Raw genomic sequence first — 54,096 nt, 5'->3', positions numbered from 1 at the left:
ATTGATTGCGATGCGAATGAAAAGGATAAGTGCACTGCCGGCAATGTTGACAGTGGCGATTACTATGATGTGCGCATTTATGGTGACTGCACGATCGCTGCCTATTACGGTCGGATTGCCGATAAGGCGGCTTCTTTACGAAAGGATGTCGCGACAACCGGCAGCACCGGCAAGACAGACGCCGCGCTGGCACCTGAGCAACTGGTCTGCATCAAGGCGGCCGCCCAGGTGCAGTCAAGTGATAAGGAATATTACGTGATTGCGCTTCCGATGGATCACGGCCCGGAATGCAAGGGTGAAGAATTGTGCCGCACGCCACGCCCGCTCGCTGAGACGTTTCAGGCGGCGATGAAGAATTGCCAGCCCGGCAATCAGAAGTCCATGGCGGGCTGCCCGCAGGGCTGGGTCTTTGCCTCGGAAATGGAAGCCTATTCGAACGGCCTGCCGCAGACCGGGCCAAATGGTTCTTCGGATTGAAGCCTTGTTTTTCGGCTTGCCTGCCAGCGCGGAACTGGCGCGGCGCTGATCTTATGTTCAAGATCGGCGCTGCTGTTTGAGCGCGTGGTGCAGCGTGCCATACTCAATTTTGCTGCGCAGCGCCTGGTTGCGCCGAGAGCGCGTCAAGTTCGGACAGCGCATATTGCAGTTCGATGCTGCGGGCGGAAAGGTTTTCGCGCAGATGCAATCGTGAAGCGGTGCCAGGGATCAGCAGGATATTGGGTGAACGTCTGAGCAGCCAGGACAAGGCCACTTGCATGGGCGTTGCGCGACAGCGGTGAGGGCAGAGAACTGGATGGGTGAAAAGCCGGCGAGCGGAAAGAATGGAACAGAGGCGATCTGTTCTGCAACAAGCTTATCAATCAGGCTGTCATACGCGCGATGAACCAAATTGTGCTGATTCTGCACACAGACGATATCTGTCACAATCCGGCAGTCGTCGATCTGCTGTGCCGTGAGATTCGATAGGCCGATATTTCGGATCAGCTCCTGACGCTTGAGATCGGCAAGCACGCTGAGCGGTTCCTCCAGGGCTCCTTCGGAAGTACATGGAAATCGAACATGGCGCGCAGATTGACAACGTCGAGAACATCCAGGCCAAGATTGCGCAGATTGTCATGTACGGCCTGTGTGAGTTCGACGCGGGAAAATGCCGGATTCCAGGACGCATCCGCGCCGCGTACGGCGCCGACCTTGGTCACCATCACCACCGGATCGGCATAGAGATGCAAGGCTTCCCGGATGATCTGGTTGGTGATATGCGGGCCATAGAAATCACTGGTGTCGATATGATTGATGCCCCTCTCGAACGCTTCACGCAGCACTGCAATGGCTTTGGCACGATCGCGTACTGGCCCGAAGACGCCCTTGCCTGCAAGCTGCATCGCGCCGTAGCCCATTCGCGAGAATGGGTTTTCACCCAGCCTGTAGGTGGCTGAAATCGGGGTGCCTGGCATGGTTGTTTCTCCTGTTGCTCTGAAGAGGGGAAACCCCAGACTTTGAACCAACAATCGGTTGGGTTGTCCGCCCTGGCGGACAACGAGGCATTTTACTGGGCACGGGCGCGTGGTTTTCGCGAGGCGTCACGGATTGGCGGACGCAGTTACTCGTCGCTCAGTGATGCGGTTAAACGTCTGGAAAGTGACCTGGGCCTGCGTCTTCTCCACCGCACCACCCGCAGTGTACTGCCGACCGAGGTTGGACGGATATTGATCGAACGGCTGGGCCCGGCCTTTCCCGATATAGGATCAGCGCTTGACCAGGCGACCAGTCACGGCAATCGCGCTGCTGGATCTCTGAAGTTCAATGTTCCACCCAGTGCAGCGCGGCTTGTGCTGCCACGTGTCGTGCCGGCGTTTTTGATGGCCTATCCCGATATCCGTCTGGAGATCGTCACCGATGAGAACTTTATCGACATCATCGAAAGTGGGTGTGACGCGGGTATTCGCTATGACGAGCGGCTGGAACATGACATGATTGCTGTGCCAATCGGCCCGCGCGAGCAGCGCTTTGCGCTTGCGGCATCACCAGAGTATCTGGCTGCGCGAGGCACCCCGAAAACGCCGCAGGATCTGCTGGTCCATGATTATATTCGCGATCGTTTTGCGGGTCGTGCGATCCCGGCCTGGGAGTTTTAACGCAATGGGGAGGTGGTGCTCATTGAGCCGACCGGCCGGCTTATTGTGCAGTCCGGTGGGGCCACCAATCTGGAGATCGAGGCGTCGAAGGCAGGGCTTGGTATTCTGTGTCTGTTTGAAGATTGGCTGACAGCGGATTTTCAAACTGGAGCGCTTTCGTCGATCATGGAGCACTGGTGGGTGCGCTTTTCGGGCCTTTTCTCTATTATCCCGGGCGGCGTCTGGTGCCCTCGCCGCTGCGTGCCTTCATTGTTCGTGCGGGCAATGCCACAGACGGTGTCGCCGCAGCATCCCGGCCGGCAGACAGGCGGTTGAAATTAAGCTGCACGGAAGCCGGGCTCCGCAGAGCGCCGCACGGTGCTGGGGAATTATAGCAATGAGCCTTGCTGGGGTTCGAGGCTTTCCGGCACCTGCAGCTGCCCAAGTCTGATCAGTTCGGTTGTGGCGCTAAAGCGGATATCAGGGTCGCGGTCCTACAGAAAGGCGTCGAGTGCTTCCACGCTTATCCGGTCCATCCATTGCCGCGATCGGGGCCGCTTTTAACACGCGGCAGCAGCCCTAGTTCTGCGGACAGCTGCGGCCTGCAATAGCGCTGTTCGAAAGCGGCTTCCATTCCGAAGGCGCGCTATCAAACTGGCGGCGAAGCCGTGCCGAGAAAGCTGAACGGGAAACTGGAAGCGCTCGCTGATTGGTTGAGCGCAAGCGCGCCCATGGTTGTGCCTGGTGCGGAAATATCCTAGATCCTATCTCATGAAAATTTTTGCATCCGCTGACCAAGGGTCCGACGCACGGCAGTTGTTCAGTATTTCTTTGTTGTCGGCGGCATGATGACCGTAGCGATTGCTTTGTTTACAATCATGCTCTGCGGCCCCTTTGCCTATCTTGCAGTGAAGTTGCCGATGCCTGCGCCTTATAAGCTGCTCTATCTTGGGGTGATCGGCTGCGTCGCTGCTGCAACGTTCCTGTTCGGGCGCCAGCTTGGTTGATGGTGTTGAAGCATTGCGGGCATCTGAGCGCCGGGCAATGTTGCTGATCAGGCTGGATCGGGCTGTTTCACCGTGCAGTCATCTGGGCTGAGGGCCCGTCTTGGCGGAGCCTGTCCAGTCAGGCTCTCCCGGGTAGGTTCCAGCAGGAAAGCGACAGCACGATCAGGGTCGCCCCAGCCATTCGAAGACGTGAGAGACATCTTGAAACATCAAAACAAAAGTGAATACCGCGGTCGGCACGATTTGCGACATTTAGCGATAGCTATTGGGGATGGGTCACATTTGCAGCCGGTCGCTTTGTCTGACTGAACGCAGGAACGGCGTGTTGCCCGCGCTATCAATCTCGCCTACAAGGATGAAGCTGGCAATATTTTGGCGGTGAGCACCGGCTTTTACTCGCTCGGTCTGGTCTACAACAAAGACCAGGTGGAGACGCCACCCAGATCGTGGCAGGATTTATGGCGGCCTGATTATGAGGGTGCGGTGACATTTCCAAGCCCGGCCAATGTGACGAGCGTACCGTTCCTGGCGGAGCTGGCCAAGTAGAAGGGCAAACCGCTCAGCGTGATGGGTCCGGTTTTCGATTCAATTCATAAATTGCGGGTCGCGGCCTATTTCGATACGGCCGGGGCAGGCACCAATTTGTTCCAGAGCGGTGAGGTCATCGCTGGGGCGTATTATGCCAGTTCGGCATTTGCTATGCGTGACCAGGGACTGCTGATCGATTTCGTCGTGCCGGAGGAGGGCGCGATTGGTGGCGATATCCGGTTGCAACTGGTTGCCGATACGCCGCGCCGGAAAGCTGCGGAGAAGTTCATCGATTTCGCTGTGAGCAAGGCGGCCGCGCAATGCATGTCTGAGCGGATTTTCGTCGGCCCGGCGACCAAAGGCGTTGAATTTTCTGACAATGCAAAGCAGAAAATGCCCTGGGGTGTTGATGGCAGTGTAAATAACCTGTCGCTTCCCAACTGGAATGAAATCAACAGCAATCGGGCCCGGGTAATTGAAGATTTCAATCGCGCCGTGGCTGCCAAAAAATGATATCAATTCGGCGCTTGGATCCGAAACCATAGCAGAAATCGGCTCCGCAGGACCTTTCCCTCCTGCGGAGCATGCGGCTCAGCGGCCAAGGAGTTCCGTGATGGCCTGTTCGATGACGATTGTGTCGGCGTCATTCAGGCCTTCGCCGGCAACGTGGCCCCAGGGGGTTTGCAGAATGCGCAATTCGGCCTTTGCGATCCGCGCTGCCTCCTGCGCTGCGTCTTCGGGCGGAAAATACAGATCGCTTGATGAAGGCATGATGATGGTATCTGCGGTGATGGCCGCAAGCGCTGTGTCGAGATCGCCCTGATATGTGTCGTTTGCGCTGATATCCGCGTGAATGCCGCTCCACAGATGGGCAAGCAGGTCATTGGCGTCGCGTTTCAGAAACCAGCCCTCCCAGAAGTCGACGAGGAAGTCTTCAAGCGTGGCATAACCAAGGGCGCTTTCGTCGAGCCTGTGTCTGAAGAAGGCTTGCGAGAAGCCCCAGGCGGCATAGATGCGGGCTGCCATGCGCAGACCGCGCTGGGGTGGGCTTGTATAAAAGCCCTGCCGAAACGCGGGATCCAGCTCGATGGCCGCACGGACGCCTTCAAAAAACAGTCGAAAGTGACGGGAGGTGCGCGCGGCGCTCTGGAAGGTGAACAGACGCTCAACCATCGCGGGATAGGCGGCCGCCCATTCAAATGCCTGCGAGCCGCCCATTGACCAGCCAATTGCCAGGCGGATTTTAGTGATTTGGAAAACCTCTGTTAAAAGCCGGTGCTGCTGTTTGACACTGTCGTGCAGTGTGATGTTGGGAAAACGGGCGGAGCCGTTTGGTGAAGCGGTGTTGCTGGGGGAGCTGGAAAGCCCGTTGCCAAACAGATTTGGCACGATGATGAAGTAGCGTGTGCAGTCGAGCGCACGCCCGTGGCCGATCAGCCATTCCGCATCGCTGTGTGTTGCAGCAAAAGATGTTGGATAGACAATGACATTGTCTCTGGCCGCGTTGAGGGTGCCATAGGTCTTATAGGCGAGTTTTGCATTGTGGAGGATGCTCCCCGATTGCAAGGCAATGTCGCCCAGTTCAAGATGATCATAATGCATCCTGTGGCCTTTCAGGGTTGATAGCGAGCAGGGCAAGCGTGATGAGCGCGAGGGCGGCGAGGCTTGCCGCCGCCATCAGGTTGGTCTGCAGGTCGAAACGGTCAACGATGCGACCTCCGACGAAGGAGCCGGCTGCGATGCCAATGTTGAAGACCGAGACAAAAAGTGCGGTCACGATCTCGATGGCAGCGGGTGCGGCTTTCATCATCCATGTCTGCAAAGCCACCGAGACGCCGCCATAGACCAGTCCCCAGAGGATCAGCAGCGCTGTCGCGTTCACCGTATTGTCTGAAGCGAGCGCGAAGCCCAGCAGGGTTGCTGCAAGCATGCAGGCGATGCCGCCAATAATTATTCCCACCCGCCGTGCGGCCATCATGCCGGCGAGGAAATTGCCGACAATGCCTGAAAAGCCATAGACAAAGAGAAGCAGGCTGATTGCGGACGCCGGAATGGCGTTCAGTGTCAGAAGGACCGGTGTGACGAATGTATAGGCCATGAAATGTCCGGCCACCAGCAACAATGTCAGCAACAGGCCTGGTCGCACCAGAGGAAGCCGGAGAGCGGCCTGGAAGCGGGCGGGATCAATGGCGTGATCAACAGGAAGCGGCGGCAATGTCCAAAGATTGAGCCCAAGCACGATCACGCTGAATGCGGCCATCGCACCGAAGGCTGTGCGCCAGCCAAAAAGGCTGTCGATCAGCGCGCCAAGCGGCACTCCCAGAACGGAAGCGGCGGCGACGCCGCTGAAGATGATGGCCGTCGCCCGCGCCACCGCCTTTGCCGACAAATGCGGCGTTGAGGCGGGCATTGACTGGAGCGTTGCGTTGGCCGTTGCGTGCGCGCCTGATCGGCTGGTTGCCCGATCCGGTGATTGTGGTGGCAGCAGCCGTGGGGCCAGGCCGCCGGCGATCGCCCATATGCCGCCCATACAGAACCCGACAAGGATCCGCGCACAAACAAGCCAGGAGAACGAGGCGGCGAACATGGCCATCAAATTGGCGGCAACCAACAGGAGGAGCAGACCAGCAAGGATCTGGCGCCGGTCGATGCTGCCGGCCATCACGATAATAAGCGGTGCAAACAGGGCAGCGATGATTGCCGGTACGGAGATGGTGAGCCCGGCGACGCCCAGCTCTATATCGAAGCTGCTGGCGATCGGTGCCATCAGGCCAACCGGCAACATTTCTGTGGTCACCACAGCAAAAATTGCCAGTGCGACGGCATGGACAGCGGGCCACCCGCGATGTCTGAGGGTGAGCGGCGATGATTGATTGTGTTGCATAGGATTGTGATCTTTCAAGACGCGGCTGGGTTGCCTGTATGTGCCCCCTGTTTACTCGGTCTGAAAATTCGATAAAGAACGCTGTTGTGGCAACAGATGGGACGATTTGGAAACAATGATCGATCATTTCGGTGATGTACTGGCCTTTGTGCGTGTGGCGGACACAGCGAGCTTTACCAAGGCTGCCGAACGGCTTGGCGTGACGCGGTCGGCGGTGGGCAAGAGCCTCACGCGGCTGGAGGAGGCGTTGTCGACGCGTCTGGTGCATCGCACGACCCGCAGCGTGCGTCTGACCGAAGAAGGCCAGTTGTTTTACGAGCACGCCCTGCGGATTCTCTGCGAGGTCGATGACGCGCAAGCCATGCTGTCGCAACGCAACCAGCAGCCAAAGGGACGCCTGCGTGTCGACCTTCCAACGGCCTTCGGGCGGCTGCATGTTCTGCCTGTCCTGCAGGACTACCTGGCGGAATGGCCAGAACTGGAAGCCGAGGTTTCATTTTCGGACGATTATTGTGATCTGGTCGGCGACGGCATTGATGTTGCTGTGCGCATTGGCGGACCGACCGACAGCGGATTGATCCGCCAGGTTCTGGCACCGCATCGGCTGCTGACCTGTGCTGCGCCGGCCTATTTGGAAAAGCGTGGTATCCCGCAGGTGCTTGATGATCTCAGGCATCATGACAGGATTGCCTTCAGCTATGCTAATTTGCCGGTATCCTGGCGCTATCAGATTGCAGGTGAAGAGCGCGCCCTGGCTGTTGAGGGGCGTTTGCGGCTCAGCAATACCGAAGCCATTCGCGATGCCGCGCTCAACGGGCTCGGGCTTGTCCAACTCGGCGCCTTTCTGGTGGGGGCCGACATTGCACAAGGGCGGCTGGTCGCGGTGCTTGAGAACTATGCCCGTGAGGAACCGCCAATCGTTGCAGTCTATCCGACGCGCCGTCATGTGTCGCCGAAAGTTCGCCGATTTGTCGAAGCATTGCGAAGCGCCTGGGCGGCGGGGCCGCCCTGGTAGCCGGCACGGGTTTGTTGGGTTCTGTTAGCCGCAGGCGGCGCGAACGATCCTGCCACTATCGGGATCCGTTTCGATAGTGACACGTTCCTGGTGAAAATCCATGGTCACCGGGTCGCCGGGCTTGATCTGACGAACAAGGGTTGCGCCGGTCTGCTGCATTGCCTGTTGATCGCTTATCCTGTTCTTGCCGGCCAAAGCGCTCGCCGCAGCTTGATCACAGAGTGATTTTTGCGGATCGGGCGCTGCAGACACTGTCTGTTTCTGGCAGCCAGCCAGTGCAATTACCACGAAAATTGCGGCACAGGGGATGACCGAACGGGCGATCGACATGGTGCAACGATCCTTTTTGACTGGCCGGCATCTGCACAGGATGGCTGCCGGCAGGTGATGCTCCTGGCGCATTAGCATCTTTGAGATGACTGGAATCTGAACGGGAATTTCAGGACGGGCGCGTTGGATTTTGACGCAAGCCATGCTGTCATTGGAGGCGCAATGCCACACGCTGCCTGCGCATCAAACGTAATGCTGATTACCATGAACGGATCGATGATCGCTTGTCATCCCCCGGCTCTTAAAGCAGTAGCGCGGTCGAAGCGCTTAAACATGATCACGGTCTGGACAGTCCGCAGGAAATGTCGCTGCTGCTAGTCGCCTAAATCAGTGCATGGAACTTTCAACTCTATGTCGGCACTGCCATCTCATAGCCAAAACACCAATTGTTGCCGCCACTCCCAAAAGTTCTTCCGTCATCACCTACGTCGTTTCGTTTGGCATATGGTTAACGTTCGACGAATTGATAGGATCCATGCTCTGCAAAAAGCCTCGCTGGCAGTCTTAGACCTCCCGTCGGGGTGACGGTTTGAGACCTGTTATGGTTGTGCAAACGCAAAGGGCAGCCATTATTTTCTATCGGCGCCTGCTGAAAAGTCAGTTCAGAAGTCAGGTTTATCGCAAGGTCTACTGCTCTTTGGGCGGTTTTCCCTCCGCCTCCTGCAAACGTTGCAGCAGCTCATCGAAGTCCAGGTCCTGCGTCGATGAAGGCAGCTGGCTGAGTTCCTGCAGCGCCTCTCCAATGGCCTGCGCCGGATGCAAAGCCTGTGTCTTCTTTCTGGCAACGGCGCGATGGGCTGCACGTAGCAGGTGATTGTGAAGGCGCATGGCAGACCATCTTTCCGCTTTGATTGTCCACACTAACCGATCCTGAACCGTTTGGTTCCACAACTTCTGACGGCGCTTAATGTTCAATGCAAGGCTGCGCAAAACGATGAATTGGTCTGTCCGGCGGTCGCTCCCCGAAAGCCACTGGTTCGAAACGGGACGGCAAAGGCGCGGGAATGTGCGGGACGATCCAACAGGCGTTGGTTGCCCGGGGGATCTTTTCATATGGACGCATGCTCAACGAGGTTGCCGCAAAAAGAAAGCATCGCAGCCATCAGGGGCTGCGATGCTCAGGCATTTGGCCAGGCAAGGTTACCGGCGATAGGCGAGACCACCCCAAATGCGGCCATCCTCACGATGACGTCCACCATGCACGGCCCCAATATAGGCGGCCGCAGCTGCTACGAGCGCGGAGGCAGCAAGGAAAAAGGCGGTAAGAATGCCGGTGATGCGTGCCTGTTCAGCCGCAGCCGCAGCCTTCGTCTTAGCTTCCTCGACGGCTTGTTCAGCCTGTCCCTGCGCATCAGCGAGGGTCTTCTGAGCCGCGTCGACCTTGGCTTGCGCTTCACTCCGCAGAGCCTGAACACGATTGACCGTCTCATTGACGCGGGTCTGCGCATCATTCTGGCTAATGCCGGTGCGGCTGGCGATCTGGCCGGCCAACCATGCCTTGTCGGCATCGGAGATTTCACCTGTCGTCAGCAGGTTGCCAAGAATTCCGGTCACCTGACGTTGCAAGCCCGCCATGTCCTCGCCCTGCTGCTCTGCGCCGGAGGTCTGGGCATCATTGCGCAGTAAACTGTCGGTCAGATAGTCCAGCGGGTTGGATTTGAGACCTTCCGGCAACATCTGTTCAAGCGACGGCGCTGCTGCCTGACCCGCACCCTGTGCGACGCCACCAACAGCATTGCCGGCACCCGATAGGATACCGCCTGCCAGTTGGCCTGCACCCTGAACGGTTCCACCGATCACTGCTCCAGTGGCTTCGACAGCTGTCTGCGCTGCGCCGCCGACCGCTTTGGCACCGCCCGACACCAAGCTGACCGCAAACAGCGCAGAGATAATCGTTCCTAGTCCCCAGACCACGAGACCGTTCAATCCATCGCGTACAGTTGACTCATCGCGGGTAGAGGTGCCGGTCGGCCGGCGCATTCTCCCAGCAATATAGCCGCCGAGCATATAGGAGGCCACCATGGACAGGATCAGGAACAAGGCGGTAATCACCAGCCAGACATTGCTCAGTTCCCCGCCCTCATCGACGGAGAATGAGCTGAGGCCGAGCCCGCTCGCAAAAGTGGTCATCACCACCATGACGCCAGATGCCACGACAGCACCAGCAAAGATGGCAGCCCAGTCAACATAGCTTCGGTCGGAGGTGTTTTCGATCACAGTTTGGTCTACCATCAACGTAATCCCAGAAAAGAAAGAATGAACAACACGATCACGACAAGACCTACTAAATAGATGATAGAGTTCATGTTGACTTATCTCCTTTTAAAATGTGTAGCGGTCAGAATAGCCTGTTTTCAGACGATTATTTCTCGATGCGATAGTAACTCTACAGGGCGGGAAAAGTTTCAGGACCGTTCAACTTAATTTTGATCGGGTGGTATTGGTTTTGATGCTGGATGGCCTTTGACCACCTTTCCGAAGCCAGATGTTTCACTGTCATGCGCCAAGGAAAAACACAGAAGGACTGACTCTGAGAGCGGGCTTCACTCGCCCTGCTCACCCATCCTGTTTGCGACGCCTGTGCCTGCTATGTCCGGAGAGTGGCATGCAGAAGATCAGTTCTTCTCTGATCCGGGGATTTCTATGGTCCATTACAAATTCGCGGCAGAGATCGATGGGGACGCAAAGACATTGCGCTCCCTTCTCGCTCTCAATCCGCCTTATGGCCAGTAAAGGGTCAACGATATCAAAATAGTCACTGTTTTGCACTGTAGTCGACGGTGCAACGGTGAATGGATCAAGCAGCAGATCAAAATTCTTTCGGCAAAGGGCTGAAAAGCGCCGCCGAACGCGCGTGACTATGACATTCCCGCCGCCAATTGTCTTAGGAACTGTTTTGGACGGCCACTGTTGTACGACGAAAGCGTTGCCCTGCGCCAGCCAATGAGGTGATGCAGGGCTAAAAGCTTCAGAAACACATAAATACGCCGCCAATTTACCCTAGGTTGTGTTGATGGGTTTATCCGGCTCATACTTTAGTGTTCACTAACGGCTCTGCAGCCGCGCCTAGAAGGGACTGTCATTTGGAGCCCATCAGATGAGTCGCCAGCTTCGACCGGATCGGATTGTGTACGACGAGGCGAAGATTAGTATGCAGCCCGCGTCGGCAGGCAGAGCTTCAAATGTCTGTTCGCATATTTTGATATCGGTCTAACCTGCCACGACCGCGCGGCTGTACCATGGATGTGGAGCGACAGCTGAAACGGAAACTGAATGGCCGACGCTGTTTAAAAGGATGGACTTCAAATCTTGCTGGGATTTAGCTGGGGTTTCAATCAGCAGATGTTCTCACCTGGATTGCGATAAAGACGGCATTCTGCAGCGTGATTCCGGCGGTGGCAATCATAACTATTAATTCCGTCCCAGTCGCCGCTGGGCGGCGAACTGTTGCAGAAACGCTCTTCGGCGGCGCGAGATCTCCTGCTCCTGTTGATGGCGGAAGGTTTGGCGAATGCAGAGCCTGTCAAACAGCGGCTGGGCTTTGACGTGAAGAGGCGTCGTCTCTTCGCGCAGTCGATTGCGCGGAGTGCACCAGTGCCGCCTTCCTTCAATGGCCGGGTGCCAGCGATGAAGTTAGGAGGATTGCCACAGGAGTTTCAGCGGTGCGATCAAAGAGAGGGCTGGCATCGTTGCCGAATGCGGCGGAGTTGGAACGGGCGAAACGAGGGCGACTGGAATAAGGAAGCATGGCGGTCTTTTCGGCAGCTCAAAGGACAGTTTCAGATCATGTCCTATCCAATAGGTTTTGCCTTGCGCCCGGTCCGGTGACCCTGCCCTATGCGGTCGGCGGGGCGTTGAGAGCCACAGTGATCTACCAGGTCCGGTTGGAATAGGGGTATTCCGCAATAAACGCGGGCTTACAGCCCCTTTAAGGCCTGGTGAGGCTACAATTCCCGTCGTCCGGTGCCACCGTCAACACCCGGAACCGATCGCTCATGTTGCGTTGGCAACTGCTCGGGCGCTCCCGAAATGTGCCAGGCAGTTTTCGGAACAAGATACGCATAAAAACAGAGGGTACGAGCCTTTCCAATGTCGCAATCAAAACTGGAATCCTCGCGAGGAATTCGGTCAGATTGCCATCATCATTTCACCAAAGCTTTGACTTGGCGCACCACCTCTTGCTGCAACAGACGTTGCTTTTCAATATTGAAATGGCCAATGTCCTTCGCGCCGGAAAAATCCCGATTTTCGAGCCTGCCCTTAAAGCCCGGACCGGCTTTGAGGGGTAATCCCCAGCCATGATGTGAGAAGTAGAAATTGACAGCCTTTCTCACATTCCTAGGCAAGGGCTCAGGCGCGGTCGCGGCGAAGCTTGCAAGATAGTCGACGGGAATGGAGAATTTATCGAGCGATGCGGCAATGGCGATAATGGCGTTGGCGCCGAGCGAATGACCGATCAGGACAACGGGGCGGGTCCCGAGTTTCTGGCGTTCTGAGATGATGGTCTGAGCGACCAGACGCCAGGCCACATGGCTTTCGACATGGCAGGCAATACCAGCCCCGTTGAGATCCGCAGCGATGGCGTCGAGACCGGTCGAGAAAATATTACCAAAGCCGCGCAACAGATAGACGGAGGCACGACTTACGGGTGTCGTTCGGCTTGCAGCTGCGGTTCCGGGCTTTCTTGGCGATGCGGACGAGGTGAGCGCTGCGGGTGTAACCAACAAGGCCAGACCTAGTCGCAGCAGGTGGCGACGGTGCAAGGAGGCTTGATCTGAACGGTTCACAGGATCAGTCATGGTACAAATCACCAGAATTTTGGAATGACAGAACCGGTGCGTCTGGCATAGGCGTCATATTGCGCACCAAAACGAGCCTGCATCATCGCTTCCTCACGGGGAACGCGGTAAAAATATAGAAACCCTATGCCGAGGAGAGCCGCCGGACCAACAATCCAATTTTGCAGAAGACAGAATTGCGCGAGAGCCCAGAGCCAGAACGAGAGATACATCGGGTGACGAACGTAATGATAAAGCCCCCCGGTGACCAATGCATGTTCCTGGCGGATCTGTAAGGAAACCGACCAGTTACGGCCCAGTTGTTGATGGCTTGTATAAAAAATGCAAAGGAAGGCGATCCCAATCCCGAGACCGGCCCAAGCCAGCCATGGCTGAAACGGCATGTCGGCGCCAGAGGGAAATCCTGTGGCTACATAGACGAGGGGAACAAGCGACAGCGACAATGTTGCCGCAGCCAGTGCCAGCCGATCGAGGCTGGTGCGCGCATCCTTAACAACGCCCGTCTTGCGCGCTCGCCTGCGGTGGGGAAAACGGATTACCACCCAGGCAATCAGCCCGGCCGCCCAGATAATCATTGCCAGCTGCGGCGTCATGGAGAAGACTCCTTCAAACCTTGTCGATTGCCCAGGAGGTGTTCGCGTGCCCGCTTATCAAGCGTGTTAGGCCCGCAGCAGATCTGAAAGAAATCATACCAGTAGGCTTTCGTGTTCCCGAAAATATATTGATAGTGCACGCGAAAGAAATTGCGTTTGATGCGGCGATAGCTGTCAGGTTGCAGCATGTCTTTTATTCTGACGGTGCGTATCAGCGGAAATTCGCTTCTGGTTTGCTGATCAAGCTTCATCTCCCTGACCGGGTCTGTTTTATAGAAGTTGATTGGATCGGTGAGGCATTGAACTTCCACCCATCGCAGATGGGGTTCGGCGATGAGTTGGCGCATCCGCTTGCGAAACTCTTTCGCAGCCTTGCTGTAGCCGGCTTTCAGTGCTGTAGAGCCAAGGGTCAGGATGCTCACCTCGGGCGCACGCTGCGAGAAGTCTGGATCAAGAGAAAGACAGCGGGCTGCGACATCCAGAATAAGCATGCCGCCAGTGCTGTGACCGATCAGAATGATTTCGTCGTAACGCTCGGCCTCAGCCTTATCAACAATGCGACTGGCGAAGCGCTGGAGCAGCGCCTCCGCGTCAGGTCGCTGCGACCGCATGAATTGCGACGAGAATGACCACAGGTCCATCAGATGCAGGGTTGACCAACGCCGTCCAAAGACCGACAACGCCAGGAAGAACACCGCAAGCCCGATCGCGATGCTGGCCAGACCGAGCCAGACGCAAACCAACAGAGCTGTGAGGCCACCGAGCAATGCAAATGCAACAAGTGTCAGAAACGGATAAAGAAAATACAGTCCGAAGCGCCAGGCTTTGAGAAAGAAACGCTGTGCGCTACCCTCGATGATGAAGCCTGAAAAGGCTGCAAGATAGCGAAGAAGACGATTGAGGACCGGCCTGTTGAAATCGGAAAGCACGATCGGGTCGAGGGCGAGAAAGCTGAAATCAGTCTGGGTTGACCAGCCTTCTGGCAGGCTGCACGCGGTGATCGTAACATGACCACTTTCATCATCGGGCAGACAGGGTTGATTCAATATTTGGGTCTCTGTGCCCCACACAAGGTCAAACCGCTGGATTTCCTTGCGCATCCGCCCGAAAAAAGCAGCTGGCGTCTTGGGGTCATAACCACCGATAAAAAAAACTGCGCGTCGTGTGACCGGTTGCTTCATAAGCAAACAGTAATAAGGTTCATTTCGAATGTCGAGAGCATAGCAAACGCATGGCGGTGACAGCTGGCGCTGAGGTTTGAGACCGCAGCAATGCGCAATGAGGAGAGATTGACCGCCGCAACCGATGGGACGGAATTGATGATCAGCGTTAAGGGGCCGGCAGGTGGAGAAGCAACCTCCATTGCCTGTTATGAGAACGCACCCCAATCCGTCGATGCAGGGCCGGATGCTTGTCTGCCCGAAGACGCCTGGTCACGATCCCGGCGAAGCGGGACCACCAGGCGCCATGGGCGCAATTAATTCAGGCCGAGACGTTTGCGCAGTTCAGCATTCTCCTTGCGCAGCTTTTCGGCGAGCGACTTGCGCAGGCGCTGGTTTTCGGCTTCCAGCGAGACCAGTGCCTTGAGATCGTCGCTTGCAACGGGAGCCTTGGTTGCCGGAGCCTTTGCAGAGGATGGCTTCGAAACGGGGGCTTTTGCAGCAGCGGCCTTCGGCTTGGAAGCCTTTGCCGGGGCTGACTTGGTTGCAGCCTTCGCCGCAGCCGGCTTGGCTTTTGACTGGCCGTCGTTCTTCCAGTTGTAGTAGGTCTGTTCGCTCAGATTGAGCTTGACGAGCGTGTCTTTGAGGGTCTTGCCGGCAGCTGTTTCGCTGCCCACCGCTGCCAGCAGGCTGGAGCGTTCTTCCGGTGTGTAACGACGCAGCTTGCGCACAGGGGCAGCTGCAGCTGCAGCCGATTTGGATTTCGGCGCCGTCTTTGCAGCTGGTGTTTTCTTCTCGGCAGCTTTCGCCTGTTCCGGTTTGGGGGTTGCAGTTGCTTCCGAAACTTCAGTCGTGTTCTGATCGGCCATGTGTCACTTCTCCTAATATGGTATGGTACAATTGCACAGCATTCGGGGTGAACCTAGAACAATAAAATTAACCTATTCTTTAAGATACTGCATCTTTCATCGCTTTTTATAGATCAATAGTCGCAGGAGGTCCAGTTGGTCTGGCCATTGTGGCCCCAATCAATGCAACGCGTCTGTTCCAGGTGACGGACGGATGGTTCCCGAAAAGCAAGTGGGGTTCAGCCAATCCTGCGGCTGTCTCGCCAAAGTCTTGTTTGACGGGTGACACATCAATTTCCCTCCCGCTATCGCTCGGATGGGTGCCTATGATCGAAGTTGAAACCTTTTCCGACTGCTCCATTTATCCTCAAAAGCATGTGAGGTGGACACAATGACCGAACACTCCGGCGATGCTTCCGAAGCCCGTAGTCGGCTGGCACTGTGATTTCGCCTTTCAACATGCGCCGATTGGCATCGCGCTGGTTGATATAAACGGTCACATCTTGCGCGGCAATGATGCTTTTGCAGCAATGATCGGTCTACCGCTGGTACAAGCCGAGGGGCTGCATTTCAGGGCGTTTACCCATCCGGATGATCTTTCAGCAGACCTTGATCTTTTTAATGCCGTCCTGGCGGCGGAGCGTGATGGCTACACCATCGAAAAACGCTATTTGCGCAGTCGGGACTTGGCTATTGCATCCTGGCAATTGACAGCGATGGCATCAAAACGGTCAACGCCCGCTATGGCCACGCGATGGGAGACGCCATACTGGAAGCGACCGCCAGACGGTTGACGGCCATCACCGGCGATGGCGATCTGGTGGCGCGGATGGGGGGAGACGAGTTTTTGATCGCCCATTGTGGCGATCAGCAGAGCGGCATCCGTCTGGCGGGTGCGATTGTCGCGGCAATGCGTCAACCGATCCTGGCTGGTGGGATCGCAAGCGATGTCGGCGTCAGTATTGGCGGGATCTGGTCGCAGCAAAAATCGGCTCTCGAAGAGCTGTTGGCCGATGCCGATGCGCTTCTTTATCAGGTCAAGGGTGAAGGCAAGGATGGCTTGCGCTTTTCGGCCTATGGCAAGCGGTAAGGCGCTCGCGCCAGTTAAGCGCGCGTTCAGCGGATAACGAGGTTTTCTCACCTGCAAAAGTGACCTGTTCTGCACGGAAGGCCATTCTGCTCAGCAGCTGAAATTTGCAGGCTGCGAGCCTTTGCCATTGTCAGTTCGGGCTCTATCTACCCCGATAGCAAATGAACGCCAGAAGACAAGAGCCTTGATGGAGCCCGAACTCAAACTCGAACCTCGTTCCTCATCCGCGGTGCAGGAACAGTCACGCCTTCCGGCGCTTGCGGCAATCGCCGCTGGGATTGCCGTGCTGTATTTTGCCAAGGATGTGTTTCTTCCGCTGGCGATTGCCGTTTTGCTGACTTTCATGCTGGCACCGATCGTCTCGACATTGCGGCGCCTAGGCCTGCCGCGTCTGCCAGCCATCATCACAAGCGTTTCCGGCGGGTTCCTGATAATTGTGCTGTTCAGCGCGATCCTAGCGTTTCAGGTTTCGGAAGTTGGTCAGAATATCGCGACATACCAGTATAATATCATCGAGAAAATCCGCACGCTGAAAGAGGCAGGCACCGATAACAGTCTGATCAACCGCCTCAATCGCTTTGTCGAGCGGGTAGGTGCAGAAATCAACCAGGACGAAGACAGGGCCACTTCCGCACCAGGGAATGCCGAGGTTGAACGCAAACCGATCCTGGTGGAGATTTTTGCGCAACGCAACCCGATAGAGACGCTTGAAACGGTGATCGGCCCCTTGGTGGGGCCGCTTGCCACGCTCGGCCTGGTGATTGTTGTGGTTGTGTTCATGCTGCTTGAAAGGGAGGAGTTGCGCGATCGCTTCATTCGTCTGGTCGGCTATGGTGATCTGCACCGTACCACCATCGCTCTGCAGGAAGCGGGCAGCCGGGTTGGGCGTTATCTTTTAACCCAGCTTATGGTCAATATCGCTTATGGAGTGCCTTTGGGGATTGGTCTTTGGGTTCTGGGGATCCCCAATGCACTCCTATGGGGCATGCTGGCGGTTCTGTTGCGCTTTGCCCCCTATATTGGTCCGGTGATTGCTGCGGTCATGCCGTTGTTTCTGGCCTTCGCCATCGCGCCGGGTTGGAGCCTGCTGCTGTGGACGATCGGACTGTTCATTGTGATTGAGCTGATTTCCAACAATGTGATGGAGCCGTGGCTTTACGGATCGCGCACCGGCTTGTCGCCACTCGCCATCATCGTGGCGGCGATTTTCTGGACCTGGTTATGGGGGCCGATCGGCCTGGTGTTGTCAACGCCGTTGACAGTGTGCCTGGTGGTGCTCGGGCGTTATGTTCCGCAGTTCCGCTTTCTGGAAATTCTGTTTGGTGCGGAGCCGGTGTTGAACCCGCATGAAAGGCTTTATCAGCGCCTGTTATCCGGGGACCCCAACGAGGCGACTGACAATGCGTTGGAGTTTCTGTCCAAGGCGTTTCTGGTCGAGTATTATGGCAGCGTGGCGATACCGGCTTTGCTGATTGCGGAGCAGGATCGGGTGCGGGGCGTGTTGAGCGACACGCAATTGGGCCAGCTTTCGCACAGCGCGCGCCTGGTTGTCGCAAATCTAAGACAGATTGCCGAGGAAGAAGAAGACAATGAGGAAGAGGTTGCGGTTGAGACCGCGACCGATGGCGAGCAGGGCGAAGCGCTGCAATTGCCGTCCGGCGAAGGAAAATCGATCATCTGTCTTGGCGGGCGGGGTCCGCTGGATGACGTCAGCGCGGCCATGCTGGCGCAGGTTCTGTCGGTGCAGGGCGCAAGGAGCTGGGTGGTCGATCATGAACATTCCCAGCCCAGTCAATTGCGCCGCGCCGATATTGAGCACGCGACAGCCCTTGTGCTTTGCGTGCTTGATCTAGAATCGGCCAATCGCGCGAAATTCCTTTTGCGCAGGTTAAGACGGCTCAATCCGCTTGCCCGGATTGGCCTGGCGATCTGGCGAGGCGACGAAGCGGCTGAGGGTATTGATGAAACCAGGTTACGTTCCGAGATTGAAGCCGATTTCGTGGCTTTCGATCTGCTGACGGCGACACTTGAATGTCTCTCCGATGCCCGGCCGCAGGATTGGGGAGAAAGACCAGCAAAAATGCTCAGAAAGCGTCCTGGGAGACCGAAACAACGCGCGATGGAAGGGGGATGACGCCGTAACGGCGCCCGGGGGGAAGGCGGTGTTGCCTTTGCGGATTTGGCGGATATTCGGACGGACGCGGCCTTTGCTATCAGGAGAAATTTGGCGATGTTTCGCTATGTGAGCATTTGCGCAACCGCGTTGAGCGGTTGCGCATTTTGTTGATTTACCACTTGACGCGGAAGCCTGCATTTCCGGTGATTGTGTAGCTGTCGGAGACGTTGTTGAGACTTGTTGCGGCGCTCAACTTGCCATAGAGGGCATATTTGTCGTCCAGCCAGCTGTAATTGACATTCACACCCAGTTCCCCCACGTCCGGTCGATGTTGTCGGTAGCGAGGCGGACATCGGCAATTTAGATATGGTCGGCGGTGTCAATGAGCTGCTTATAGAGATTGGCAAAGCCCAGAGCCTGAGACGGGTTATGCTGCAATCGGCATCGATCCAGCAGCTGACATGATTGGATACTATTACGAGCGGAGCCAGCACCAGGCGTTTTTTGGATAGGATGCGACAAGCGAACGCAGCTTTGGCTGCACGATCGTCGCCTGCGCCAGGTGCCTGGTTTCGCACATCCTCTGAAAGACAATCTGCTCCGCGAAGATGCGGCTTTACCCATGTCGTACAAGTCGATCGCGGAATCAAGGAAATGTTGTGTCGATCTATAAGGTAGCGTTTTATATAACTTGTTTCGATCCCGGGGAGAAAAAGTTTTTTCGCTTACTACTTCAAAGCGGGGGCGTCATTTGTTCGTAGCTGGATGTTTTTGAAATATCTTGGACGGGTCCGATGCGCATATATGAATGGTGCTGTAGGCTCTTTGAAATGTAAAATCCACTTACGTCGGATCAGGTGACTTTAGAAGCTGCGTCAGATAGCTGAACGCGAATGGCCAGCACCGAAAGCGCGTCGCGGGAATTGTCCTCGCCGTCAATTTATCGTCATTTGAAAACAAGCATCCCTGCGCAAGACAGTATGGAAACGATGAAAATCCTTCACGCCCTCTTTGCCATCGCGTCTTGGCAGCTTACCGGGGCGATGCTGAGAAGTCACTGAAGTGAAACTGATTTCCTGACCAATAACACGGAATTGACGCCAAAAACTGTGGTTCTAATTTTGCATTCTCTACCCCCAAAATGTAATACCCTAAAGTCGTGGCTTGAAGTTGTTATAGTCTTCGCACCGAAGACCGTCACGCTGGCGGGCTTTGGTGCTGAGATTTTGTCTTCTTCAGCACAGTGAAATCGGCAGAAGTATGTTCTTGGCAAAAAGCAGCGGTTCCGATGATCACGCTTTGATATGGATTGGCGCTCAGAGAGGTCTGGGCGGTGCATGGATTTGTGCTACAGATCAGCAACCGTTCCCCCGATGATCTGTTGCTGCTTACCACCGAGACATTGCCGCGCGATCTACTTCCATTTGGAGGAATCGGTAAATCTGCTGTTAAGCAAGCACGATCGACCTCTGACCGCCGACCGACAATTTGCGGATCATGTTAAGCATCAATTGCGGAACCCACAAGCTAGCCTTCGTCCGCTGCTTCAAATGCTGCAGCAGGCGGAGCAGGAAGATGAGAGGATGATGATCCTGAACAATCTGGTCCGCAGTAATGACAAGGCGCTCCGCCTCATCGAGCAATTGCTGCAATCGGGGCGCGTCAATCACCAGGACCTGGCAATCGGTCCGGTCAATCTTTACGACGTCGCCGCATCGATCCTGGCCGAATTGGGTGAAACGATCCGGAGCAAGGCGCAGGATGTCGTTCTTTCAGGCTGCGAAACGGCCTGGGTGAAAACCGATGAAGCCCTGCTACGCCTGCTGCTTGAGAATATACTCGAGAATGCCGTGAAATATCCCCCGACATCCGGCCGGGTCCATGTGATGATTGCTGCGGCCTGCAATAATACATGGCTGGTTCAGGTCTGCGACACCGGTCCTGGCATCCCCGCACATCAAGCCGAGGCGGTGTTTCAGCGCTTTTTTCGTATCCCGGGTTCCAAGAGACCCGAAGGGACCGGACTCGGCCTGACGATCGCAGCGGATGCGGCAAAGCGCCTGTCAGCAGCGATTGCGCTGGGCGTTCCGACCTATGGCTACAGGCTGCAAGCATAGATCCGTATCAAAGCCGGCGATTAGCCGTGCCAGCGTTGCTCGTAGCACTGCCTTTCCAGCAAGGGTCAACCACCGAACGTGCATATGGCCTGGTATGGTGCCGGCGTCGCGCTCAGCGCCCGCCGCGTCACCTGGTTTCGATCGGACTGGACGCGCGCAGGATCATTTTTTCCAGCCGTCTGTTCTCCGCCTGCAACTGTTTGATCAGCGATCGCTTGAGCTCGGTGTTTTCCTTCTTAAGCTTGGCGATGTCTTCGTTGATATCTGCCGGGATCTGGTAGAAACCCACCGATGGCTGTCGTGGCGCTTGCCGTTGTGCGTGATTGACCGTCCTGGCCTTGACGCTGCGGATTTTTCTATCCAGTTGGTCGGGCTTGGCATTCGCAGCAGGCGCTTGGTCGACCGGTGCGGACTTGCGATGGGCAGGCTTTGCGACCGGCACGCTGCTCTCGTCCGTCATCGCTACTGCAGTGGCCGTTTCTTCAGACAGATCGGACGGACCGGATCTAGGCATTCGCTGCGGATCGATTTTCGGCGATAGGGTGGTATCTGTGGCGGAAGCAATCCTCGGGCTGTTGTCAGCCCCCGCTTGAGAGGTGGGCTTTGCCGCTCCCTCATGCCTTGCTGACGCAGCAAATTCTATGTTAGCTTTTTTTGCCTGACGTTGCTTTGGCGCCTTATCGAAGGGAGTAGCCGGCGGTATTGCCGCGAGGATGCGACCGCCAGTCAGTGCCGGCACTACGCCCTTTTCTGCAGCTGTTGCCACTGGAGTTTCTTGCTCAGGCGCTGGAGGCGTATCTTTCTTGATATCGGAAGGGGCTGCAGTGTCATCTTCAACCGCGCGCGCGATTTCCTTGATATTTATATCCCCCCAGAGCGATGTCACGTTCTTGCGCGCGCGGCGATTCTTATATTCTACGATCAATCGTTTGCCGGGGAATTTCATAGGGTCGCTTCAATCCTGGAGCCGATGAGGAAGGGTCGTGATCCTTTGTAATCTACTCCCAGTGACCGCGGGATTCAACCCTGTGGCGTTGGCCGGCCAGACTTGCTCGGACTGTCATTGCACACAAAAGATCACTTGCAGTTTTCAAGAGAAGATGACGGCTGCTGGATAATTTGGGTCGGCCTGAATCGAAATTCTGGATACGACCATCACTATATTTCAGGGATCTCATGCAGACGCTGGCTTTCATCGTTTGTTTGCGCAGGTGGTAAAGCGCTTCCGCCTTCATAATGGTTGCCTGAAATCCGTGTGTCTCGTGGGGTGCTAGGGTCAGGCCCTGATCAATATAGGATGAAAATAACATGTCGCCTTCGGCGTCTTCAAAAACGATCGAAGCGTTTATCACGGTTAGTTTTTTGTGAGGCATTGGATTGAATGATGGTTTCCAGACGTCCGGTTTGGGTGCCTGCTTCGATGACGGACCAGTCCTTGACCGTCAGCACCGTTGAATTACAGGCCTGCGCGGCACAGGTGGAAGACAAGACGGCGAGCATCAGCGTGGCTGACATAGATTTTACATAGTAATTCATAAGCGATCTCGTTGAAAAATGCGGCAAAGAGTAAGCCGAGAGCACTGCGAAAAAACATCCCAATATATCGCCAGCTATTACGCGAGGGAGAATAGAAGTGCCGCACAAGGGAGGGCTACAGGAAATGATCAAAATTCCTGCCGGACCGCTTGCTAATTGAGGTGGTGCAAGGCCCAGGCAGCTCACAAGCGAGACGCGAACAGGCAGAATAGGTCTGAGGTTGCTCCGGACGGTTGTATAAACATCGCAGCCAACCCAGTCCGGAGCAAGCGCTTGAAAGGCAGGAGACAAGCGCATGCAACTCCATCACGATTTTCAAATGGCAACAACTCCAATTCGGAGGGAGCATATCAGCCGAGGAGAAAGGAGCTGGCCGCCCTGGATTGGCTGCCGGCTCAATGAGGCCAATTGCTCCTGACGCACGTTGTTGCCTCTTTCGCAAAAAGCGATTGGCGCTGATTGCGGTGTTGATGGGTGGAGACGTGGTGATCCGAGCGCGTTGCGCCATCCCGTTGAAAACGAACGCGGCAACGCTAATTGGTGCGGAGAGGATAGCAATAGGTGGCCCCATGAAATATCGAATATTCGCTCTGGTTTCTCTCGTTGCCCTGGTTGGCTGTGCCGGTTACGCCAAATCTGTCAACAGACAGGCTGGAATTGTCCCGGTCCGCAATTTCGATGCAAACCGCTATCTTGGCACGTGGTATGAACTTGGTCGCATCGAGAACCGCTTCGAACGCGGAATGACTGACACAACGGCCCAATATTCGCTTAATCGTGACGGCACGATCAGGGTTGTGAATGCGGGCTATGATCCGGCCAAGGCAAAGGTTCGGGAAGCGATTGGCAAAGCGAAGTTCGTCGAGACAAAGGATGTGGGGGCGCTGAAGGTCTCGTTCTTCCCACCATTTTATGGCGGCTACAATATTGTTGCTCTGGATGACGATTATCAATGGGCAATTGTTGTGGGTCCCAACCCAAATAAGTATTTCTGGGTGTTGTCGCGTCAATCCAAACTCACGCAAAGCCTTAAAAACAGGGCGCTGGGCGTTGCGCGCGACCTCCATGTCGACGCAAGCAAGATATTATGGGTATCCCAGCAAAAAGCGCGCTAGATTAAAGCGCGCCCTTGGCGCCCTGGTCGCCGTGAAAACCCCGATGGCTGAGATAAAGCGCTGAGAAAATCGCGTAAAGGTTCGGTTTTTGATCCTGCGTCCTCAGGCCAGCCATGGCAACCAGGTGATAAAAGCCTGCATCGCTTGCGGGGACCCGCCATCGCGACTGATCAGGCAAGCTTAAGGGCGGCTATGAGCGTTTCGCACATGCCGCCCTTTTCGATTGTTGTGTCAAACCGCGCTTCTATCGACGGCAACGACCAAGCAACATACCAGCCAGCACACCGACAATACCGACAGTTGCCAGTGTCGCGGTGGTGGCTCCGGGATTTTCTCGCGCCGCATTGAGGACACGTTCCCCGTGATAACGCGCACTGGACGCAACATCGTCAAAGGCTGATGAGGCTGATGACAAGGCGTTGTCAGCCTTGTCGGTTGCAGATCCCAGTCGATCGGCAAGCTGCGACGACAGACTGCTCAGCTGGCTACGAAGTTCGCTGATCTGATCGGCGACAGTGTTTTCTGGTTCGTTTGCCATTGAGACTATTCCTTTTCAATAATGGGTGGGCAGCGAAGGCTGCGATGCGAAAGAAAAACGCAGCGCAAGGCTTTTGGTTTCAAAGATTCAAAAAAGAATGCGGATCGCAAAAGTCCCACTGCAACGCCAATTTTGCGAGGGGCGATCATGCACTTCGCCGTCATTTGCGATAGACGGCTGGCAGTTCTGTAAAGAGGGGAAAGCGGTTTAAAAGCTCGCAGTTGTCTGGCTGTGGCTTGTGGCGGTTTCAAATGATCCGGTGTTGGAAGATGGGTCAGCTGGGCGGAGATTGAACGCCGCCCAGTTGCTTCTAGCGGCAGCGTGCCGTGTAAATCCGGCCATGCCGATCGCGATATTAGCAGTTGCCATTGCGCAGATTGCGAACAAGAAGGCCACCGACTGCCCCGGCTCCCGCACCGATCAGAGCGCCGCGTCCACCACCGGCGATACCGCCAATCGCAGCACCGGCAACGGTGCCAACGCTGAGGTCTTTTTCGGTCGATGTACATCCGGAGATTGCCATCAGTGCAACCAGGCACAGTCCAATTTTACGCATTTAAAGTCCCTCCAATTCACAGGATGTGAATGACGAGTGAAGTAAGGAGACTGGACTCCCTGTCAAGAAACAAAGTCAAAAATAAATCGGCATCATCTGCCAATTGATCCGCCTGTTCGTGGTATGAGGGTGATAGGATGCTGATCGAATTAAGAGGGGCCAATCGTTTCGATCCATGGCCCGATTGCGTGCGGAAAAGCGCGCTTGGCTAGCGGAGCGGTTTTTTCATAATCAGCGGGCCATTGGAATTTTGTTCGAAATAACGCAGCACCACCCGAATGGTTCGTGACTGCACACGCGTCTGGCTGGCGCATTGCAAAATGGCATCTTGCGCGGCAATTGCGAAAGCTTCGCCGGCCTGCCTTACGGGCTGAAATTCGACTGTGATGATCCTTGTAAGCTTGCCACTCGCGTCGTAGCTCACTTCAAAGGTCGCGGATGCTCGATTGTAGCTGGTGTCGGGGGGCAAGCTCAGGCATTTGCTCGCCAGGTCCGTCACCACTTCCGAGTCCGTTGCTGCAAGCGCGGGAAATGTGACTATACCGACGATCATCATCGCTATCTGTAAATATCCTGGCATCTCTCTCCCGAGCGAGAATTATGAAGTCTCATGCCAAGATAGGCATTTATGCGATGCGGTTCAAACCGACGACGCTATTTTGCCCGCCCTCTGCAAAATTCGGGTACTGCCATTCCATCTATGCCAGCCGCGGAAAGACTGCCACACTCAACCGGCTGGGCGGGCATTATCAATGCGGCAACCACCACAGCAAAAAGCAGGCGAGAGCTGTTGCGATCACGGCTCCAACAACCAGGAATGTCTGATCCGACAAAGCGACGTCGAGAAATATCATCTGCGGCGGTGCTCAGAAATGACCATGAAAACGATTAACGCAAAAAGCGCGATCGAGACCGCTGTGATGAACCAACCCATTCGCCGTGTCCTCCCCTGCATTAACTCGGCATGCGGGAGAAAGTTTCAAAATGCCCTCATATCGGGAAAAAGTCGGATCCATTTCTTCAGACAAGTATCGTTTCGTCGAAAAGCTGGGAAAAACCATTGGCCATTGAGGCTTTCTGGTCATTAAGTCGCACTCTATCCGGGGGCTGCGCATCAGCAATCAGCAGGAACCGCTACCTGATCAGCCGGGAAATTTCATTCGGCATCGCCTTTTTGCGATGATGCACTATTTCAAAGAAGTGTCGATTTCGCTTGAGGAGGAAATAGCGATGCAACACCGAATTCATGAGAATATGGAGGTTATCGGCGCAGATGGTGTGCATATTGGCACCGTTGACCGGCTTGAGGGCAACCGGATCAAACTTAAAAAGACCGATAATTCGCCAGGCCACCGCGATCATCATCATTATATCGAGCTGGGATTTGTTGCTGATATCGAAAGTGATGTGCGCGTCAGGCTCTCGGCGAATGCGGATGTCGCAGTTACACTTGAAGAAGAAGGATCGGGCAAGCCGGTTGATCTCTAGAGTTCAGAGCCAGAATTTGTGAGCCCGTCACGATGTCGTTTCCATCCACTGCATCATTGTTGCTATAAGCAACTCATTGGAAAATAACGGATCCGGATTTCAGATGGTTCCTCGCTTCTTCAGACGCTACTTTGCCAGTTTCGCCGCTTGTCTATCCGGTTTGCTGCTGTTGCCGTGGATTCTGGGTGTGCCGGGCAATCCAACGCCTGGGCAGGATTTTGCATGGACCTCGGGTCTTCTGGCAATGATTGCTTATCTGTTGATATTTCAATGTGTTAAAATGATCCAGAGCCGAGATATCCTTAGTAAGCCAAAGCTTTCCACGCTGCTTGATAGCGGCCTTCATGCAGCTTCCATAGGGCTGTCTGCAGTGCTCGGGGTCGCAGTCATCCTTCTCGTCTGGGGCAAATGGTGAGGTCAGCGGATGAAGGCAAAGCGAAAAGCATCATGAGGCTCTGTTTCCCTGCCAGTGATTGTTTGGTTGCGACCATTGTCCGCAGAAAGCTTCAACTCACGCGTTGTCGATCAGGAAAATGACTAATACATCGAGGCTGGAGGTTTTGGGCTATAGCTAAAATGATTATCGTTGCCAGAGGCGGCGCGGAACATTCGAACCGCTGCGATGTTAGGTCGGGAGCAAGCGCAGTCAAGGCTAGTCCAGCCTAAGGAGTGAATTATGAAACCTGCTACCATTGCTGCGGTCCTCTTCACACTGGCGCTCGGGCATCTGCCCAGCGCCGTATCGGCGGAAGAATCCGGCCTTCCCAATCAATCAAGTGGACAAGAACCCGAGGTCCCTGGCAACAATTCCACTACGGGCGCAAAACCTGTTCCACCCGACAGCAAACCGGCGCCAAAATCTCCGCAGGAGCAGCAGGAAGATGCGCAACGCAAGGCAGAAAAGCTCAAGAAATGCGCGCCGGGACAGGATGCCAAAGCATGTCGGGAATATAATGTGAAACACCGCAAGCAATGAACCCGCTTCAGCACAGGTCATCTATTGGCATTTCGATAAATCACACGTCATGCCTCCTACAATGAAAGGCGGGCGACAGCCTGTGGCAATTTAGGCGTCGCGAACTTCAACGAGTGCGTAGGAGCGCGACACACCCTGATCGATAATTGATCCCTGGTCCCTATTTTAAACTGCCAGCCGTCGGGCTGTTCGCGGCCAGGATTGCTTTATGATTGCTTTTTCTTATGCGAAGGCTTGCCCTTGTGTTTGGTTGAAGCGAGTTCCTCGAGCTCTTTTTTACTCATCGTGTTTTCCATTTGTTTCGAGGCTCCCCGAAGCTCTGCTTTGGCTTTCTCACCACGCTTTGCGGCAAGGGCCGCACCCGCTGCTTGTTGTTGCGCTTTTGACTTGGCAGGCATGTTTAAGACTCCCTTCGTGTTTTCATCATTTGCAAATAAAGATCGCGTTTAAAATCTCATGCAGGCTGTGGCTCGTGTTGCGCAGGCTTGTTGGACGCTGCCGGATGCTTTCGGCCAGCACCGGATAGTTTTTTAACTCGAGACATCATTGTTTTCGCCTGTCTCTCCATGGCATGGGCGCTACGCAGCCACCGGACGAGCCTTTCTTTGCTTCTGTCATGTCCAATCTCCTGTTGTGGGAGACGCCCCTAACCAATGCGCAACAGCTTTGTTCCCCCAGCATCCGCCTGCAACGTGCATGACATCGGAAAGGAGCGACTTTGGTCGCGTGGCTGACGATCTGGATCGTGCGCTGGTTGCGGAAGCGCGAAGATAAATCTTTGGCTTTTGGGAGAGTTTTTATTGCGCGTCTTCACAATTGCCGCGCTTCCGCTTTGGCGTTCAAAATTTCGCTTCAGCGAATTGGCGCGCAAGCCCGTTTGAAAGCCGCTCCAATTGACAGGCAAACTTCTCGACCGATGAGGAAATGTGAGCCATTGCGGTTCGGCAGAGGGGGCGATAGGGTCAGCAGCCAGGGAACAAGGAAGCGTCGGAACAGCTGATGTTTTGCCGCGAACGTGCAATCCCCTCGCGCCAAATTAACACGGAACGCCGCCGGTTTTAGGGAGATGTTCCCCATTGAAAAATAATGATCTTCAATCTTTCTTTGCCCGCGATGCGAGTGTGGTGGCACCGCAGCTCATCGGCTGGGAACTAACGATCGAGGGAATTGGGGGCATGATTGTGGAGACCGAAGCCTATAACCGGATGGATCCCGCCTCCCACAGCTTCAAAGGCCAGACCCGAAGAAATCGTTCGATGTTTGGACCTCCTGGGCATGCTTATGTCTATCGAATATACGGTCTGCATTGGTGTTTGAACTTTGTCTGCCTGGATGGTTCTGCTGTCTTGTTGCGAGCGCTAGCACCCGCCAAGGGTCTTGCTTTCATGCAACAAAGAAGAGGGACCAGCAATGGGTTGGCTTTGTGCTCAGGGCCTGCGAAACTTGCCCAGGCGATGGGGGTTACCGCTGAGTTTGACGGCGCGCCACTTTTTGATCAGCCGTTCGAACTCATCGCTTCACAGGCGGATCCACACATTGAAACAGGCCCGCGCATCGGGATCAGCCGCGCGCAGGAGGTTGCCTGGCGGTTTTGGCTTTCAGGAAGTCCTTATGTCAGCCGCCCGCCTGCCCGCAGACTGACGTGATGGTTACGGCCACCCCAACATCGCGCTCCGGCTAAGAAAGCGGCTATCGGAGTTTCGCCCCTGTATCACGTGAAGCCCGGGTAGGGCTTGTTTCGCAAACATGCAGCCAGGTGAACACAATTGGCTGCCAGCAGCCTGGTGGCGGTCACAACGGCGTCGGGGATTTCGTCGAGATCGATAAAATTAGTGGACTGCATGGCCTCCCCCACCCAGTAGGTGACGGCGTTGGCAGGCAATGTGAAGCCAACATCATTGAGCGCCTGAAAAAGCTCGGCCGAAACATGATGCGCTCCGTCCTCGTTTCCTACCACAGCGACAGCCGCGACGCGTCCGTAGGAGGGCATGCGGTTTTTGTCATCGGTTTCCGATAAAAACGCGTCCATACGTTCCAAAGCGCGTTTGCAGACGCTGGATGGTTGGCCGAGCCAGATCGGCGTGCCGATCAGAATAATATCGGCTTCGACGATTTTCTGTCGCAGCTCGGGCCATTGATCATCCCCACCTTCATCCGAGCTGACGCCAGGCGCGATGGTAAAATCTGTCAGAAGGACATGTTCGGTTTCCACACCAAACGGATGAAGCTCAGTTTCGATATAGGATAACAGCTTTTTTGTCGAGGACTGCTTGTCAGACGTTTTCAATGTCGCGTTGAGAGCGAGAGCTTTCAACGGCTTCTGCGATCGGCTGCTCATGATGATTCCTTTGTTGTCTATACCGGCACAGTCCGGGTGCACCCAACTGTTTCTTGGTGTCGGGGCGCGGCCATACCCGCGCCATTGACCGGCTATGGATCGGTATTGTCGCGGTTGACCTAACCACAGCAACTGCAAAATGTTTCGCGCTCCCTCCACTGCATTGGTCGCAATTTGGGATGAGATGTCCGCCGAACCTCGTGGCTGGGTGGGATGTGACAGCGAAATGCGGCTTTGTCTTAAAGATTAGGGAACCTTGAACCAATCGGCGGGTTAGGCACGCAGTTCTTGAAGGGAGAGAGCGAATGCCAGCCAGGAAAAGCCAGCCAGCAACCGCCACGATTCACGACCAGAAGCTTCAAAGAGGGGCGGGAGGAGAGCTTCATCAGACTGTCGAGGAGGGCAAGGCGCGGCTGACCACCGCCCAGGGCGTACCGATAGCGGACGATCAGAACAGTCTCAAGATCGGGTCGCGCGGCCCGGTTCTCATGGAGGATTTTCATTTTCGGGAGAAAATTTTTCATTTCGATCATGAGCGCATTCCCGAACGTGTGGTTCATGCACGGGGATATGGCGCGCATGGCTATTTCGAGAATTATGCGTCGCTGGCTGCCTATACACGGGCAGATCTTTTTCAGCGTGCTGGCGAGAAAACGCCGGTTTTTGTCCGCTTTTCCACGGTGGCGGGCTCGAAAGGATCGTTTGATCTGGCGCGGGACGTGCGCGGTTTCGCCGTCAAATTCTACACCCAGGAAGGAAACTGGGATCTTGTCGGCAACAATATACCGGTCTTCTTCATTCAGGACGCGATCAAATTCCCGGACATCATTCACGCGGTGAAGCCGGAACCGGATCGCGGTTTCCCGCAAGCGCAATCCGCGCATGACAATTTCTGGGATTTCATCAGCCTTACGCCGGAATCCATGCATATGATCATGTGGGTGATGTCTGACCGCGCCATACCGCGCTCTTTCCGTTTCATGGAAGGATTTGGGGTCCACACGTTCCGTCTGGTCAATGCCAGGGGCGAATCCACATTCGTGAAATTTATCTGGAAACCGAAATTGGGCATGCAGTCGGTTGTTTGGAACGAAGCAGTCAAGATCAATGGGGCTGATCCCGATTTCCACCGTCGTGATCTGTGGGACGCAATTTCTGCGGGAAACTTCCCCGAATGGGAACTCAATCTCCAATTATTCGATCAGCAATTCGCCGATCAATTTGATTTTGATGTGCTCGATCCCACCAAGATTATCCCGGAAGAGATCCTGGCGCCCATCCCGGTTGGCCGCATGGTGTTGGACCGGATGCCGGACAATTTCTTTGCGGAGACAGAGCAGGTTGCGTTCATGACGCAGAATGTGCCGCCGGGCATTGATTTCTCGAATGATCCCCTGTTGCAGGGCCGTAATTTTTCCTATCTCGATACGCAGCTCAAGAGGCTGGGAAGCACGAATTTCACACATCTGCCGATCAACGCACCCAAATGCCCATTCCACCATTTTCAGCAGGATGGGCATATGGCGGTGCGCAATCCGGTGGGGCGGGTCAATTATCAGCCCAATTCATGGGAGGAGGGGCCGCGTGAAGATCCGCCGACTGGTTTCACCACCTATCCGGCGGAGGAAGAGGGAAAAAAGCTCCGGCTCCGCCCGGAAAGCTTTGCGGATCACTATAGCCAGGCACGCCAGTTTTTCATCAGTCAGACCGAAGTGGAACAACACCATATCGCCGCTGCCCTGACGTTTGAATTAAGCCGATGCGAAAATGTTCGGATCCGGGAGAGAATGGTGTCACACCTTCTCAACATTGATGAGGGTCTGGCGACCACCGTCGCTGATAAGCTTGGCCTGCAGACCATGCCTGCGGCGGCCGATGCGGCTGTCGCGCCGCGCAAGGATCTTGAAGTGTCGGCGGCGCTCAGTATCGTCAAGAATGGCCCCGCGGACTTTGCCGGTCGGAAACTGGGTGTGCTCGTTGGTCCGGGCAGCGATCGCGAATTGTTCAACAGTCTGAAGCAGCATTTCGAAGCCAAGGGTGCGGTCGTTGAGGTGATTGCACCAAAGGTTGGCGGTGTGGTCGCCCAGGAGGGCAGCTTGATTGAAGGTGATTATATGATCGATGGCGGTCCATCGGTCCTGTTCGACGCTGTCGCACTTGTGCTGAGCGAAGAGGCAGCGCAACGTTTATGCGGAGAAGCGACGGCGCGCGATTTTGTCGGAGATGCCTTTGCGCACTGCAAATTCATAGCGTTCAGCAAAGGAGCTGTGCCGCTGCTTGATCTGGCCGGTATCGATCCAGATCTGGATGATGGGCTGATGTCTCTTGAGGACGAGGATGCTATCCATCATTTTTACGCGGCCTGCGCGAAATTGCGTGTCTGGGCGCGTGAAACCGCAGTCAAACTGTGACAAGCCATGCGCCTTCCGCCTGCGTTAGAGAAACGCGGAAGGCGCATATTTTGGTGTCGTGAACTTTGAACTCCAATCACTCTCATTGGCCGGGCATGGGACGATTGCTGCGCATTCCACGGCGTGTTTTCGCAGGTGCGGTGGCTTTATAGGACCCCCAGATGCATCCGCCCTCAATGGCCTGGCTTGGGCCTGGCTTGGTTGTTAAAGCCGGCTAACACATTGCGAAAGCACAAGGGCAAGCCTGCGTAACGTCAAACCCCCGCCAGCACGAAACGTGCCCGCAACAGAACCGTTCTTTGCGCGACTAGCGACGGGGATTGGGCAGCGAGAGAAATGACTGGCACTGCTCATCAAACTCGGTTGCGATCAGACCCCGAGCCGCGTCAATGGGCCGTTGATCGATTTGCTGGACACGGTAAAGCTTTTCGTCGCGAAAGGCCGAACTATGGTTTAAGCCTGGCTTCAGATGCTGCTCTGTTTCCGGCATGAATTCTGTTTCGGCGGCGACCAGTCTCGCATCGGCGGCGGACGCAGCCGCGACCAGCCGCCCGCCTGAAATTGGGGCTCGATCCTGGCCCTCGGCCCCTTCCTGAGGAAGGAGGGCATATAGATACATTTCGGTCGAGGGTTTGACTGCAATGCCGGGGTCTGGCGCTTCGCCCCAGTCATTGGGTGGGTTGATATCGCGATATCGCATGGGACACTCCTTCTGGCGTGATGCTTTGATGGCCGAACCTAGCTGAGAAGCACTTGTTTCCTTTGCTTTGCGACCCGAAGAAAATCTTTCGCAGATGGAACAGTTGCCGCCCCGACGGGTTCGGGGGATGAAAATGATAACAATAGCAACAATGGGAACCGAGACGCGGGCTTGGGATAAGCCATATAGTTGAGCGGCATGTCCGCGGTTTGACACAGGGAGAAGACAATGAAGGCGTTAACGTGGCACGGTACTGGCGACATACGTTGTGAGGAAGTCGACGATCCGATCATCCAGGATGAGCGCGATGCGATCATCAAGGTGACAAGCTGTGCCATCTGTGGCTCTGACCTGCATCTTTATGGTGGCTTTGTACCAGGGATGCATGCTGGCGACATTATGGGCCACGAAACCATGGGCGAAGTGGTGGAGGTGGGCAGAGGAAATAGCAAGTTGAAAGTAGGCGACCGCATCGTTGTGCCTTTTACGATTTCATGCGGCGCATGTCGAATGTGTAGCAGTGGGCTTTTTTCGCTCTGCGAACGTTCAAATCCGAAAGCTGCCATGCAGGCCAAGCAGATCGGTTATCCAACCGCCGGTCTATTTGGTTACTCCGAACTCTACGGACGTTTTCCAGGTGGGCAGGCGCAGTATCTCCGGGTGCCTTTCGCTGATGTCGGCTCGGTCGTGATACCGGACGCGCTCAGCGATGACCAGGTTCTCTTTTTGTCAGACATTTTTCCAACCGGATATATGGCGGCGGAGAATTGCGACATTCGGCCAGGACAGAGCGTTGCGGTTTTCGGCTGTGGCCCCGTTGGCCTTTTTGCAATTAAGTCGGCCTTCCTCCTGGGTGCGGAGAAAGTAATAGCGATTGACACCATTCCCGAACGGCTCGCCTTGGCCCGGCAGGCAGGGGCTCAGGTGTTGGATTATACAAGTGAAGAGCTTCAGCAGCAGATCATCGATCTGACAAACGGACAGGGCCCGGATGCGGTCATCGAAGCAGTGGGCATGGAAAGTCACGGAGCGGGCGGAGTGATCGAAACCCTCCAATCAAACCTTACCGCCAGTGAACGGCCATATGCCCTAAACCAGGCAATTCTCGCTTGTCGGCCGGGTGGCACAGTGTCGATTCCCGGGGTATTCGTAGGGTCTGCAGTTCCAACGGCACTGGGGGCGGTGGTCGGCAAGGGGCTCACCTTGAAGACAGGACAAACCCATGTGCAGCGCTATCTCGAGCCGTTGTTGCAGTTAATCTTAGAAGGAAAGATCGACCCATCCTTTTTGATCACGGACCGCGTCGGTCTTGAAGACGGCCCCGAGGCCTATAAGAGGTTTCGCGACAAACAGGATGGCTGCATCAAGGTTGTGATGAGACCCAATGGCTGAGCGTTGATAGCGGAAAAGCGGTGGCAACGGCGCCATGATCACCTTTTTGCGGGGTGCTTTCAATCAGCCAACAGCTTTTTGGTGGCCGCCAGAGGAGCTGGTTAGGATTAAACTGATGTTAGCTATCCATCTTGGCCGAGCGGGCGGCGGCGCCATTTCTGCATTGCCGACTCCCGCTCGCTTGTATTGGCATGCAGAGATATCCCGGCCTGACTGGCTTGTGCGCGTAACGCCCTTTTCGGGTGTCCCGCAACGCAAAAGGGGGCCGGTCGGCCCCGCTTCTTTTGGGATACCCATTTGGATAACCATGGGCCATGATCTAGCCGATGCCCTTGCCCCCGGTGGCGCCATAGACTTCACCATTGATGAAGCTTGCTTCCTTGGAGGCCAGAAACACGTAGATCGGTGCCAGTTCAACCGGCTGACCCGGCCGGCCGAAATCGCTGTTCTCACCAAAATGCACCACCTTCTCATCGGGTTGTCCACCAGAAGGCTGCAGCACCGTCCAGACGGGACCCGGTGCAACGGCATTCACACGCACGCCTTTTTTGATGAACTGCTTGGCCAAGGCTTTCGTGTAGGCGACGATACCGGCCTTTGTGGTGGCATAATCAAGCAGGATTTCCGAGGGCTGATAGGCCTGGATTGATGCCGTTGTGATCACTGCGGCACCGGCGGGCAGCAATGGGGCTGCGGTTTGAGCGATCCAATGCAGCGCGTAGAGATTGGTCTTCATGGTTTTGTCGAAATCCGCGCTGGTCAGTTCGGAAATCTCGGCACGGAACTGTTGGCGTCCGGCATTGATAACCAGGATGTCGAGCCCACCGAGCTTGAGCGCAGCCTGAGCGACCATATCGCCGCACCAGGCCTCGTCGCTGATATCACCTGGAAGTGCAACCGCTTTGCGGCCTTCAGCGCTGATCAAGGCGATGACCGACTGGGCGTCCTCTTCTTCCTCCGGGAGATAGGAAATTGCCACATCGGCACCTTCACGCGCAAAGGCGATCGCTGCAGCCCGGCCGATGCCTGAATCGCCGCCGGTGATCAGTGCGCGCCGTCCCTCCAATCGATTGTGACCCTGATAGGATTGTTCACCGTGATCGGGTTCGGGCTGCATCTTTTCGGCAATGCCGGGTCTTGCCTGGCGTTGCTGGGGAAACGGTGGGGCCGGATAAAGGCTACGTGGATCCTGGAGTGTCGGATTATCAGACATTTTCTCTTCCTTTGTGAATGAGGAAGAAATGGAAACTCAATTCGTTTCTTCCAAATAGGAAAAAAGCGGGCTTTCGCCCGCTCTCTCACTTACAAGTAACGACTGCGTTCGCGCTCGACTTCCTCGGGCGTGTAAGGATCGGCATCGGCGTCAAAGCGCTGCCAGCCTTCCTCGGTGTAAAGCTTGCGACGCGTGGCGACATCAACCCTGCTGGTGCCAGCCAGGATAGAATCCGCTTCTGCATAGCGCTCGTCATCGACGCGTGCAGTGACCAGCGAGCCGCCACGACGCACGCTTTCTGCGTAGACATGCGCGTCGTCCTCCGAGACGCCGCTTTCGGTGAGGGCGCCAATCAGGCCGCCCGCCACGCCGCCAACCACGGCACCACCCACAGCGCCGGTCAGAGTGGCTGCGAGCCAACCGGCAGCCACCACGGGACCGACGCCGGGAATGGCCATGATGCCGAGGCCGGCGAGGAGCCCGCCAGCACCGCCGACGGCTGCACCAAGCCCTGCGCCAACACCTGCTCCGGAGCCAGCATTGCTTTCTTTTTCATCATGATGGGAGACGATCGAAATATCGTCGGAAGGAAAGCCCGCGCTTTCCAGACGCGCAACAGCGTCCTGAGCTGCGGAATAGCTATCAAAAAGTCCAGTTACAGTTCGCATATTCTTCTCCCTTGTTCATAAAGCTACTGGTGTGAGGGGATGGGGTTACATCGCCTTCTTGGTGACGTTGCCCTGGTAATCAAGCTGGACATCCAGCTTTTCAGTGCCCTTCATCGCCGAGGCTTCCCAGACGCCATCTTCACGGAGCTTCAAACCGGTAACATCTTTGTAGCCAGCTTCTTCGATACGGCTTTTGGCCTGATCTTCGGTGAAGCTGTTGGCACCCTTGACCGGTGCATCCGGGTTTTTGCTGTCGGGGGTCGAGACGGCTGGTGTTTCCGGTGAAGTGGCACCACTATCCTGAGCAAAGGCAAGAGATGGCGCGACAAGGCAAGCGCCAGCGAGCGCTAAAACGCTGATTTTCATGGTTTTTCTCCACTGATGTAATGTCTACACCTACCGAACTACCGCCCTTGGTTTAAGTTCCAAAAAACTTACAAAGCGACAAAGAATAATTGCCGGGATGGTCCGCATGGGTGGCTGTGGGAACATGTTGCCGTGAAGGCAGTTTCAGATTTGTCTGGTCGCAATGATGAGGTGTTAATTGTGCGTTCCACGTCAACCGTTTTTTCTCCCAAGATCCACCCCGACTTTTTTACAGGCCTGGCGCGCGGTCTGGGCGGCGCGCTGTTGTTTGCACTGCCGATGCTGATGACGATGGAAATGTGGGAGCTCGGTCTTTATGCCAATCCTTTACGGTTGTTGTTGCTCTGCCTGTTGAACATCCCGTTGCTGGTGGGGCTTGCCTATCGGATCGGTTTTGAGCGGATGACCACCTGGACACAGACGCTAAGGGATGCGGCGATCGCCTTGGCGCTCGGCATCGTGTTGAGCGGGATGATCTTCTGGCTGTTTGGTCTGTTGAGCCCCGAATTGCCGTTTGAGCATATGGTTGCGATGATTGCCCTTCAGGCTGTGCCCGCCAGTATTGGTGCCTTGCTTGGTCGAAGCCAACTGGGGATGCGCTCAGAGGAGGATGACGAAGAGCCTGGCGAATATGAGGGAGAAAGCGGCTATTTCAACGAATTGTTCATGATGGTCGTTGGAGCGCTATTTTTGGGATTGAATGTGGCCCCCACCGAGGAGATGATCCTGATTGCCTATAAGATTGTCCCCCTTCAAACTGCGCTGATCCTGCTTTCGTCGATCGCCATCATGCATGGCTTTGTCTATAGCGTCCATTTCAAAGGTGGACATGGGGTGAAGCAAGGAGCGCCGTGGTGGAATTCGCTCATTCGTTTCACGCTGCCCGGCTATGTGCTGGCCTTTGCGACCAGTGCCTATACATTATGGACCTTTGAACGGCTGGATGAAGCCTCTTTTACGCAAATGGTGACAACGATTATTGTGCTGTCGTTTCCGGCAGCAATCGGCGCGGCGTCTGCCCGTCTGGTTTTATGAGGCGGTGACATGAACAAGAGAGCCAACAGCACGAAGTCTGATTCAAAGAGGGCGGAAGTCCATTGGAGTGAGTGGCTTGCAGGCGCGCTATCCGCCCTGCTCATTGTCGCACTGCTCGGCTTTCTGGGATATCAAAGCTATCAGTATCAACCAGACAAAGCTGATTTCCGTGTTGAGGTGACGAATTTTAGCGCGGTCGAAAATGGGTATCGTGTCGCATTCTCTGTATTCAATCTGACACGATCAAGCGCCGCCCAGGTGCGGGTTGTCGGAATTGTGGGCGAACAGCAAGGGGGTGGCGAGCAGGCCGAAGCGACATTTGATTATGTTGCATCGAAGGCCCAGACCAAGGGTGCGCTGTTCTTTGCAAAAGATCCGCGCAATCAAGATCTGAAGCTGCGCGTGGAAAGCTATATTGACCCATGAACCACTTTTGGCGCTTAAGACATCGCTGGCAACTGCTCGGGAGGGTGTCGGCCATCACGTGGCTGCCCGGCAGGCGCGTTGCGCGGAACAGTTCACATTGCTCTGGGACTGAGGAAACGGCGGGCTTTTTGTGAGCGACGCTCCAATGACAGGCATTTGAGAGGCGGCGCAAGAGCACAGAAATAGCGCGAATGGAAGGCGGTGCTGCTTCAGGCTTTCGATCAGCAGGCGGCTGTGGATGGCTCTAAAATCTGAGAGGTGTTGTGAAGCTATCAATTTGATTGGAACAAAGAGGGTTCGACCGGGTTGGGCATTGCAGAAACGAGGAGCGAATAATGACCTACCAACCATTCTTGCGTCCAGCCCATGCGAGTTCACCCCCCCAACCACCGCAACCCAAGCCTGAGATACCCGATATTCCGCCGGCAAGCGTGCCTGAGCAGCAGCCAGATATTTTACCCGAACCGCTTGGTCCTGATATTCCCGATCGCCCGGACCCTGCTCCCGATGTTCCGCAGCCGGTAGAAATTCCGCCAGACCCGATCAATCCAGGATCGCCTGCTCTCCGCGTGCAGATTGGTGGAGCCGAATGCTATCGCGCGGAAGCGGTCAACCGATTAGCTCTTTGATGAGCCACTGATATTTGTATGAATCACGGGTTGCGCAGCAGACTGGGATGGCCTTCACCCGTTTTAAGCCGCAGCTAATTTTCGTTCGCAAATTGTCATGGGTTTTGCGAAGACGGCCCAAAAATGCGCAGTTCGTCTCAGTAGGATTGCTACATCAGAATGCCGGAACACCGGGCAGCAGTTTCGAAAGCTGTACGGGCTCTCCGCGTGCTGTTTTCGTCATGGTTGCACAGCAGGCAAGCTTTGAGGGCATTGCCGAGACTTTCCAGTTCAAAGATTTGCCAATCGTCGAGCAGCATGGCTTCCGCTTCAGCAACGCTTGCAACAGCCTGATGCAAGCCCTCGGATTTCCTGACAATAACGGCATTGTTCCATTGCATGTTTTTTATCCTCTCTCAAACGCGCGTTCACCACGCATCAATCAGTTGTTGTGTTGTCGTCAGTTCCAGTTGTTCTGCCAGTCTCTGGTGACAAAGCGCGAGGATTGCATCATGGCTTGCATCGGATGTGCTGCAGACGGCATCGGTCACCAGAATGACGCGATAGCCGCGATCCACCGCGCCAAGAAGGGTTGCGAGCACGCAGAGATCGGTTTCGGCTCCGGTGACAATCAAAGTGTGGACACGTTTTTTATACAGGAGTTTCTGCAGCAGGCCTTGCGTCCAGGGTGAGTAGACAGCCTTGTCCAGAATCGTTGCCGGCGGGACGAAACGTTGCAAGGGGTCAACAAGATTGAGCAGATCACGATCAAGGCGTTCAAGCGTCACGTTCTGCCATTTATAATAATAGCGTTTCCAGGCGCCGATGGCGTCGTCTGGAGACTGGGGTGGAATAAACCGTGTGAAGATTGTTCGCTCGCCAAAAATCTCGCAAGCTCTGCTAATATTGGGGAGAACCGCCTCCGCCCACGGCACATGCCAGGGCGCGCCGGGCCCAAACAATTTCTGCATATCGATGCAAAGATGCATGCTTCCAGCACGGAGGGTTCCTTTGGTAATCCCGGTTTCAGGCAGCATCTTGATCTCACGCTTTCTCAACAATCAGGCGACCAGTTGGAATGATGGAGGGTTCCTGCGCTCACCGGGCCGCTGGTTCACCCACCAAACTCCGCCAATCCATTTTCGTTCCCGCCTTTTAGAGCGTAGCCGCCGTTAAAGGTTTTGAACCGCAGCAGCTCTCGCTGAAACGCGATAACGATCATTCGTGTACGCTATCGTACGGTGGGTTGCTCTCCCGGAACCAAAGCGCGGTTCACGCCTTAAATCCCAGGCGGGGCAGGGAGAGAGATGATGTTATCACAGCCAGATTTCGAAGATGCGTTGATGCAACTTCTGCCCGCTTTGACCCAGTTTGCGCGATCGTTATGTCGCCAATCCGCCGATGCAGAGGATCTCGTTCAGGAGACCTTGGTCAAAGCCCTGAAAAACCGGGATAAATACCAGCCTTATGGCTCGCTCAAATCGTGGTTGTTCACCATCATGAAGAACAGCTTTTGCAGCCGGATTAAACGCGCGCGTCGCGAAACACCTTTGCTGGATGAAACGGGCCCAACGATCAGCGCTCCGCAGGAAATGGCGATCGAACTGCAGGACGTGGGCCGCGCTTACAGCAAGCTCTCAGCAAGGCATCGCAATGTCATTGATTTGGTAGTCTTCAATGGCTTGAGTTATGAACATGCGGCGACAGAGAGCGGTTGCACAATTGGCACGATAAAAAGCCGTCTGTGTCGGGCCCGCATGCAGCTGGAATCCGATCTGAACACAGCGTCTTAACAGATTGCTTATTCGGGAAGCAGGTCGATTTCATGCGGAGCATTGCCATTTGCGGCGAAGATGTCTGCGCTTTCGTTTGCTGGATTGATCAAACGAACTGCCAGATCACAGATTGTCGAGGCATCACGCAGACCACTTTCATAGAGCCGTAAGATACGCTCCGCCAGAACGGTTTCGTCGAGTTGCGTGCTGGAGAGTTTCAGGGAAGCAAGAGCGACGCAGTTTCTTAGAAAGTCGATCTCATCTGGCGCGTAAATTCTGCTCGCTTCGTTAAACAGGGGCACGGCAATCTCCTCGATGTGATGATCACCGATCGGTGATCTTCGTTCAGCATAGCCTATATCGAGATGCGGTCCTTTTTTGTCCGCTAGCGTACGAAAGCGGCGTTGATGTATGCCAGTGATGATCGGCTGTGGGTGGAACAAAAGCCGGAGGCCTTTGTTTTGCTTTAAGGGCGGCAAGACAAGGCAAAGTAGAAATGACATTTCCCGAGCTGCAAAATATGGAAAATCGGCTGCTGTCTCTGCTTCCTCAAGCCGATTACGATGCGATTGCCGGGCATGCGCGCTATCTCGAACTTCCCCGCGGGCGTATACTGGCGCAAGCCGGCCAGGAAATCGAAACCGTCTATTTTCTAACCGCGGGCATTGGTTCGGTGATCGTGACCACGAAGGAGGGTCACCGCGCAGAAGCTGGGCTGTTTGGACTGGATGGATATGTGCCAACATCCGCCGTCGCAGGTGTCGAGACCAGTTCCTATGATGTCACCATGCAGGTGGCGGGACAGGGCTATGCGGTGGCCTATCGCAGGTTCCGAGAGCAGATGGAGACGAGCCGCAGCTTTGCCAAGGTGATGATCCGCGCGATCGAAGCCTTTTCGGTGCAGCTGGCTTCAACTGCGGTGACGAACGCCATTCACGAGATCAATCAGCGTCTGGCGCGCTGGCTTTTGATGTGTGATGACCGCATTTCAGGCTCAGAAATTGCGCTGACGCACGAGTTTCTCTCCATCATGCTTGCTGTGCGGCGACCCAGTGTCACGACGTCACTTCACGTGCTGGAGGGACTGGGGCTTATTCGCTCGTTGCGAAACAATATTGTGATCCGAGACCGCAAAGCGCTTGAGGCCTATGCCGGTGGTGCCTATGGCTGGGCAGAACAGGAATATCGTCGTCTGATGCAGGATCTGCGCTCAGAAGCAAGCGTCCAGCCAGCGTGAAGCGGGTCGAGCACGCAGTCAAACAGGCTGGCGGCTCATGAGACGTTGGTCGATCCTGCTCTTGGCGCAAAGCGCATCGAGGGAGGTGCAGTTCGATCGGTTGTGAAGAAGCCGACCGGCTGGCGCGGGGCGAAGACAAACCGCGTTCTTCAAGCAACGCTGTAGGTTTGGCGGAGCCCCGGCGAGCAAGGTGCCTGTTATAGAGAGGAAATGCGCGCTTCGCGCAGGCGGGCCGTGATCAAGGCTTTGCACGGTATTTGCGCATATGTGGCGAGGCGGTAGAGGTTTTTCCTCGCTCAAAGCTTTGTGCCGAAGAGTTCATTATATTCCTCCTCAGGCTTGCCATAGGCTTCGCCTGCAAATTCCTCCAATCCCTTTCTGTCGCGAATGGTAATTCGTCCCCGTTCAGAGCGCACCAGTTTCTTTCCCTCCAGCATATGCAGGCTGGTGGTGATGCTTGGGCGCCTGACACCAAGCATAAGCGCGATAAAGTCATGCGTGAGGATGATTTCGTCGCCATCGGTCCTGTCATGGGTCATCAGCAGCCAGCGCGCCAACCGCTCATGAATGGTTAAATTGACATTGGCCCAGACCGTGTAGGAGACCTGCGAGGAAAAGCTGTGAAGGTAACGGGCGAGCAGATTGGCGAACAGGCTGTGGCGCTCAATATGGCGGCGTGCGGCGCGCGCCGTCATCCGGTGGCCGTAGCCGCCGACCTGCATCACAATCTGGTGGATGCTTTTCTGGGCGCCAACGGCAAGCGAAGTTGGGCCAAATCCTTCGCGCCCGACCATGCCGGCTTCAGCAAGTTGACCGCTTGAAGAAACTGTAATGACGGAACCGATACCTCTGCAAAGGAAATAGAGGTAATCGATCGGTTGATCCGCGGTGACGATCACCTGGCCGCGCTCCAGGGTGACGGGCTCAAGAGATGGAATGATTTCGCAAAATATATCGGGGGGCAGGCTGTTGAGTATTCGGTTCTGCAATTGTCTGACGCCGTCCATGTATCCTACTTTGGGCCTGGAACGCGCTCCGCACCACATCGCCCCCTCGATTCTATTCGACGAGGAACAATCTATAACACCCTGATCCGGCGTGGTTTTTCTGTACGATAGCAGACAAACACGTGCCTGCGCCAAAGTCGAAGAGTCGTTTGGGCGGCGTTAAGACAATGTCGCAAGGCAAGCTGCAAGTTGATGAAGGCTTTGCAGCAATGGCTGGCTGCATTTCTTGCTACGACCGCGGTCAGTGCATCAGGGAAGGTTGTCCGAACAATGCGGTGGCGATGGTTGCAAGATCGTCGTCAGCGGCGCTTAACACAAAGCCGGCAAAGCGCTGCCCATTAAGCCCTGGATGGATCGATAACGCGAATATGAAGGGAATATGATGAGTTTCCAGCGCTGAAATAACCGGCAGGACAATTTCCGGTTCGATTCTTACGTCCAGTATGACCGCGTCGACGGTTTCGCTCGCCAGATAAGCGAGGATGCCTTTCGCGCTATCGACGGGTCCCAGAATGGAGGCGCCGAGCGCCATAAGCTTCGTCTTTGCTTCCTCGCTCAGCAGGAAACTTTCCTCGAAGATCAGTAATTTCTTGCCGCGATAAAGATGCGGGGAGCAACGCTTTGATTGAACCATTACAGAGAGTTGGCCATGGTTGATTGCAATTTGCAAGCCACGCGCGAGAAGTTTTCCGCGCCGCAGTCATTTCAACGATCACCCGTCCACGATCATGTGTAACTGGTGGCGAGCGCGATGCAGTCGGCTCTTGACGGTGCCGACAGAGCAGTCACAGAGCTCAGCGGTGCGTTGATAGGACTTGCCTTCAAAAACCACCAGAGCGAGAACCTGCTGATACTTGTCTGACAATGTCTCGAGGGCAAGTTGTACCTCATGCGCTTCGAGTGCGTATTGCTGGGACGGTTTGACCACCATATCCTGCGAAATGCAGTCATTAAGTCCGGGCGCTTCGCGGGTTTGAATCCGAATGCGCGTGCAGAATGTGTTGCGCATGATGGTAAACAACCACGATTTCAGCGGCGCGTAAGGGACGTATTTGCTGCGATTGGCGATTGCTTTGACGAGTGTTTCCTGAACGAGATCCTCGACGTCCTCTCTTTCACGGTAGAATTTACGCGCGAAGGCCCGCAAAGCAGGAATCATGGCGACCAGTTGATCTGGTTCAAGCACGGGGTCGGACGCATTATGATTAGGCGATCTGGATAACATTGGTCCAGCCTTTCCGGGTAAGGCCCGGTTCGGGCAGCGGACGCTGCCCTTTTAACACTATGAATTTTTATGGCTTTGTTGACCGGCCTTGACATGCAGTTCATGGCTGCCGCCAGGTGACGATGACACATTCTGTTTGTTATCGTCGCTTTTGCTGGCGTGTTTGCCGGTGTTTTTGAGACTCTGCTGGCCAGCCTTGACATGTTGTTGGTGGCTACTGCCCGGGTTATGATTTTGTTCCATCGTGATTTCCTCCCCATTTATTCTTGGTGGCTGGAATTTATCGTGGGTGATGGGAGTCTAACCGTGCGGGGAAGGGGATGTTCCGCAAATGCCACTGTAATATAGTTCACGATTAACGCGCGCGCGGCTTTTGCCGCTGCAGATGATCGGCGCTATACGAGGGCTGAGCGACGGGAAAGCCCGTTGGCAACAGCCAAGACATTGTTGAAGAGTTCGTATGCGCTTGCCGACAATGGGTGACGGACGAACGATCAGTTTCCTTTGCCTGTTGCCTGCGATCAGCACGCGGTGCCCTTTGCCTTCAAGTCCGTCATCTTGTCGGGATGGTCGGAAGACCGCGGTGCGCCTATCGCGAGAATGGATCGGAAAAGCCGGCAAGGCTGAGGCAAGAAGCGGTGTTATGATGCACGTGAAGCCTGGATATCATGGGACGCAAGCAGAAGCTGCGTCCTGACAAAGACAGACATCGCTGATCAAACCTCTTATTGACGACCGCTTGCAGAAGGCGGCGTTTGCGACGGTGTGGAGGCTGGCGGCGTTGCGTCATCATCCATGAAACCGCGTCCCGGGTGCATCTGCCCGTAGAATTCGACTGCACCCCAGACAAGCAGGGCGAGGATCAGGCTTGTCAGAAGGACAAGGAGCACGGGCCTGCCTTTGGGACCCTGACGGGCTTTGTCCGGATCAATCTTTTTCATCGCACGAGCCCTCTTGTGCGGCGATCCCGTTCGATCTCTTCGAAGGTCAAGGCTGGCATGGTGCGATCAAAGGTGATCCAGCCCTCCGCCACATAGGCATCGCGGCGCTCGTCGATTTTGACACTGCCCCATTCATCGAGCAGCGCTTCGACCTGGGCGATCTCCGCCTTTGCACAGCGAATGAGCAGCAGCGTGCTTCCGCGACGCAGAGCTTCGCTATAGGTTTCAGCCATTCGCTCAGAAACGTCATTTTGTTGCAGTGTGTTGACGAGGCTTGCGGGCTGCATTGCATTTTGGGTTGAACCGGCCACCCCTACCAGCGCGGCTGTCACCCAGCCGATAGCGGCCACTTCACCAATACCGGGCAAGGTCATAATGCCCAGGGCTTCAAAGGCATGGCTGTCCGGAGGTGGCGACACTGGCGCTGCAGCATCGCTTTGAGACGCGTCCGATGTCCGGGTGGTGGATAGCTTCGCTTCCCGGTTCGCCTGCAATACCATGTTGTTGGTGATCAGGCTTAAATGCTCGGCACCTATACCGCCTTGCCGCAGTGCGGTCATCGCGTCATAGGCCTCGTCAAAGCTGTCGAAAAGTCCGCTCACACAAGCCATTTTGCCTCCCTTTGCAACTATGGGACCGCAAATCGCGGTCCCGCACGGTGTTCCTGACCACCAAACAATGCGACATGCCCGGTCTCTAGCCCGGTCCCTGTCAGGCGGCCTGCGCCGTAGCGTTCGCCGAGGTTTCTGCCAGTGATGTCAGATCCTTGTCCGTCTGACCTTCTTCCTGCAGTGTTGCATCAAGAAGCTTGGCGATATCCTTGTGGCCGAGAGTTTCTGCCCAGCGCTTGAGTGTGCCGTAACGGGTGATCTCATAATGCTCGACTGCCTGGGCGGCAGAGATCAGGCCTGCGTCAAGCGCAACGCTGTCGGAAAATTCCTCCATGATCTCTTCGCCTTCGGCAAGGATCCCCTCGATGGCGTCGCAGGTTTTGCCTTGCGCGCGTTTTCCAAGCAATTCGAAACATTGCTGCAGGCGCTCGACATGGGTTTCGGTCTGATCGCGGTGGGTTTCAAACGCAGCTTTCAGCTTTTCATCGTTGGCCGCGCGCGCCATTTTGGGAAGCGCCTTGAGAATTTTGCGTTCGGCATAGTAGATATCTTTCAAAGTGTCGTAAAACAGATCGTCAAGATTGCGTTGCTTTGCTTTGGCCATTTCCGGCTCCTCCTTTGAATTTCGTGTCGATGCGGCATGCTTCTTCGCAAGCGCACAGTGACCGAACCTTCAAGGCGAGGCTTTGTTTCATGCCTCAGAGTCTTTTTCTGAACAAAGATCGGCTCGCGGGCGTAAATGATGGGCGCCATGCGCTTGCATAGACCCAATCAGCGCGCATCTCCAATCTGGATGGCAAGGTGAGATTGTGAAACTGTGCAGTTGACGTTGAACGGGTGGATGTTGGGTATCGTCGCGCAAAATGCGTGTGACTTATCCTTGCTGCTTGAGATTTGCGATCTTGGTGCTGAGCTGACAATGCAAACCTTGCGCGAGATAAGTCAGTTTGACGCGACCGCTGATTTCTCCTGCAAGCACGCGCTCGATGAGTTTGCTGCCGAAACCCTTGCCTTTGGGGGCTGAGACGCTGGGGCCGCCTTTTTCGTTCCAGATAAAATCGAGCTGCTGCAACGCTTGATCGTGGGACCATGTGACTTCAACAGAGCCGCCTGGCACTGACAGCGCACCATATTTCGAGGCATTGGTCGCAAGTTCATGCAGGCCCAGGGAAAAGGCCATGGCGGCGCGTGAAGAAACCTCGATCTTGGGGCCTTTGATGGAAAAATTAGCGAGACCGAAGGGCAGCAGCGCTTCTTCGACCAGCTTATTGAGTTCTGTTGCCTGCCAGACATCGGCGGTGAGAAGATCATGCGTGCGAGCCATGGCGCCCAATCGAGCCTCAAAGGTTTGATAGGCGCTTTTATGAGCCGGATTTCGAAAGGTCTGACGCGCCAATGCCTGAACGGTGGCCAGAACATTCTTGATACGATGTTTCATCTCGCCCAGAATTGCCTGTTGCAGCTGCTCGGATTTTTTTTGGTCGCTGATATCATGGGCGCTTTTGGAAGCACCGATAATGCGGCCACTGCCATCCCGGACCGGCGATACGGTCAATCGAACATCCAGTCGCGTGCCGTTCTTGTTGAGCCGCACTGTCTCATGGGGGGCGACCGCCACACCATGCGAGATCTTTTCGATGATCTCGACCTCTTCGTGCAATCTGTCGGATGGGAGCAGCATGGTGACTTTGCGCCCGATGGCCTCGGCAGCGCTGTAGCCATAAAGGCGTTCGGCGCCGTGATTCCAGCTGAGAATGCACATGTTAAGATCGGTGCTTAGAATTGCGTCATGGGAAGATGAAACGATTGCTGCCAACTGACTTTCGAGGTGTTGTGCGCGCAGTTGCTCGGTAATGTCGATAATGGTCCAGACCGCGTGCGTTATAGCGCCCGTTCCGTCGCGTACCGGGCTTGCAGCGCAGCTGACGGGCGTGTGGCGACCGTCGGCCCCGATAAGGGTGAAGCGCTGAACAAAGCTTTCCCCGCTTGTGAACAGCGCTTTGATGGAGGCCCGGTAAGCCGCCCGATCTGCAGGATCAAGCATGGCTTCGAGCGTGCCAGCCAGCATGGCTTCTTCACTGTGACCGGAAAGGGCGCAGAGCCGCGGATTGACCTTGATCATCGTGCCCGCGCGATCACTCAGAGCTATTCCCGCGTCGGTCTGCGAGAAAAGCAACTCCAGTCGCTGCTGGTTTTCGATGAGCTTCTGCTGCGCGACGACGCGCGCGGTGGTTTCATTGACGATGCAAAGAACACCTAACGCACCCTTTTCGGACGCACTGATCGGCGAATAGGAGATATCAAAATAAACTGTTTCCGGATAGCCGAAACGCTCAATGTGAAAAGGGCGGTTCTGTGCGGAGACGGTCTTACCAGTTTCAAGCACGGTTTTAAGCAAGGGTTCGAGATCATCCCACAATTCTGTCCAGTTTTCCTTCGCCGGTCCACCAAAGGCTGCGGGATGTTTTTGGCCGATGGTCGGACGATAGGCGTCGTTGTAAAGCGCGATGAACGCGGGGCCCCAGAAAATGACAATCTGCGCGTCGGACGGAAGAGCGAGGTCCAATGCGCAGCGCAAGGCAGACGGCCAGGTATCCAGTGGGCCGAGTGGGCTTTTTGACCAATCCATTGTCTGAAGAAGGCTCCGGCAGTCCGGTGTGTCTATCGCAGAGGCAAGGGCTTCCTCTCGCGCCTGGCAATCAACAAGCCTAGCTCCCTCTCGAATTCTGTTGCCGCTCACAGTCCACTCCACAATCGGAAATCCTGAAACAATATCAAACAGAAGAAGGACGCAAGATTAGCGCATTTTTGGAGAACGACAACAGGGGTTTCGATCTATCAGAAAGTCTCTTTGGTTGTCCTCAGTTGGTTGCTGTTGAGATGGAATGGAGGGAGTTGTCTTGATCGGGCGAAATCCTCGGCAAATAAGATGTCCTCTTCGGTGACGACTGGCACCGGATCGGACAGGATAGCGCGCAATGTCTCGACGTTGACGCTGTCATTCTGGAGTGCTGCTTGCAGAGCGCCACGGGTTTCGCGTTCAGCCCGTAGCAATGCTGCGAGCGCCAGGATCAAGCGATCTTTCCTGTCGATATTTCTCATCAAAGCCTCCATGCGCCGCGAATTGGCTGTTAACGAACAGCGCGAACCTTCGTTCCCTTGAAAAAGCTCGTGGTGGCGCCGATGACGTTTTGATCCGCGCCGCACGCTCTCCACGTGCGTGATTGCGCCACACGCGATCGCGATAGCGGTTCGAGGGATGATTTGAAGAGCGCACGAAAGCGGTAAGCCGCCTGAGGGAGGCGCAGCTCGCAATGCTTGCACTGCTGCACCCAAGTGCAATGCGTGGTCCATGGGGCATACGGGTTGCGGTCCAGGAGAACGTGAGTTCTCTGCAGTGTCGGTAGTCAACTTCAACGCTGAGAGGGCTCGCCAACGCTGCTAGGGAACCCCAATAGGGAACCATTGTCGAAGCGGTGGGTTGTCTCAGCAATGAGCAAGGCGCGGGCTCTCTGCCTTGATGTAATTGTTCCGTGTTCCAACAGGAGGGAGGAAAAGCAATGGGATGGTTGTTGTTCTGGATCGTATTGCTCGGTCTTCCTGTGTTGTTGGGCTTTGGCTTTGCCTTTGAAAAGATCTTGAAACGGGTTGGCAAAGCCAGTTCGCACGAGGATGGAGCGTGACAATGGCACCGCGGGCGACTTGGAAGGGACAGATCAAGATCGACGAGCTTTTATGTCCAGTCGCGCTTTATACTGCGGCCTCAACCTCGGAGCGTGTTTCGTTTCACCTTGTCAATCGGAAGACCGGCAATCGGCTTAATCGCGAATTTGTCGATAGCGATACCGGCAAGCCGGTCGCGCGTGAAGATCAGGTGAAAGGCTACGAAGTCGCCTCTGGGGCCTATGTGAGTTTCAGCGAGGATGAGATTGCAGCCGCAGTGCCTGAAAGCGACAAGACGTTGAATGTGCTGTGCTTTGTTGCCTGCGATGCAATTGATGATGTTTATCTGGACCGGCCTTACTATATCGCACCGACCGACGACAATCAGGAAGCGTTCACATTGTTACGCGAGGCGATGCAGCTGGAGAAAGTCGGCGCAATTGCCGAGGCGGTTTTATTTCGGCGCGCCCGCAAGCTGCTGATCCGCGCATATGATGACGGGCTTCTGGCGACCACGCTCAATTTTGATTATGAGGTGCGCTCAACAAAGGAAGCGTTCTCGGATATCGACAGTTTCAAGTTCGACGAGGAAATGCTCGAGCTCGCAAAGCATATTATCGATACCAAGATGGGCCGTTTCGATCCGGCGGGCTTTGATGACCGTTATGATGCGGCGCTTGCGGATCTGATAAAGGCCAAAATTGCCGGCAAGCCGTTCAAGAAACCGGCACAAACCAAGTCAGCGCAGGTCATCGATCTCAAGGAAGCACTGCGTAAGAGTGCTGGATTGGCGGCAGCTGCCAAAAAATCATCTCGCCCGAAGGCGGGCGGCAAGAAAGCTCCGGCTAAGCAGAGTAGTAGCAAAAAGGCGAGTTAGAGAGGCGCTCGATTCAACCAGCTGCGCCTTTATCAACCAGTGACTTGACTAGCGGTCCTTTGCTTTCGCGACCTTTATCTGTTGCTGACCGCTATTGTCGGCACATCGGACAATCGCGTGATGTTATTCTCAGACAAGATTTTCCTTTGTGATTTGGGTGAGAGCGGCCAGGAACGTGAGTGAGAGCTGCAACGCACGGCCAGTGCTATGGTGGACCGGCAGAGCTCTCTTCTCCGCCGCCTTAGTAAGGCTGGTTATAAGGCCGATGCTATTGAAACACAGTCTGACAAAAGACCTGCAGCGCTCCGCCTTTGCGCCTTCAAAGTGTGAACAAACTGAAGGCCTGCCTGGAAATATCGGGGGATTATGCCTTCCCCTCCTTCTCGAGACTTTTACGCAGGGCTTCCATAATATCGATCACATTGCCGCCGCGAGGCGCCTTGGTCTCGCGCTTTGTCTGGGCGCGGGGTTTGCTTTTCTTTTTCTTCGCTGCGATCATCCGCTTCAGGTTTTTTTGCACGGGATCTGTGAGCAGTTCCTCGTCCCAGTCCTGCGTCCGCTGCTGAATGAGACTGCGCACCATCGTCAGCATTTTCTTTTCGGGCTTGTCGGCGTCGACCTTGCTGAAATAGTCGTTCGCATCGCGTACTTCATCGCCGTAGCGGAGTGTCCAGAGCACAATGCCCTTGTCTCGCGGCTCCAGTAAGACAGCGCGCTCGCGCCGATACATCACTAGGCGTGCAAGGCCTGAAACCTCGGCGCTGTCCATTGCCTCGCGGATGACCGCAAAAGCTTCCGCCCCAATCTTATCGGCGGGCGACAGAAAATGCGGTTTGTCGTACCAGATCCAACCGATACTATCGCGCGGGACGAACCTGTCGATATCAATGGTTCGGGTGCTTTCGAGCGCGACTGCTTCAAGCTCCTCGTCCTCCAGAATGATGTAGTCACCCTCTGCTTTCTCGAAGCCTTTTGCCTGATCCTGATCGCGCACAGGCTTTTTGCTCTCCTGGTCTACGTAGCGAATGATCACTCGATTGCCGGTTTTCTCGTTCAGCGTATGGAAGCGCACGCGTTCGGCTTCACTGGTGGCAGGTCGCAGTTCGACGGCACAGGTGACGAGCGAGAGTTTGAGGTAGCCTTTCCAGAAAGGTCTGGGCACCGCTTTATCCTTTTCGCGTTGAGGTCCGAGTACTGGCCGGTTACCGGCCGAATTGCACATCGGGTTACGTGGTTGAACGCCTCAATGGGGGCTTGGTTCCGCAGCCGGGCTGAATCGGGAACCGGAAGCGACGCATTGCGTTAATGGCTGCAGGTTTCTGCTGCGCTAACCGTGCGAGGTGCCATTTGCTTGATCGATTGAACGCTTCTGCTACAGAGCCCGTGCCGCTTCTGGACTGCGAGCTGCATTATGTCAGCGACAGCGAACCCGGCATTCGAAGACAACGCTGCGGCGCGGGTTTTCGTTACAAAGCGATCGGTGCAGGCAAGGTCTTGCCGAAGGACATTGAGCGCATCAAGGCGCTGGCCATTCCGCCCGCCTGGGAGGATGTCTGGATCTGTGCCCATTCAAAAGGGCATATTCAGGCGACTGGCAGGGATCAGCGCGGACGCAAGCAATATCGCTATCATTCTACATGGTCTGCGATGCAGGGAGAGACGAAATTCTCCAGTCTTGCTGATTTTGCGAGCGTGTTGAGCAGTTTGCGCCAGCAGGTCGAGGCTGATATGCGGCGGCGCTCGTTCTGTCGTGAAAAAGTGATCGCAACGATTGTCTGGCTGATGGACCGGTTGCTTGTGCGCGTCGGCAGCCCCAATTATGCTCGTTCCAACAAGAGCTTTGGCGTGACGACCTTGCGCAACCGTCATTTGAAGACTGACGGCACCAGCTTGCGGCTGATCTTCAAGGGCAAATCGGGAAAAGATTGGAACCTGAAGATTTCCGACAGACGGATCGCCAGAATTATCCGCTCGCTGCAGGAACTCCCCGGTCAGCATCTGTTTCAATATCTCGATAATGAGGGACAGCGCCATGCGATCAGCTCGCAGGATATCAACGACTATCTTCGCGATGTGACGAAGGCCGACTTCACGTCAAAGCATTTCCGGACCTGGGCAGCGACCGCTTCGGCTGTGAAGGGATTGTCAGCCTTGCCGCGGCCAGAGAGCGCCGCGGCATCAAAGCGGGCGCTGAATGCGGAAATCGACAGGATCGCGCAGCGGCTCTGTAATACCCGCGCCGTCTGCCGGCGTTCCTATATTCATCCACTGGTGTTTGAGCAATGGCAGCAGGATCAACTGGCTGCAACGGTGCAAGCGGCCTCCAGCCTGCGTGTGGTGGCGCCACAGCTTGATCAGGATGAACGGACTGCCTTAAAATGGCTACGCCACGTCGGCACGGATATCAGCGCAAACGAGCGCTGAGTGCTATTGCTCAGATGACATCTGCGTTGCCGCAAAGGGCGTCGATAGGCTGAAATAGCCGCTTAAAACCTTACGGATTGGCGCGCGACAGCCGCAGCGATCGCAGCGCGTCTTCGCTGCTGGCGGAAAAGGGCAGCCACAGGACGAAGACGCCTCGGCCTCTTAGCTCTCCGCCTTGAAATTCTTGGCCTCTTCAAGCAATTTTTCGCGGTCACGGCCAAATTTTTCGATCAGCGCCTTGGCCTGAAGCGGCGACAGATCGGAGTTTTCAGCCAGAAACTTGATGTCTTCATCCTGGGTGAGCGGATCGGTGTGGTGAGATGTCATGCGTTTTTCTGCTCCAGTTGAAAGGTCGGTGCGTCAGATCCTTGCCTTGCTCAAGGCGATTGCATCTGTGGATCATCACCGTCACAAGCGCGGTCCCGTTTTGAAGCCGGGCGGTTGCAGACGGTCTTGGAAGTTAACCGCGCGCCGTACGGATTGTTCCGTCGGCTTATGGCTTGGGGGATGAACCCGCGCAGCACGCCGCTTTCTTCAGCTATCGAAAGGCTAAGAGGGCTGCGTCGCGATCTTCCTTGCCATTGAGCGCCTTGGCGAGAATTTCGGCGGCAATCTTGCTGAATGTGATGCCATTGCCACCATAGCCCATGGCGGCATAGACGTTGGGATGGCCTTCAATGGCTCCGATCATCGGCGTACCGGTCGGGGTTGAGCCAAAGGCGGCCGACCATTGATAAGCCGGCTTGCCGACATCACAGCCGATCAACCGGCTGATTTTGCGCGCAATTGTCTGGCTTTTTTGTGCGGCTTTCTGTGGATCCTCAAACGCCGTCTCAGAAGCTTCATCCTCGCCACCGGCGATCAGTCTGCCATCGCTCGCATTACGAAAATACAGATAGGGATCGGAGGCTTCCCAGACCAGATAATCGCGCAGCCAGGCGGGGGTGGGCTGTTGCTTTGCGCCGGCGATCGCCCAGGTCGAGATGATCTGGTGATTTTTATGGGCCAGCGCTTTGAGGAATTGATAGCCGGTGCAGAACACGACAGCGCCGGCGCTTATCACCGCGCCCTGCGCGGTGGCAAGAGCGACCTGCTGATTGAGGCTCAGAAAATCGGTGATTTCCATGTCACGAATGATTTCTATTCCACCTTTCAGGCAGTGCCGTAACAAACCTGCGGTCAACTGGGCGGGATTGGCGGAGGCCGACATATCGCTTTCGATCGCAGCCGTTCGGTCGATCGCAAAGCGTTCCTTCAAAATATGGGCATCAAGAAATTCAGCATGAAGACCGATCGCCTGCCGCGCCTCGACTTCCTGGCCAAGCGCGCGTGCGCCGTATTCGTCGCCGGCTAGATAAAGGGCCTTCTTGCGTTGCATCGAGCAATGGATATCCAGCTCGGCTGTCAGTTTGATCAAGGCGTCGACACTGTCCGCTGAGCGCTGCCAGATACGCTCGGCGGCGTTTGGTGATAAACGCTTCTTGAGCTTGAACAAGGGAACATCGATTTCATGCTGCAGCATTGCCGTGCTGGCCATTGTGCTGCCAAACACCGGGCGGCGGCGGTCAAAGATGGCGATTTTTCGTTTGCCATCCATGAGTGCCTGGGCGATCAGCGCGCCACTGATGCCGGCGCCGACCACCACGACATCATAGTGACGGCGCGACGGTTTTTGTCGCGTGGTGAGTGTAATTTTCGGGGTTGTTTCCCAATAGGGCTGGGACTGTCGCAATTGTCGCTTCTGCGTTGCTTCTTGTTGCGTCAAATTGATGTTCCTTCACGCGGCATTTTCGATTTTTAAACGCGCGTCGGAGCAATTGGTTCGATGGGTTGATCAATTCATCTGGAATTGTCGTCTGCCGCCATCAAAGGTCGTTCAAGGTTGGTCTCGGGCTGTTCCGGCAGCACAGGCTTGCCGGAACAGCTGATGCTGTTTTAACGCTGTTACGTCTTGGCCGCTTGCGCAAAACGTGGATCAAAGGTCTGGGCGAATGTGATCTTTGAATTGGCCAGTTCGGGATCGAGCGCCTTGAGCATGTTCATCATGCTGTCAAAACCATCGGCGGCGATGATGCCTTTTTGTGAATACATGGCGCGCGATTTCTCAAACCCGGTCTTATAGAGGGCGCGGTCACCCAGCAGGTATTCTTCCGGCACCGTATCGGCCACATCATCAGCGGATGCCTGGTGAATCCAGTTCAGTGATTTGACAAAGGCATTGACAACGCGCTGGGTGGTGACGGGGTTTGCGTCGATAAAGCTTTGCTGGACATAGGTGATGGCAGCCGGGTTTGTGCCGCCGAACAAGGCGCGGGTTCCGGCTTCCGTGCGGGTGTCGAGAAGGATCGAGATATCACCATCGACCTCGA

Annotated in this window: 60 protein-coding genes and 4 pseudogenes (2 of these 64 only partly in view); 24 read left to right on the top strand and 40 right to left on the bottom strand. The window is 55.5% G+C overall.

Features of this window, described 5'->3' with window-relative positions:
• Window positions 1–477, top strand: partial view of a hypothetical protein gene (locus tag CEV34_RS17020; protein ID WP_094544097.1) — the 3' portion only. It extends 144 nt beyond the left edge of the window; 477 of the gene's 621 nt are visible here — the last part of the coding sequence; the start codon falls outside the window, past its left edge; its stop codon occupies window positions 475–477.
• Window positions 478–580: 103 nt separating this feature from the next.
• Here the strand turns inward: CEV34_RS17020 and CEV34_RS17015 are convergent.
• Window positions 581–1,454, bottom strand: a pseudogene (locus CEV34_RS17015) (oxidoreductase).
• A gap of 63 nt (window positions 1,455–1,517) precedes the next feature.
• On the opposite strand from CEV34_RS17015, the pseudogene CEV34_RS17010 reads away from it, so the two are divergent.
• Both CEV34_RS17010 and CEV34_RS27095 read left to right on the top strand, forming a co-directional pair.
• A pseudogene (locus CEV34_RS17010) lies at window positions 1,518–2,450 on the top strand (LysR family transcriptional regulator).
• Between the two features lie 512 nt (window positions 2,451–2,962).
• Window positions 2,963–3,121, top strand: coding sequence for a hypothetical protein (locus CEV34_RS27095; RefSeq protein WP_153223134.1), 159 nt, complete (start codon window positions 2,963–2,965; stop codon window positions 3,119–3,121).
• Window positions 3,122–3,168: 47 nt separating this feature from the next.
• On the opposite strand, the gene CEV34_RS27090 is transcribed toward CEV34_RS27095, so the two are convergent.
• On the bottom strand, window positions 3,169–3,321 hold the full coding sequence (locus CEV34_RS27090; RefSeq protein ID WP_162699531.1) for a hypothetical protein: 153 nt from the start codon (window positions 3,319–3,321) through the stop codon (window positions 3,169–3,171).
• A 136-nt stretch (window positions 3,322–3,457) separates the two neighbouring features.
• Here CEV34_RS27090 and CEV34_RS17000 point away from each other — a divergent pair.
• A pseudogene (locus tag CEV34_RS17000) lies at window positions 3,458–4,162 on the top strand (extracellular solute-binding protein).
• 78 nt (window positions 4,163–4,240) lie between these two features.
• Here CEV34_RS17000 and CEV34_RS16995 read toward each other — a convergent pair.
• Together CEV34_RS16995 and CEV34_RS16990 are read right to left on the bottom strand one after the other, a co-directional pair.
• A complete protein-coding gene (locus tag CEV34_RS16995; RefSeq protein WP_094544094.1) occupies window positions 4,241–5,251 on the bottom strand; it encodes an alpha/beta fold hydrolase in 1,011 nt (336 codons plus the stop codon).
• On the bottom strand, window positions 5,241–6,533 hold the full coding sequence (locus CEV34_RS16990; RefSeq protein ID WP_094544093.1) for an MFS transporter: 1,293 nt from the start codon (window positions 6,531–6,533) through the stop codon (window positions 5,241–5,243). The genes CEV34_RS16995 and CEV34_RS16990 overlap by 11 nt, the downstream gene beginning before the upstream one ends.
• A gap of 115 nt (window positions 6,534–6,648) precedes the next feature.
• Here CEV34_RS16990 and CEV34_RS16985 point away from each other — a divergent pair, with 115 nt between their 5' ends.
• Complete coding sequence (locus tag CEV34_RS16985; RefSeq protein WP_094544092.1) at window positions 6,649–7,548, top strand: LysR family transcriptional regulator; 900 nt, start codon at window positions 6,649–6,651, stop codon at window positions 7,546–7,548.
• A 24-nt stretch (window positions 7,549–7,572) separates the two neighbouring features.
• Here the strand turns inward: CEV34_RS16985 and CEV34_RS16980 are convergent, their stop codons facing one another.
• The 8 genes and pseudogenes from CEV34_RS16980 to CEV34_RS16940 all read right to left on the bottom strand — a co-directional run bounded on the left by CEV34_RS16980 (window position 7,573) and on the right by CEV34_RS16940 (window position 15,299).
• The gene (locus CEV34_RS16980; RefSeq protein WP_094544186.1) at window positions 7,573–7,878 is read right to left on the bottom strand and encodes an I78 family peptidase inhibitor; all 306 of its coding nucleotides are present in this window, start codon (window positions 7,876–7,878) and stop codon (window positions 7,573–7,575) included.
• A gap of 627 nt (window positions 7,879–8,505) precedes the next feature.
• Window positions 8,506–8,739, bottom strand: a complete 234-nt coding sequence (locus tag CEV34_RS16975; RefSeq protein ID WP_143853412.1) for a hypothetical protein — start codon at window positions 8,737–8,739, stop codon at window positions 8,506–8,508.
• A 279-nt stretch (window positions 8,740–9,018) separates the two neighbouring features.
• Window positions 9,019–10,110, bottom strand: a complete 1,092-nt coding sequence (locus CEV34_RS16970) for a hypothetical protein (RefSeq protein WP_094544090.1) — start codon at window positions 10,108–10,110, stop codon at window positions 9,019–9,021.
• 1,179 nt (window positions 10,111–11,289) lie between these two features.
• Window positions 11,290–11,499, bottom strand: a pseudogene (locus CEV34_RS27745) (DUF1173 family protein); the annotation flags it as partial.
• A 521-nt stretch (window positions 11,500–12,020) separates the two neighbouring features.
• On the bottom strand, window positions 12,021–12,641 hold the full coding sequence (locus CEV34_RS16960; protein WP_094544184.1) for a DUF726 domain-containing protein: 621 nt from the start codon (window positions 12,639–12,641) through the stop codon (window positions 12,021–12,023).
• Between the two features lie 44 nt (window positions 12,642–12,685).
• The gene (locus tag CEV34_RS16955; protein ID WP_007881255.1) at window positions 12,686–13,270 is read right to left on the bottom strand and encodes a protein-S-isoprenylcysteine O-methyltransferase; all 585 of its coding nucleotides are present in this window, start codon (window positions 13,268–13,270) and stop codon (window positions 12,686–12,688) included.
• A complete protein-coding gene (locus CEV34_RS16950; protein WP_094544089.1) occupies window positions 13,267–14,451 on the bottom strand; it encodes an alpha/beta fold hydrolase in 1,185 nt (394 codons plus the stop codon). The genes CEV34_RS16955 and CEV34_RS16950 overlap by 4 nt, the downstream gene beginning before the upstream one ends.
• Before the next feature lie 296 nt (window positions 14,452–14,747).
• Window positions 14,748–15,299, bottom strand: a complete 552-nt coding sequence (locus CEV34_RS16940; protein ID WP_007881252.1) for a transposase — start codon at window positions 15,297–15,299, stop codon at window positions 14,748–14,750.
• 389 nt (window positions 15,300–15,688) lie between these two features.
• Between CEV34_RS16940 and CEV34_RS16930 the strand changes: the two genes are divergently transcribed.
• The 3 genes from CEV34_RS16930 (at window position 15,689) to CEV34_RS16920 (ending at window position 18,502) form a co-directional block, all read left to right on the top strand.
• Entirely contained in the window at window positions 15,689–16,072 is a 384-nt protein-coding gene (locus tag CEV34_RS16930; protein WP_094544088.1) for a PAS domain S-box protein, read from the top strand.
• On the top strand, window positions 15,976–16,368 hold the full coding sequence (locus CEV34_RS16925; RefSeq protein WP_094544087.1) for a GGDEF domain-containing protein: 393 nt from the start codon (window positions 15,976–15,978) through the stop codon (window positions 16,366–16,368). Before CEV34_RS16930 ends, CEV34_RS16925 begins: the two co-directional genes overlap by 97 nt.
• Window positions 16,369–16,555: 187 nt before the next feature.
• The gene (locus tag CEV34_RS16920; protein WP_094544086.1) at window positions 16,556–18,502 is read left to right on the top strand and encodes an AI-2E family transporter; all 1,947 of its coding nucleotides are present in this window, start codon (window positions 16,556–16,558) and stop codon (window positions 18,500–18,502) included.
• 154 nt (window positions 18,503–18,656) lie between these two features.
• Here the strand turns inward: CEV34_RS16920 and CEV34_RS27565 are convergent, their stop codons facing one another.
• The gene (locus CEV34_RS27565) at window positions 18,657–18,788 is read right to left on the bottom strand and encodes a hypothetical protein (protein WP_007881245.1); all 132 of its coding nucleotides are present in this window, start codon (window positions 18,786–18,788) and stop codon (window positions 18,657–18,659) included.
• Window positions 18,789–19,788: 1,000 nt separating this feature from the next.
• Between CEV34_RS27565 and CEV34_RS16915 the strand changes: the two genes are divergently transcribed.
• Complete coding sequence (locus tag CEV34_RS16915; RefSeq protein ID WP_094544085.1) at window positions 19,789–20,601, top strand: sensor histidine kinase; 813 nt, start codon at window positions 19,789–19,791, stop codon at window positions 20,599–20,601.
• 127 nt (window positions 20,602–20,728) lie between these two features.
• On the opposite strand, the gene CEV34_RS16910 is transcribed toward CEV34_RS16915, so the two are convergent.
• Both CEV34_RS16910 and CEV34_RS16905 read right to left on the bottom strand, forming a co-directional pair.
• Window positions 20,729–21,547 carry a hypothetical protein gene (locus tag CEV34_RS16910; RefSeq protein ID WP_094544084.1) on the bottom strand — a complete coding sequence of 273 codons (819 nt, stop codon included), beginning with the start codon at window positions 21,545–21,547 and terminating at the stop codon, window positions 20,729–20,731.
• Window positions 21,548–21,927: 380 nt separating this feature from the next.
• Entirely contained in the window at window positions 21,928–22,137 is a 210-nt protein-coding gene (locus CEV34_RS16905) for a hypothetical protein (protein ID WP_064323108.1), read from the bottom strand.
• A gap of 569 nt (window positions 22,138–22,706) precedes the next feature.
• Here CEV34_RS16905 and CEV34_RS16900 point away from each other — a divergent pair.
• On the top strand, window positions 22,707–23,252 hold the full coding sequence (locus tag CEV34_RS16900; protein ID WP_064323109.1) for a lipocalin family protein: 546 nt from the start codon (window positions 22,707–22,709) through the stop codon (window positions 23,250–23,252).
• Between the two features lie 244 nt (window positions 23,253–23,496).
• Here CEV34_RS16900 and CEV34_RS16895 read toward each other — a convergent pair whose 3' ends face one another.
• From CEV34_RS16895 to CEV34_RS16885, 3 genes are all read right to left on the bottom strand, one after another.
• A complete protein-coding gene (locus CEV34_RS16895) occupies window positions 23,497–23,790 on the bottom strand; it encodes a hypothetical protein (protein WP_007881231.1) in 294 nt (97 codons plus the stop codon).
• Window positions 23,791–24,145: 355 nt separating this feature from the next.
• Window positions 24,146–24,346: a YMGG-like glycine zipper-containing protein gene (locus tag CEV34_RS16890; protein ID WP_094544083.1), complete on the bottom strand. Its 201-nt coding sequence runs from the start codon at window positions 24,344–24,346 to the stop codon at window positions 24,146–24,148.
• 208 nt (window positions 24,347–24,554) lie between these two features.
• Entirely contained in the window at window positions 24,555–24,902 is a 348-nt protein-coding gene (locus CEV34_RS16885; RefSeq protein WP_007881229.1) for a hypothetical protein, read from the bottom strand.
• A gap of 674 nt (window positions 24,903–25,576) precedes the next feature.
• Between CEV34_RS16885 and CEV34_RS16880 the strand changes: the two genes are divergently transcribed.
• The 3 genes from CEV34_RS16880 (at window position 25,577) to CEV34_RS16870 (ending at window position 26,810) form a co-directional block, all read left to right on the top strand.
• A complete protein-coding gene (locus CEV34_RS16880; RefSeq protein WP_064323276.1) occupies window positions 25,577–25,834 on the top strand; it encodes a DUF2171 domain-containing protein in 258 nt (85 codons plus the stop codon).
• A 103-nt stretch (window positions 25,835–25,937) separates the two neighbouring features.
• Entirely contained in the window at window positions 25,938–26,249 is a 312-nt protein-coding gene (locus CEV34_RS16875) for a hypothetical protein (protein WP_064323111.1), read from the top strand.
• 261 nt (window positions 26,250–26,510) lie between these two features.
• Entirely contained in the window at window positions 26,511–26,810 is a 300-nt protein-coding gene (locus tag CEV34_RS16870; protein WP_007881226.1) for a hypothetical protein, read from the top strand.
• Between the two features lie 206 nt (window positions 26,811–27,016).
• Here the strand turns inward: CEV34_RS16870 and CEV34_RS16865 are convergent, their stop codons facing one another.
• Window positions 27,017–27,208, bottom strand: a complete 192-nt coding sequence (locus CEV34_RS16865; RefSeq protein WP_064323112.1) for a DUF3008 family protein — start codon at window positions 27,206–27,208, stop codon at window positions 27,017–27,019.
• Window positions 27,209–27,886: 678 nt separating this feature from the next.
• Between CEV34_RS16865 and CEV34_RS16855 the strand changes: the two genes are divergently transcribed.
• Entirely contained in the window at window positions 27,887–28,456 is a 570-nt protein-coding gene (locus tag CEV34_RS16855) for a DNA-3-methyladenine glycosylase (RefSeq protein ID WP_007881224.1), read from the top strand.
• A gap of 65 nt (window positions 28,457–28,521) precedes the next feature.
• Here CEV34_RS16855 and CEV34_RS16850 read toward each other — a convergent pair whose 3' ends face one another.
• A complete protein-coding gene (locus tag CEV34_RS16850) occupies window positions 28,522–29,148 on the bottom strand; it encodes a flavodoxin family protein (RefSeq protein ID WP_094544082.1) in 627 nt (208 codons plus the stop codon).
• Window positions 29,149–29,453: 305 nt separating this feature from the next.
• Here CEV34_RS16850 and katE point away from each other — a divergent pair, with 305 nt between their 5' ends.
• A complete protein-coding gene (katE, locus tag CEV34_RS16845) occupies window positions 29,454–31,559 on the top strand; it encodes a catalase (RefSeq protein ID WP_094544081.1) in 2,106 nt (701 codons plus the stop codon).
• A gap of 307 nt (window positions 31,560–31,866) precedes the next feature.
• On the opposite strand, the gene CEV34_RS16840 is transcribed toward katE, so the two are convergent.
• Window positions 31,867–32,259, bottom strand: a complete 393-nt coding sequence (locus CEV34_RS16840; RefSeq protein WP_064323116.1) for a hypothetical protein — start codon at window positions 32,257–32,259, stop codon at window positions 31,867–31,869.
• A gap of 228 nt (window positions 32,260–32,487) precedes the next feature.
• On the opposite strand from CEV34_RS16840, the gene CEV34_RS16835 reads away from it, so the two are divergent.
• Entirely contained in the window at window positions 32,488–33,651 is a 1,164-nt protein-coding gene (locus tag CEV34_RS16835; RefSeq protein ID WP_094544080.1) for a zinc-dependent alcohol dehydrogenase, read from the top strand.
• A 319-nt stretch (window positions 33,652–33,970) separates the two neighbouring features.
• On the opposite strand, the gene CEV34_RS16830 is transcribed toward CEV34_RS16835, so the two are convergent.
• The 3 genes from CEV34_RS16830 to CEV34_RS16820 all read right to left on the bottom strand — a co-directional run bounded on the left by CEV34_RS16830 (window position 33,971) and on the right by CEV34_RS16820 (window position 35,898).
• The gene (locus tag CEV34_RS16830) at window positions 33,971–34,864 is read right to left on the bottom strand and encodes an SDR family oxidoreductase (protein ID WP_094544079.1); all 894 of its coding nucleotides are present in this window, start codon (window positions 34,862–34,864) and stop codon (window positions 33,971–33,973) included.
• Between the two features lie 89 nt (window positions 34,865–34,953).
• On the bottom strand, window positions 34,954–35,532 hold the full coding sequence (locus tag CEV34_RS16825; protein WP_094544078.1) for a general stress protein: 579 nt from the start codon (window positions 35,530–35,532) through the stop codon (window positions 34,954–34,956).
• Between the two features lie 45 nt (window positions 35,533–35,577).
• Window positions 35,578–35,898 (bottom strand): hypothetical protein, encoded by a 321-nt coding sequence (locus tag CEV34_RS16820; protein ID WP_007881214.1) that lies wholly within the window; start codon window positions 35,896–35,898, stop codon window positions 35,578–35,580.
• 177 nt (window positions 35,899–36,075) lie between these two features.
• Between CEV34_RS16820 and CEV34_RS16815 the strand changes: the two genes are divergently transcribed.
• From CEV34_RS16815 to CEV34_RS16805, 4 genes are all read left to right on the top strand, one after another.
• Window positions 36,076–36,933, top strand: coding sequence for a TIGR02587 family membrane protein (locus CEV34_RS16815; protein WP_179253582.1), 858 nt, complete (start codon window positions 36,076–36,078; stop codon window positions 36,931–36,933).
• Between the two features lie 9 nt (window positions 36,934–36,942).
• Complete coding sequence (locus CEV34_RS16810) at window positions 36,943–37,359, top strand: TIGR02588 family protein (protein WP_094544076.1); 417 nt, start codon at window positions 36,943–36,945, stop codon at window positions 37,357–37,359.
• Window positions 37,349–37,471 carry a hypothetical protein gene (locus tag CEV34_RS27560; protein WP_268876934.1) on the top strand — a complete coding sequence of 41 codons (123 nt, stop codon included), beginning with the start codon at window positions 37,349–37,351 and terminating at the stop codon, window positions 37,469–37,471. The genes CEV34_RS16810 and CEV34_RS27560 overlap by 11 nt, the downstream gene beginning before the upstream one ends.
• A gap of 223 nt (window positions 37,472–37,694) precedes the next feature.
• Window positions 37,695–37,988, top strand: coding sequence for a hypothetical protein (locus CEV34_RS16805; RefSeq protein WP_143853410.1), 294 nt, complete (start codon window positions 37,695–37,697; stop codon window positions 37,986–37,988).
• A gap of 149 nt (window positions 37,989–38,137) precedes the next feature.
• On the opposite strand, the gene CEV34_RS16800 is transcribed toward CEV34_RS16805, so the two are convergent.
• Window positions 38,138–38,368 (bottom strand): DUF982 domain-containing protein, encoded by a 231-nt coding sequence (locus CEV34_RS16800; RefSeq protein ID WP_094544074.1) that lies wholly within the window; start codon window positions 38,366–38,368, stop codon window positions 38,138–38,140.
• A gap of 27 nt (window positions 38,369–38,395) precedes the next feature.
• Window positions 38,396–39,004 carry a cysteine hydrolase family protein gene (locus tag CEV34_RS16795; protein WP_094544073.1) on the bottom strand — a complete coding sequence of 203 codons (609 nt, stop codon included), beginning with the start codon at window positions 39,002–39,004 and terminating at the stop codon, window positions 38,396–38,398.
• A gap of 303 nt (window positions 39,005–39,307) precedes the next feature.
• On the opposite strand from CEV34_RS16795, the gene CEV34_RS16790 reads away from it, so the two are divergent.
• Entirely contained in the window at window positions 39,308–39,760 is a 453-nt protein-coding gene (locus tag CEV34_RS16790) for an RNA polymerase sigma factor (protein ID WP_328589887.1), read from the top strand.
• An 8-nt stretch (window positions 39,761–39,768) separates the two neighbouring features.
• On the opposite strand, the gene CEV34_RS26775 is transcribed toward CEV34_RS16790, so the two are convergent.
• A complete protein-coding gene (locus CEV34_RS26775; RefSeq protein WP_143853409.1) occupies window positions 39,769–40,044 on the bottom strand; it encodes a hypothetical protein in 276 nt (91 codons plus the stop codon).
• Window positions 40,045–40,238: 194 nt separating this feature from the next.
• Between CEV34_RS26775 and CEV34_RS16780 the strand changes: the two genes are divergently transcribed.
• On the top strand, window positions 40,239–40,979 hold the full coding sequence (locus tag CEV34_RS16780) for a Crp/Fnr family transcriptional regulator (protein WP_094544070.1): 741 nt from the start codon (window positions 40,239–40,241) through the stop codon (window positions 40,977–40,979).
• Between the two features lie 296 nt (window positions 40,980–41,275).
• Here the strand turns inward: CEV34_RS16780 and CEV34_RS16775 are convergent, their stop codons facing one another.
• The 9 genes from CEV34_RS16775 to CEV34_RS16735 all read right to left on the bottom strand — a co-directional run bounded on the left by CEV34_RS16775 (window position 41,276) and on the right by CEV34_RS16735 (window position 47,865).
• On the bottom strand, window positions 41,276–42,121 hold the full coding sequence (locus CEV34_RS16775; protein ID WP_235819096.1) for a Crp/Fnr family transcriptional regulator: 846 nt from the start codon (window positions 42,119–42,121) through the stop codon (window positions 41,276–41,278).
• Window positions 42,122–42,227: 106 nt separating this feature from the next.
• Entirely contained in the window at window positions 42,228–42,656 is a 429-nt protein-coding gene (locus tag CEV34_RS16770; protein WP_094544069.1) for a response regulator, read from the bottom strand.
• Window positions 42,657–42,698: 42 nt separating this feature from the next.
• Window positions 42,699–43,211 carry an RNA polymerase sigma factor gene (locus CEV34_RS16765; RefSeq protein WP_007881199.1) on the bottom strand — a complete coding sequence of 171 codons (513 nt, stop codon included), beginning with the start codon at window positions 43,209–43,211 and terminating at the stop codon, window positions 42,699–42,701.
• A 57-nt stretch (window positions 43,212–43,268) separates the two neighbouring features.
• On the bottom strand, window positions 43,269–43,454 hold the full coding sequence (locus CEV34_RS16760) for a hypothetical protein (RefSeq protein ID WP_094544068.1): 186 nt from the start codon (window positions 43,452–43,454) through the stop codon (window positions 43,269–43,271).
• Between the two features lie 482 nt (window positions 43,455–43,936).
• Window positions 43,937–44,152: a hypothetical protein gene (locus tag CEV34_RS16755; protein WP_007881197.1), complete on the bottom strand. Its 216-nt coding sequence runs from the start codon at window positions 44,150–44,152 to the stop codon at window positions 43,937–43,939.
• Window positions 44,149–44,763 (bottom strand): hypothetical protein, encoded by a 615-nt coding sequence (locus CEV34_RS16750; RefSeq protein WP_094544067.1) that lies wholly within the window; start codon window positions 44,761–44,763, stop codon window positions 44,149–44,151. The genes CEV34_RS16755 and CEV34_RS16750 overlap by 4 nt, the downstream gene beginning before the upstream one ends.
• A 100-nt stretch (window positions 44,764–44,863) precedes the next feature.
• Entirely contained in the window at window positions 44,864–45,367 is a 504-nt protein-coding gene (locus tag CEV34_RS16745) for a YciE/YciF ferroxidase family protein (RefSeq protein ID WP_094544066.1), read from the bottom strand.
• A 270-nt stretch (window positions 45,368–45,637) separates the two neighbouring features.
• Window positions 45,638–47,392 carry a PAS domain-containing sensor histidine kinase gene (locus CEV34_RS16740; protein WP_094544065.1) on the bottom strand — a complete coding sequence of 585 codons (1,755 nt, stop codon included), beginning with the start codon at window positions 47,390–47,392 and terminating at the stop codon, window positions 45,638–45,640.
• 209 nt (window positions 47,393–47,601) lie between these two features.
• Window positions 47,602–47,865 (bottom strand): hypothetical protein, encoded by a 264-nt coding sequence (locus CEV34_RS16735; RefSeq protein WP_094544064.1) that lies wholly within the window; start codon window positions 47,863–47,865, stop codon window positions 47,602–47,604.
• Between the two features lie 583 nt (window positions 47,866–48,448).
• Here CEV34_RS16735 and ku (CEV34_RS16730) point away from each other — a divergent pair.
• Entirely contained in the window at window positions 48,449–49,303 is an 855-nt protein-coding gene (gene ku / locus CEV34_RS16730) for a non-homologous end joining protein Ku (RefSeq protein ID WP_094544063.1), read from the top strand.
• A 364-nt stretch (window positions 49,304–49,667) separates the two neighbouring features.
• Here the strand turns inward: ku (CEV34_RS16730) and ku (CEV34_RS16725) are convergent, their stop codons facing one another.
• Window positions 49,668–50,465, bottom strand: coding sequence for a non-homologous end joining protein Ku (gene ku / locus CEV34_RS16725; protein WP_094544182.1), 798 nt, complete (start codon window positions 50,463–50,465; stop codon window positions 49,668–49,670).
• A 185-nt stretch (window positions 50,466–50,650) separates the two neighbouring features.
• Between ku (CEV34_RS16725) and CEV34_RS16720 the strand changes: the two genes are divergently transcribed.
• A complete protein-coding gene (locus CEV34_RS16720) occupies window positions 50,651–51,727 on the top strand; it encodes a DNA topoisomerase IB (RefSeq protein WP_094544062.1) in 1,077 nt (358 codons plus the stop codon).
• 162 nt (window positions 51,728–51,889) lie between these two features.
• Here CEV34_RS16720 and CEV34_RS27085 read toward each other — a convergent pair whose 3' ends face one another.
• The 3 genes from CEV34_RS27085 to CEV34_RS16710 form a co-directional block, all read right to left on the bottom strand.
• Window positions 51,890–52,054: a hypothetical protein gene (locus CEV34_RS27085; RefSeq protein ID WP_085982995.1), complete on the bottom strand. Its 165-nt coding sequence runs from the start codon at window positions 52,052–52,054 to the stop codon at window positions 51,890–51,892.
• A gap of 211 nt (window positions 52,055–52,265) precedes the next feature.
• Window positions 52,266–53,492, bottom strand: coding sequence for an NAD(P)/FAD-dependent oxidoreductase (locus tag CEV34_RS16715; protein ID WP_094544061.1), 1,227 nt, complete (start codon window positions 53,490–53,492; stop codon window positions 52,266–52,268).
• 179 nt (window positions 53,493–53,671) lie between these two features.
• A protein-coding gene (locus CEV34_RS16710; RefSeq protein ID WP_007881185.1) for an ABC transporter substrate-binding protein crosses the window boundary here: on the bottom strand, window positions 53,672–54,096 show its final stretch. The gene runs 616 nt beyond the window's last position; only the last 425 of its 1,041 coding nucleotides appear in the window; its start codon lies off the right edge, out of view; the stop codon is at window positions 53,672–53,674.

Origin of the sequence: Brucella pseudogrignonensis, from assembly GCF_002252525.1 — a bacterium.
Taxonomy (GTDB): Bacteria; Pseudomonadota; Alphaproteobacteria; order Rhizobiales; family Rhizobiaceae; genus Brucella; species Brucella pseudogrignonensis.
Note: the sequence above shows the minus strand (reverse complement) of the source record. Positions and strands in the feature narration are given on the sequence as shown.

Coding starts and splice junctions, on each gene's coding strand:
- CEV34_RS16920 (WP_094544086.1), top strand. CDS start 16,556: ATGGAGCCCGAACTCAAACTCGAACCTCGTTCCTCATCCGCGGTGCAG.
- CEV34_RS16915 (WP_094544085.1), top strand. CDS start 19,789: ATGGATTGGCGCTCAGAGAGGTCTGGGCGGTGCATGGATTTGTGCTAC.
- CEV34_RS16740 (WP_094544065.1), bottom strand. CDS start 47,392: ATGGATTGGTCAAAAAGCCCACTCGGCCCACTGGATACCTGGCCGTCT.
- CEV34_RS16955 (WP_007881255.1), bottom strand. CDS start 13,270: ATGACGCCGCAGCTGGCAATGATTATCTGGGCGGCCGGGCTGATTGCC.
- CEV34_RS16880 (WP_064323276.1), top strand. CDS start 25,577: ATGCAACACCGAATTCATGAGAATATGGAGGTTATCGGCGCAGATGGT.
- CEV34_RS16875 (WP_064323111.1), top strand. CDS start 25,938: ATGGTTCCTCGCTTCTTCAGACGCTACTTTGCCAGTTTCGCCGCTTGT.
- CEV34_RS16735 (WP_094544064.1), bottom strand. CDS start 47,865: ATGAGAAATATCGACAGGAAAGATCGCTTGATCCTGGCGCTCGCAGCA.
- CEV34_RS16905 (WP_064323108.1), bottom strand. CDS start 22,137: ATGAATTACTATGTAAAATCTATGTCAGCCACGCTGATGCTCGCCGTC.
- CEV34_RS16990 (WP_094544093.1), bottom strand. CDS start 6,533: ATGCAACACAATCAATCATCGCCGCTCACCCTCAGACATCGCGGGTGG.
- ku (WP_094544063.1), top strand. CDS start 48,449: ATGGCACCGCGGGCGACTTGGAAGGGACAGATCAAGATCGACGAGCTT.
- CEV34_RS16810 (WP_094544076.1), top strand. CDS start 36,943: ATGAACAAGAGAGCCAACAGCACGAAGTCTGATTCAAAGAGGGCGGAA.
- CEV34_RS16795 (WP_094544073.1), bottom strand. CDS start 39,004: ATGCTGCCTGAAACCGGGATTACCAAAGGAACCCTCCGTGCTGGAAGC.
- CEV34_RS16820 (WP_007881214.1), bottom strand. CDS start 35,898: ATGAAAATCAGCGTTTTAGCGCTCGCTGGCGCTTGCCTTGTCGCGCCA.
- CEV34_RS16985 (WP_094544092.1), top strand. CDS start 6,649: ATGATCGATCATTTCGGTGATGTACTGGCCTTTGTGCGTGTGGCGGAC.
- CEV34_RS16745 (WP_094544066.1), bottom strand. CDS start 45,367: ATGGCCAAAGCAAAGCAACGCAATCTTGACGATCTGTTTTACGACACT.
- CEV34_RS16900 (WP_064323109.1), top strand. CDS start 22,707: ATGAAATATCGAATATTCGCTCTGGTTTCTCTCGTTGCCCTGGTTGGC.
- CEV34_RS27095 (WP_153223134.1), top strand. CDS start 2,963: ATGACCGTAGCGATTGCTTTGTTTACAATCATGCTCTGCGGCCCCTTT.
- CEV34_RS16950 (WP_094544089.1), bottom strand. CDS start 14,451: ATGAAGCAACCGGTCACACGACGCGCAGTTTTTTTTATCGGTGGTTAT.
- CEV34_RS16765 (WP_007881199.1), bottom strand. CDS start 43,211: ATGTTATCCAGATCGCCTAATCATAATGCGTCCGACCCCGTGCTTGAA.
- CEV34_RS16890 (WP_094544083.1), bottom strand. CDS start 24,346: ATGCGTAAAATTGGACTGTGCCTGGTTGCACTGATGGCAATCTCCGGA.
- CEV34_RS16865 (WP_064323112.1), bottom strand. CDS start 27,208: ATGCCTGCCAAGTCAAAAGCGCAACAACAAGCAGCGGGTGCGGCCCTT.
- CEV34_RS16800 (WP_094544074.1), bottom strand. CDS start 38,368: ATGCAATGGAACAATGCCGTTATTGTCAGGAAATCCGAGGGCTTGCAT.
- CEV34_RS16805 (WP_143853410.1), top strand. CDS start 37,695: ATGACCTACCAACCATTCTTGCGTCCAGCCCATGCGAGTTCACCCCCC.
- katE (WP_094544081.1), top strand. CDS start 29,454: ATGCCAGCCAGGAAAAGCCAGCCAGCAACCGCCACGATTCACGACCAG.
- CEV34_RS16930 (WP_094544088.1), top strand. CDS start 15,689: ATGCTTCCGAAGCCCGTAGTCGGCTGGCACTGTGATTTCGCCTTTCAA.
- CEV34_RS16835 (WP_094544080.1), top strand. CDS start 32,488: ATGAAGGCGTTAACGTGGCACGGTACTGGCGACATACGTTGTGAGGAA.
- CEV34_RS16825 (WP_094544078.1), bottom strand. CDS start 35,532: ATGCGAACTGTAACTGGACTTTTTGATAGCTATTCCGCAGCTCAGGAC.
- CEV34_RS16940 (WP_007881252.1), bottom strand. CDS start 15,299: ATGGCCGATCAGAACACGACTGAAGTTTCGGAAGCAACTGCAACCCCC.
- CEV34_RS16755 (WP_007881197.1), bottom strand. CDS start 44,152: ATGAAAAAGATTGATCCGGACAAAGCCCGTCAGGGTCCCAAAGGCAGG.
- CEV34_RS16760 (WP_094544068.1), bottom strand. CDS start 43,454: ATGGAACAAAATCATAACCCGGGCAGTAGCCACCAACAACATGTCAAG.
- CEV34_RS16830 (WP_094544079.1), bottom strand. CDS start 34,864: ATGTCTGATAATCCGACACTCCAGGATCCACGTAGCCTTTATCCGGCC.
- CEV34_RS16885 (WP_007881229.1), bottom strand. CDS start 24,902: ATGATGATCGTCGGTATAGTCACATTTCCCGCGCTTGCAGCAACGGAC.
- CEV34_RS16750 (WP_094544067.1), bottom strand. CDS start 44,763: ATGGCTTGTGTGAGCGGACTTTTCGACAGCTTTGACGAGGCCTATGAC.
- CEV34_RS16780 (WP_094544070.1), top strand. CDS start 40,239: ATGACATTTCCCGAGCTGCAAAATATGGAAAATCGGCTGCTGTCTCTG.
- CEV34_RS27085 (WP_085982995.1), bottom strand. CDS start 52,054: ATGACATCTCACCACACCGATCCGCTCACCCAGGATGAAGACATCAAG.
- CEV34_RS16870 (WP_007881226.1), top strand. CDS start 26,511: ATGAAACCTGCTACCATTGCTGCGGTCCTCTTCACACTGGCGCTCGGG.
- CEV34_RS16980 (WP_094544186.1), bottom strand. CDS start 7,878: ATGTCGATCGCCCGTTCGGTCATCCCCTGTGCCGCAATTTTCGTGGTA.
- CEV34_RS16970 (WP_094544090.1), bottom strand. CDS start 10,110: ATGGTAGACCAAACTGTGATCGAAAACACCTCCGACCGAAGCTATGTT.
- CEV34_RS16895 (WP_007881231.1), bottom strand. CDS start 23,790: ATGGCAAACGAACCAGAAAACACTGTCGCCGATCAGATCAGCGAACTT.
- CEV34_RS16840 (WP_064323116.1), bottom strand. CDS start 32,259: ATGCGATATCGCGATATCAACCCACCCAATGACTGGGGCGAAGCGCCA.
- CEV34_RS16910 (WP_094544084.1), bottom strand. CDS start 21,547: ATGAAATTCCCCGGCAAACGATTGATCGTAGAATATAAGAATCGCCGC.
- CEV34_RS16850 (WP_094544082.1), bottom strand. CDS start 29,148: ATGAGCAGCCGATCGCAGAAGCCGTTGAAAGCTCTCGCTCTCAACGCG.
- CEV34_RS27090 (WP_162699531.1), bottom strand. CDS start 3,321: ATGTCTCTCACGTCTTCGAATGGCTGGGGCGACCCTGATCGTGCTGTC.
- CEV34_RS16995 (WP_094544094.1), bottom strand. CDS start 5,251: ATGCATTATGATCATCTTGAACTGGGCGACATTGCCTTGCAATCGGGG.